Origin of the sequence: Nocardia sp. NPDC052112 (assembly GCF_040680135.1) — a bacterium.
Classification (GTDB): domain Bacteria; phylum Actinomycetota; class Actinomycetes; order Mycobacteriales; family Mycobacteriaceae; genus Nocardia.
Window position 1 is genome coordinate 228,420 of record NZ_JBFAWD010000003.1, and the last position, 57,671, is coordinate 286,090.

Consider the following 57,671-nt stretch of genomic DNA (forward strand, 5'->3'; position numbering starts at 1 on the left):
CGAGGACGAGCACACCGACGCCGAGCAGTGCAAGCACCGCGCGGGTCGCGGCGGTCAGCCGACAAGATCAATCTCGGGCACCATGGTCGGCATGGAACTACGCATCTTCACCGAACCGCAGCAGGGTGCGAGCTACGACACGCTGCTGACCGTCGCCAAAGCCACCGAGGATCTGGGTTTCGACGCGTTCTTCCGCTCCGACCACTATCTGGCCATGGGCGGCGTCGATGGCCTGCCCGGCCCGACGGATGCCTGGCTCACTCTGGCGGGGCTGGCCAGAGAGACCGAGCGCATCCGGCTCGGCACCTTGGTGACGGCCGCCACCTTCCGGCTGCCCGGACCGCTGGCCATCCAGGTCGCCCAGGTGGACCAGATGTCCGGCGGCCGGGTCGAGTTCGGACTGGGCAGTGGCTGGTTCGCCGAGGAACATGCCGCCTACGGCATCCCGTTCCCGGACGACAAGTTCACCAGGTTCGAGGAGCAGCTGGCGATCATCACCGGCCTGTGGGCGACGAAGGTGGGCGATACGTTCACCTACGAGGGTGCGCACTACCAGATCGCGGACTCCCCAGCACTGCCGAAGCCGGTGCAGGATCCGGTGCCGGTGCTGATCGGCGGACACGGTGCGACGCGTACCCCGCGCCTGGCCGCCACTTACGCGACCGAATTCAATATGCCCTTTGCCTCATTCGAGGACAGCGCCCGTCAGTTCGACCGGGTGCGTGCCGCCGCCGAGGCGCGCGGTCGCCGCCCGGACGATCTGATCTACTCCAATGCCCTGGTGGCCTGTGTCGGTGCCTCCGATGCCGAGGTGGCGCGCCGGGCCGCCGCCATCGGCCGCGAGGTCGAGGAACTGAAGACCAACGGACTCGCGGGCTCGCCTGCCGAGGTCGTCGACAAGATCGCCCGCTACGCCGAGATCGGCGCGTCCCGTATCTATCTCCAGATCCTCGATCTCGATGATCTGGCGCACCTGGAACTCATTGCGGCCCAGGTGATGTCACAGCTGTAGATCGTCCACGGTGGCGGATTCGTTGCGGGACAGGTTGATCCCCAGATTCGCCGCCGCCCGATCGATATCGTCCTCGTCGGCGTCGCCCATTTGGATGGCGGCGCCGTCGGCGGACAGCACCTCGACATTGAGGCACAGCGACTGGAGCTCCTTCAGCAGCACCTTGAACGACTCCGGAATGCCCGGCTCCGGAATGTTCTCGCCCTTGACAATCGCCTCGTACACTTTGACCCGGCCCGCGATATCGTCGGATTTGATGGTGAGCAGTTCCTGCAGGGTGTAGGCGGCGCCGTAGGCCTGCATGGCCCAGCACTCCATCTCACCGAAGCGCTGACCACCGAACTGCGCCTTACCACCGAGCGGCTGCTGGGTGATCATCGAGTACGGGCCGGTCGAGCGGGCGTGGATCTTGTCGTCGACCAGGTGATGCAGCTTCAGGATGTACATGTAGCCGACCGCGACCGGGTACGGGAAGGGCTCACCGGAACGTCCGTCGAACAACGTCGCCTTGCCATCCGCGCCGACCATCACATCGCCGTCGCGGTTGGGCAGAGTGCAGCCGAGCAGCCCGCTGAGCTCTTCCTCACGGGCACCGTCGAACACCGGCGTCGCGAGGTTGCTGTCGGCGGGTGCGGCGCGCATCTCCTCGGGCAGCGCATTCGCCCAGTCGGGTGTGCCCTGAATCTTCCAGCCCGCCTTGCCGATCCACCCGAGGTGGGTCTCCAAGATCTGGCCGATGTTCATACGACGCGGCACACCGTGGGTGTTCAGGATGATGTCCACCGGCGTGCCATCGGGCAGGAACGGCATGTCCTCGGCCGGGAGGATCTTGCCGATAACACCCTTGTTGCCGTGCCGACCGGCCAGCTTGTCGCCGTCCTGGATCTTGCGCTTCTGCGCCACATACACCCGGACCAGCTCGTTGACACCGGGAGGCAGATCGTCGTCGTCCTCGCGCGAGAACACGCGAATACCAATCACTTTGCCCGATTGGCCGTGCGGAACCTTGAGGGAGGTGTCACGCACCTCGCGCGCCTTCTCACCGAAGATCGCGCGCAGCAATCGCTCCTCCGGGGTCAGCTCGGTCTCACCCTTCGGGGTGACCTTACCGACCAGGATGTCGCCATGACGCACCTCGGCGCCGACGCGAATGATGCCGCGCTCGTCGAGATCGGCGAGGACCTCATCGGACACGTTCGGGATATCCCGCGTGATCTCCTCGGCACCGAGTTTTGTATCGCGGGCGTCGACTTCGTGCTCCTCGATGTGGATCGAGGTGAGCACGTCCTCCTCCACGAGGCGCTGCGACACGATGATCGCGTCCTCGTAGTTGTGGCCTTCCCACGGCATGATCGCCACGAGCAGGTTCTTACCGAGCGCCATCTCACCGTCCTCGGTGCACGGACCATCGGCGAGCACCTGACCGGACTCGACCCGCTGCCCCTCGTCCACGATCGGACGCTGGTTGACGCAATTGCCCTGGTTCGAGCGCGCGAACTTGCGCAACCGGTAGCTCTTGCGGGTGCCGTCATCGGCCATCACGGTAATGAAGTCACCCGAAACCTCTTCGACCACACCGGCTTTGGCATTGACGACCAGATCGCCCGAATCGACCGCGGCGCGCAGCTCCATACCGGTACCCACGATCGGGGATTCGGAACGGATCAGCGGTACGGCCTGGCGCTGCATGTTCGCACCCATGAGGGCACGGTTGGCGTCGTCGTGCTCGAGGAACGGAATCATCGCGGTCGCGACCGAAACCATCTGGCGCGGCGAAACATCCATGTAGTCGACCTCGTCGGCCGGGACGGATTCGACCTCCTCGCCGAGGCGGCGGGCCAGCACCTTGTCCTCCACCAGATATCCGTCCGCATCGGTCGATGAATTGGCCTGCGCACGCACATACCGTTCCTCTTCGTCCGCGGTGAGGTACTCGACCTCGTCGGTGACCCGGCCGTCGACCACCTTGCGGTACGGCGTCTCGATGAAGCCGAACGGATTGACCCGCGCGTATACCGACATGTAGCCGATCAGGCCGATATTCGGGCCTTCCGGGGTCTCGATCGGGCACATCCGGCCGTAGTGACTGTGGTGTACATCGCGCAGTTCGAGGCTGGCGCGCTCACGGGACAGACCACCCGGACCCAGCGCCGAGAGGCGACGCTTATTGGTCAGACCCGACAGCGGATTGTTCTGGTCCATGAACACCGACAGCTGCGAGGTCCCGAAGAACTCCTTGATGGCAGCGGTGACCGGGCGGATATTGATCAGCGTCTGTGGCGTGATGGCCTCGATGTCCTGGGTGGTCATCCGCTCGCGGACCACACGCTCCATACGCGAGAGGCCGACCCGGATCTGGTTCTGGATCAGTTCGCCGACGGTGCGCAGGCGACGGTTGCCGAAGTGGTCGATGTCATCGACCTCGACCGGAACTTCGACACCACCGGGCGCGGTCATGGCCTTCTCGCCCGCGTGCAGCCGGACCAGGTACTCGATGATCGCGAGCAGATCCTCCTCGCTCAGCACCTGGTTCGTGGTGGTGCTGATGCCGAGCTTCTTGTTCATCTTGTAGCGACCGACGCGCGCCAGGTCGTAGCGCTTGTCCTTGAAGAACAGATTCTCCAAGAGCGCTTGCGCGGACTCCTTGGTCGGCGGCTCACCCGGACGCAGCTTGCGGTAGATATCGAGCAAGGCGTCATCGGTGCCGACCGTATGGTCCTTCTCCAGGGTCGACATCATGACCTCGGAGAAGCCGAAGCGCTGCGTGATCTGCTCGGAACTCCAGCCGAGCGCCTTGAGAAAGACCGTCACGGGCTGGCGGCGCTTGCGGTCGATGCGCACACCGACGGTGTCGCGCTTGTCGACATCGAACTCCAGCCACGCACCGCGCGACGGAATGACCCGCACGCCGTGCAGATCCTTCTCGGTGCTCTTGTCGGCCGTGTGATCGAAATACACACCCGGCGAACGCACCAGCTGCGATACGACGACGCGCTCGGTGCCGTTGATGATGAACGAGCCCTTATCGGTCATCACCGGGAAATCACCCATGAAGACTGTCTGGCTCTTGATCTCACCGGTGTTGTTGTTGATGAACTCGGCGGTCACGAACAACGGCGCCGCGTAGGTCATGTCCTTGTCTTTGCACTCGTCGACAGAGGCCTTGACCTCCTCGAAACGAGGATCCGAGAAAGACAACGACATCGACCCGGAGAAGTCCTCGATCGGTGAAATCTCCTCGAGCACCTCCTGTAGTCCGCCCGTCGAACCATCCTCGCCGCGCGCGGCGGCGCGGGCCTCCCATTCCGGACCGCCGATCAACCAGGCGAACGAATCGGTTTGCACGTCGAGCAGGCCGGGAACCTCCAGGGGTTCCCGGATCCTGGCGAAGGAAATCCGCTTCGGTGCACCCGGAATACCCGCGACTACCTGGCCGTTGCCGACGACCGCCCGGTTCGATTCTGACAAGGTGCGTCCTTCCCCTCACGCAATGCGCGAACATCGCTTGTCTACTGACGAATTCCGCCCCGGTCGCACACCCGAACGAAACTCGCCCACCACGAAGGAAACATCACCACAGCCGATGACGTTTACAACGATTGGTTCGTGAGATGGACAGGAGGCAACCAGCGCAACGTCCAAAATTACCCTCGCACACGCCGAATGTCGAGTGCGGAATCAGAATAGGAATCAATGTATTTGAGCCAGGTAGAACCCACGCTGTATTGCTTCCCATTAATAGAATAACTCGCGCATCCCGCCCGCGTCAAGCTTTCGCCCGCATTTCGAGTGTCAAGCGATGGGCAGGTTGGTCGGCAGGTTGACGAAGCTCGGCGCATCCGGATCGAGCTGCAGGTATTGCGGTTTGAGCTCGGTGTTGTTGAGCAACGGCCGGAAAGGCAATGCCTTCGGCGCGTTTCCAGCGAATACATCCACCCGCAGCCGGTGGCCGGGCAGCAGGACGGCCTGGGTCGGGATAACCGCGATATCCAGTGTCACGGGCTTCCCCGGCTCGACGGGCAGCAGGCTGTCCAGGGTGATCGGGTTGTACGGCGCGGTGTAATCGCCGCTCGCCGAGCGCGTACTCTTCGCCTCGTCCACCGCGCGCAGCGACGTGGTGAGCTGTCCGGTGGTCAATACGGTCGAGGTACCGTCGGGCGAGACATCGTTGACGGTAACGTCCCAATAGCCATCCGGCGCATCGTGCACCGCGTTGAGGTGCACATTGATCGGCCCGGAGATCACCGTCGGCTCACGCACCTGCGCACTCGTGAAGGTCAGCCCGTTGCCCTCGGCGACGCGAGAGTCCTTGGCGCAGATATCGAATGGCGCGGCGATACCCGCGGAGCCCTGCGCGGCATCGCGTGAGCACGCCATGGTCACCCCGGGCGCCACCTGCAGCGCGATGCGGTCGTTCCGCTTCGTCGCGGACAGTGATCCATCGTGCACCGCATGCTCGGCGGTACCGCTCGACGCCGAGGACAGATAGACGCGGCGATGCGTGACACCGTTTTCCGGGAACTGTCCCAAGGTCTTCCAACCCGAGCCCTGCTCCCACAGCGTGATCGGCCCGAAATCGCCGATGCCGTTATCGATGCCCTTGAGCCACTTGTCGAACCACACCCGCTGCAGGACATCCAGCCGCGGCGGCGCTCCGGGCGTCCCCGTACCGGCGCCCGGATTCGCATGATAGGTATCGCCGATCAGCAACTGCTTCTTGGCCTCCGGCAGTGGGATCACGTTGTAGAGCTTGGACGCGCTATTGGCGAAGATGTCGTGCCAGCCGCCGTACATGAAGGTGGGCACCGTGATTCGGTCCGGATGCCCGAGAATCCCCTGCCGGAAGTCACTGTCGTCGTCGAGCGCGGCGGCCAGCGTCGTCGGCACCCGGTCCAGCGACGGGGTGAGCAGCGCCTGGGCCAGTAGATCGGAATTGGTTGCCGGATCGGACACCCTGGACTGGAGCCATTTCCAGTCGAAGGTGCCGTTGAGCATCGACTGCACGTCGGGAATCAGCTTCGTCTGGTTCACATTGTTCAGCCACAGCGGCAGGAAGGTCGTTCCGACACCGCCGCCCGGCGCGACGACATCACGCATCAGATCGCTGCCCGCCTCCACCGGGAAGATGGCTTTCAATGCGGCAGGGGCGTTTTCGGCCGCGCGTAGTTGATTGATGCCCGCATAGGAGCCGCCGCTCATCGCGACACTGCCGTTGGAAAACGGCTGCTTGGCCGCCCAGTCGATCACCTCGCGGGTGTCCAATTGTTCACGCGCACCGAGGGTGTTCCATTTGCCCTGGGAGAAGCCGGTACCGCGGACGTCCGCGACCACCAGGGTGTACCCGCTGCGGATCAGATTGCGGTCGATGCCGAGCACGGTCTGGATCATGCCGCCGTCGAGTGCGTGCATCAGTTCGCCGAATCCGCTGATCGGCGTGCCGGACAGATTGATGCGCCGGACCATATCCATGGTGAACGGCCGCAGTCCGGGGGTAGCGAATGCGGAATCGACGAGATTGCTCATGAGTTTGGTGTACGGCGTGAGATTCACGATCGTCGGCAATGGTTTGTCGACCACCCGCTGCGCCGCATCGACGGGCCGATACACATTGGCCTTGAGTATGACGCCGTCACTCATGCGAATCGGAACATCCCAGTCGATATGGACATCGGCGTATTCCTGCGGGCCGTCGTGCATAGCGGTCCACCGCTCACCGACGGTGCTACCGGTGCTTTGCTCGGCGGTCGCGGAGCCACCGCCGCCGGAAGCCAGTGCCACCACGGCGGCGACAACGGTCGCCAGTCGAACCGCACGCATAAGCGCAGTTGCCACTCCATGCCCCGACAACACGAAATCCCTTCTCGACTGATACGCAGCATGTAGACACGATCGCCCCGATCAACGCGCGACGACCATAGCAACCACTTGGCGAATATTCCGCTAGGTACGGTCCGTTCGGTTCGTCGGATGTGCTCGCAGACTCGCCGAAACTCCGATGCGACGTTATCGAACCGCAACCGGCCGCATGCCGAATTATGTCGATGCACCGATCCGCGCTCCGACCAACGAGCACACCGGCGAGCGTGATACGCGCTGTCTCCCGGTCGATGCCGCGAACCGAGTCAGCGGCTACTTCGGCAGCCCGAGACGATCCGTGATGCCGTCGAGCAGACTGGTCAGCGTCCACTCGACGGGGTCGACGCCACCGGTGGTGGTGCGTGCGGCGAACCAGCGCGCGAAGGCCGGATAGCGGCCGTCGGCGAGCATCGGGGCCAGCATCGGTTGCGCGGCGGCGGCCAACTCGTCGTCGGTGCGGAGTCCGGAGCGGGCCCGCATGCGGTTCTCCTCGGCGAGTTGCAGCGCGGCGCCGATGAGATGGCCGTCGACGGCGGCGGTGATCAGCGTCATATCGTCGGCCGCGATATCGAGTGGCTCCAAGCGGGCGAAGCGGAAGTCGAAGTAGCGCAGCGCATTCGGCCCGAGCGGTGGTCGCGTATGCACGAGTTCGCCGAACCAGAGGTGGCGCTGGATCACCGACCAGGTGGCCAGTGAAAGCTCTTCGAGTGCGGTGCGCCAATGGCCCGAAGGCGTTGCGGGCAGCGGAATCTCGCCGTAGACGGCGTCGATCATCAAGTCGACCAGACCGTCCTTGCTCCCGACGTAGCGGTACAGCGACATCGGCGTGGACGCACCGACCGCCGTGGCGATCCGCCGCATGGTCAGCGCCCGTGCGCCCTCGGCATCGGCCACCGTCAATGCCGCACGCAGGATGCTCGCCCGGCTCAGCGTCGTGGTCGGTCGGCCCGGCGGTTCCGGTAGCGACCAGATCAACGGTCCGGGCGGCGACGAATCCTCACTCATTGCCACCTCCTTGCCGGGCATTCAACCATTCGTGTACAACGTACACATGATGTACAACGTACACGAACCTCGTGTTCTCATCGTCGGCGGCGGCTTGGTCGGACTCTCCGCCGCGCTGTTCCTGCATCGGCAGGGCGTGGCGTCAGTGCTGGTCGAACGCAGGCCGACCACCTCACCGCAGCCCAAGGCCCGGCGCATCAATATCCGGACCATGGAACTGTTCGGCCAGCTCGGCATCGCCGAGGAGGTGTTGGACGCGGCCCACGAGCTCGCGGAGTACCAGCACTTCGCGGCCGGTCCGACGCTCGCGCGGGCCGAGCGGATCCCCTTCACACTGCCCGGCGGGGTGCCGGACTGGTCGACCATTACCCCGGCCACCGCGTGCCTGTGCGCCCAGGATCTGCTGGAACCGGTGCTGCGACGCATCGCCGTGGCTCGCGGCTGCGATGTGCGGTTCGGTGTCGAGCTCACGGACTTCGCCGACGAGCCCGAGGGCATCGCCGCCACGATTCGCACCGCCGACGGCGCGGTCGAGCGGTTACGCGCGGACTATCTGATCGCCGCCGACGGTGCGTCGAGTCCGATCCGGGAGCGGCTCGGCATTGCGCGCGATGGGCGTGGCACGCTCGGCCGCGCCGTCAACGTCTACTTCCACGCCGATCTCGCCGAGTTGGTGCGCGGCCGCGAATTCAACCTCTGCCAGATCGAGAATGCCGATGCGCCAGGAGCTTTCGCCTCGATCGACGGGGCACAGCGCTGGATATTCACCACCACCGAGGGGGCCGACCGTCGCCGGGATGAATGGCCGAGTGTATTGCGAACGGCCATCGGCGTCCCCGACATACCGATCGATGTGCTCAGCATATTGCCTTGGGAGCCAGGGATGTTCGTCGCCGAGCGATACCGAGTCGGCCGCGTTTTCCTGACCGGTGACGCCGCTCATGTCATGCCGCCGTTCGCCGCCGCGGGCGCGAATACCGGTATCGAGGACGTGCACAACCTCGCCTGGAAGTTGGCTGCGGTACTCCGCCACGCGGCCGATCCGGCATTGCTGGGCACCTATCACGCGGAACGCCGCCCAGTCGGCTGGTACATCGCCGACCAGTCGAGCATTCGAACCGCCGACCTGCGCACCATGAATCGCGAATCCACCGACGCCACACCACTCGCCGACCCGATCGCCCTGATCCTCGGCAATCGCTACCGAGCGGGCGCGCTCATCGACGACGGTAGTGCGCACACCATGGCGCATCTCGATCTCACCGGCCAACCCGGCACCCGACTACCCCATTATCGACTGCCTGACGGCCGCTCCACGCTCGACCTCATCGAAACGTCATTCGCCCTCCTGGCCGGCCCGAGAGGCGCCGCATGGCAGGCGGCGACCGCGCAGTTGCCGATGGAATTCCATGAGCTGGACCAGGATTGGCCCGAAACCGTCGGCCTCTCCCCTGGCGGCGCACTGCTCGTGCGCCCCGACCAGATCATTGCCTGGCGCATGCCGAGCCTGCCGAACGATCCGGCCGCCGAACTGCGTGCGGCTCTGGATCGCATGATGCGTTCGGGAGCCTGAAGCTATTTCGGTGGTGTCCCGACGGTCTGGACTTGCTTTCCATTCCAATGGAATTGCACCGGTGTCAGAGTGCCGTCCGAACAGGCATTGCAGCTGCCGGGCGTTTTATAGGTCACCGCGACGGTGTCATCGGTCGTGCGCCCCGGATCGAGCGAGGTGAACCCGAAACTCTCCCGCGTCGCCGTACCGACGAACTCGCCCTTGTGGAACAGCAGCACTTGATTCGGTGAACTGCCCGTCGCGCCCTCGACCGTGATGATCACGGCCGAAAGGGTGACGCACGGATCGAAGGTGCCCTCGAATCCGGCCGGGTCGGTGGACCACGGCACCTTGGTGATCGGATCGACGGGCAGCGTCGCAATGGCGGAACCGATCGCCGGCGCGGTGAGGTCGACCCCGCATTTCGCCGTCGGTGCGGCAGTCGACGGAGTCGGTCCGTAATCGGTTATCCGGCCGCCGTTATCGCCCGAACCACATGCGGTCAGACCGGTGAGTCCGATACCGAGGGTGAGCAATACGAGCCGATTGGTCTGCATAGCGGGAAGGGCCCTTCGGGTCGGACGAGTATCTCGATCACGCTCCGACACCATCATCGCATCATCGAATCCGGCGATCGCGACGACCGGGCTCCCACGGGTGGGGTCGCCGCGCGGACGGTGAGTCGATAACGTCGATATCCGTCCGCGTCCTGGTGAGGAGATCCTTATGGGTTCAACGATTTTCGCCGTGTTCCTACCACTGGCCCTGGCGCTGGTGATGTTCGGACTCGGGTTGACCTTGACCGTCGACGATTTCGCCAGGGTGCTCCGATATCCCAAGGCGGCGGTGGTCGCACTGGTCTGCCAGATGATCGTGCTGCCGGCGATCTGCCTGGGTCTGGTCTACCTTTTCCGGCTCGAGGGTGCCCTTGCCGTCGGGGTGATGTTGCTCGTCGCCTCGCCGGGCGGACCATCGGCGAATCTGTTCAGCCATATCGCCGGTGGCAATGTGGCGCTGAATATCACACTGACCGCGATCAATTCGATTCTCGCCGTCTTCACCCTGCCGCTGGTGGTCGCACTGTCGTTCACGCTGTTCATGGACGATGCGGCCGCCATCGGGCTGCGCCCGGATAAGTTCGCCCAGGTATTCGCGATCGTTCTGGTGCCGGTCGCGGTGGGGATGTGGGTGCATCGCCGATTCACCGACTGGGCCGAGCGGATGCGCAAGAACGTCAAGATTGTTTCCGCGGTGGTGCTGCTGCTGGTCGTGGTGGCGGCGGTGGGGCGCGAATTCGACACGCTGACCGAGAACATCGGCAAGCTCGCCACGCTCAGTCTGCTGCTGTCGACGCTGAGCTTCGTCATCGGGTACACCGTGCCGCGACTGTTCCGGGTGGAGACCGATCAGGCGATCGCCTCGGCGATGGAGATCGGCATCCACAACGGCGCGTTGGCTATCGCGGTCGCCTCCAGCGTGCTGCACAATTCGCAGATGGCGGTGCCGCCCGCGGTCTACGGGGTGCTGATGAATATTCCGGCCGCCGTCGCCGCATACTTGTTGGCGCGGCAGCTGCGCCGCGCGGCTCCCACACCGGTTCCGGCCACCACCGGCTAGGGCAACGGCCCGACGCCGCGCCCCCGCCCGAGCGCGGACATGGGTAGCCTTTGCGTGTTCGACGTCAGGTGAGAGGACCCCAGTTCGCGATGCGACCGCTCGGCACAGACGATCCCACGCGGATCGGGGACTACCGGCTGCTCGGCCTGCTCGGTGCGGGCGGTATGGGGCGGGTGTACCTCGGGCGCAGCGCGGGCGGGCGCACCGTCGCGGTGAAGGTGATCCGGCCGGATCTGATCGGCAACGAGTTCCGGGAGCGGTTCCGGCGCGAGGTCACCGCGGCGCGGCGAGTCGGCGGGAAGTTCACCGCGCCGGTGCTCGATGCGGATGTGGATTCGACGCCACCGTGGCTGGCGACCGGCTATGTGGCCGGATTCTCGTTGACCGATGCGGTCGAGCAGTTCGGCACATTCGACGAGAACACGCTGCTGGTGCTCGCGCACGGTCTGGCCGAGGCCCTGATCGCCGTGCACGGCGCCGGGATCGTACATCGAGATCTGAAACCGTCCAATGTGCTGCTCGCCGTGGACGGTCCGAAGGTGATCGACTTCGGCATCGCGCGCGCCGCCGAGGACAGCGCGCTGACGACCACCGGAAATGTCGTCGGCTCACCGGGATTCATGTGTCCGGAACAGGTGCTCGGACCGAGCATGGGACCCGAGGGTGATGTCTTCGCACTCGGCGGCGTGCTCGTCTACGCGGCGACCGGACAGGGGCCGTTCGGCTCCGGCGAGACCGTGCAGATGCTGTATCGGGTGGTGTACGAGGAGCCGCGGCTCGCGGCGGTGCCGGACCGGCTGCGGCCGCTGATCACGGCATGTCTGAACAAGGATGTGGCGGCGCGGCCGACGCCGCAGCAGTTACTCGACCAGCTGGCCGAACTCGGGGTTCCGCAACGCGGCGGCTGGCTGCCCGCAGCGGTACTCGAAGAGGTGAGTCGGCGGGCGGTCGCGCTGCTCGACCTGGAATCCGGGCCGGTCGAGACGGTCGGCCCGGATGCGACGCGGTCGGCGCCGACGATTTCACGGCCGGTACCGCAATCGAATTCGGGGCCGCACACGCCGCCCGAGACGCTGTCCCGACCTGCGGCGGATACGGTGGCCTGGCCGTCCGGAAATGCCGCTTGGCACTCCGGACATCCTGGGCCGCAAGCCAATTCGAGCCATGTGTACGCGCCGTATCCGCCTGCGCAGGACCAGTCGGGGCCACGCCCCGCCTACTACACGCAACCCCAGCCTGCGCCCAAGAGCCGTTCCCGTCGGACCGCATTGATCGTCGGAGCCGTGGTGATATGTCTCATCGTCGCGGTCGGCGCATTCATCATCGGCACACAGCTCACCGACAAGTCCGCCGATACCGCGGCGGCGGTGAGCAGTTCGGCGGTAGCCACCTCCGTCGTGCCGACGGCCACCTCGACGCAAACATCCGCGACGAGCACCACGGCAGCGGCAACGGACTCGGCAGTACCCGAAGCGTTCGTCGGCAAGTGGACCGGCACCGCCAGGGATGCGCTGGCCACCTTCGATATCGAGTTGACGATCCACGACGGGAAGATCGGCGAAGAGGTCGCCACTTCGGCCAATACCGGCCAGGCATCGCGCAGCCGTTGTGAACGCGCCGAACGTCTGACCGCTGCCACCGACACCCAGATCACCTTCGTGGCACGGCTCACCGGCGGTGCGAGCGGATGTATGGACGAGGGGTCGACCTCGAAGGTCATCCTGCAGCCGGACGGTTCGGTCACCTACAGCTTCAACGGCGGCTTCAGCGGTGTGCTCGGCGATATCACCGGCACGCTCCACAAGAATTAGCGTGGCGGGATTCGTCGGGCGCGCCTTCCGACGCTCCCGACGCCCATCGTCCATCCTGTGGACGATCACCGGTTCGACAACGAACCATATCCGTGTGAAGGGATCATTCGAATGCGCGTAGTAGCCGAGGTGCTGGTCGGCCTGGTGGCGGTGCTGCACAGCTACATCCTGGTCATGGAGATGTTCCTGTGGACCACACCGCGGGTGCGCGCGTCCTTCGGCAGCACCGCCGAATTCGCCGAACAGACCAAGGTTTTGGCCGCCAACCAGGGCCTCTACAACGGCTTCCTGGCCGCCGGACTGATCTGGGGCATTATCGCCTCGGATCCGGTCGGATTCGCCGCGATGATCTTCTTCACCGCATGCGTGGTCGTCGCCGGAATCTACGGTGCGGCGACCGCGAACCGTCGGATCCTGTTCGTCCAGGCGCTGCCCGGCGCGATCGCCCTGGCCGCCGTCCTGATCGCGGGCAGCGACTAACGCTTGCCCAGCCGTCGACGGGCGCGGGCGCGCTCGATGGCCGTCGCCCACGACAGCTTCGCGATGGCGCTCACCTCCCGCACCGCGGCGCGCGGATCGGCAATGAGCAAGTCGGCGCCCTCGCGACCGACCAGCCCGAGCACCTTGCGCCGCGTCGCCGGACTCGCCTTGCTCATATGACCGCTGTCGAAGGGCGGCCGCGGATCGTATTCGATCATTAGCTGGATTGCCTCGGCCTGATCCTTGCCCGCGATCTCACCGGCCAGCCACAGACCGAGATCGATTCCGGCCGAGACACCCGCGGCGGTCACGATCTTGCCGTCGCGCACGATCCGTTCCTCGGCACGCGGTTCGGCGCCGAGCGCTTTCAGCGCCGACAAACCGACCCAGTGCGATGTCGCGGGCTTGTCCTGCAGAATTCCGGCGGCGGCGAGGATCACCGATCCGGTGCACACCGAGGTCGTCCAGGTCGAGCTCTCGTGCACCCGACGCAACCAGGCGAGCAGCATTTCGTCGGCGGCCGTGGCCGCTGTCGCCGGACCTGAACCGCCGATGAGCACGATATCGGGGGACGGCGTCTCGTCGAGCGAGTGCGTCGCGCCGAGCAGCAGCACACCGCTGTCGGTGGTGATCGGTCCCGGCTCGTGCCACACGAAACGCAGCCGCGCGCCGGGCAGCAGCCGCAGTACCTCGTAAGGCCCGATCACATCGAGCGCGGTCATACCCGGATAGACGACGATGGCGATCTGCATTGATCTTCCCTCCCACGGCGGATACACCGCTCTCGACACTAGCCCCTGATGGCGCGGCGGATGGCGAACCGGCACACAAGCGGGCACGATCGAAAAGACACCGCCGAATGATCGATCGGAGGGGATACGCATGCGGAATTTCATCGCAATCGCGGTGCTCTTGGTCGGCGCGGTGGCCGGATGCGGCAGCGATTCCAGCTCCGAGCCGAGCGTGGTCACGAGCACCGCGCCCAGCACGCCGTCGGGAGTCCCGGATCTGGCCGCCGGACAGGAGATCGCGCAGGACATCAATGTGCCGTGGGGACTGGCCTTCCTGCCCGATGGTGGTGCGCTGGTCGCGGAACGGGACACCGGCCGGATCCTGCGGGTGGTGCCCGGACGCGCAGCCGAGCAGGTGTACGAGATTCCGGGCGTTGTCGCGCGCGGCGAGGGTGGTCTGCTAGGCCTCGCCGTAGCGGCGGGTTATACCGAAACACGGTATGTCTACGCATATTTCACCGCTGCGGCCGACAACCGGATCGTGCGGTTCCGGGTCGACGGGCAGCCGGAGGTCATCTTTGCCGGAATTGCCAAGGCCGGAAACCACGATGGCGGACGGATCGCGTTCGGGCCCGATGGCATGCTGTATGTCGGAACCGGAGATGCGGCGGATGGCAGCAGATCTCAGGATCCGGCGAGCCCCAATGGCAAGATTCTGCGGCTGACACCCGATGGCGCTCCGGCACCGGGCAATCCGACGCCCGGTTCACCGATATATAGCCTGGGGCACCGCAATGTACAAGGTCTGGCCTGGGATCGTTCGGGCCGCCTGTTCGCCGCGGAGTTCGGCCAGAACAACTTCGACGAGCTCAACCTGATCGAGCCGGGCCGCAACTACGGCTGGCCGATCGTCGAAGGCAAAGGCGGCACGGATCGGGGATTCGCTGATCCCCAAGTCATTTGGAAACCCGCGGAGGCATCGCCTTCCGGCATCGCCATCGCGGGTGACACCCTCTACGCCGCGGCCTTGCGCGGCGAGCGATTGTGGACAATTCCGCTGCGCGACGGCACGCTGGGCACACCACAGGCGGCGCTGCCCGACCTCGGCCGCCTGCGCACGGTGGCGATGGCACCGGACGGCGCGCTGTGGCTGACCACCTCCAACACGGACGGCCGCGGTGACGTCCGTGCCGGTGACGATCGGATCATCCGCTTCCCGGCGCGCTGAGTTCGCCTATTTGACGACCTTTCCCACCGAGCGCAGATCGCGGCGCAGCAATGCGATCTCCCTGGCGTAGCCGCGGTGGCCGAACAGTCGATACAACAACCGGACCGACGCCGGAAGCCGTCTGGTGAGCTCCGACCACTCGCGCTCGTCGGCCTCCTCGGCGATATGGCCGAGAAATACCAGGGCCCGCCCCTTCGGCAGCGACGCCATACCCCGCTTGCCGAGCTCGGACCACTCCGATGCGGTCAAGGTCTCGGCCACGATCGGCAGTATCGAATCTTCCTCCAGGCGAAGATGTTCGGTGAGCACCGCGTGTAGTCGGCGCAGTCCCTCGACAAGCAGATCCGCCGTTTCCGCACCGCCCTGATGTTCCCATTCGGACAGTTCGGCATCCACGCGCCGCATGAGGACATCGATCTCTTCGTGCTGGTTCTGCATGAGATCGACGAGTGACGAATCCAGTTCCGCCGAACGCAGTTTCGGCCATACCAGCTCATCCTCATTGCGGTGATGGTGATGCAGCGCGGCGAGCATCTCGCGCGCATGCGCACTCACCCGCGTCACCTGTTCGGCATCCGTGGGCGAAGTGGCCTCGACAATGTCTGCCAGCAAACGGAATTCGCGACAGAAGACACGGTGCACGAGCACCATGTCGTGGGTGTCACAACCCGGCGCCTCGGCCGCCCGGCGGCTCATAACACCTGCTCCAGCGCAGAACGAAGATCCCCGATAGTCATTTAGTTCCTCCCGTGACTAAATGCACTCCCGTGTAATAAGTGCAACTCAGTATAGTTTTGGCCCAGGCCGCACTCAAGATGTCACTCGGAGGACGAGCAGCGAATGACCGAGCACCGCGCCCGGGTCGGCGAGACCACCCAGGTCGAGGAATCCGCCCAGCTCACTTCAGGCCGCGTCGCCCAGCGTCGACGCACCCGCAAAGCCATCGTCGACGCCTCCATGACGCTGCTGAACCGCGGCATCGAACCCTCGGTCAATGATATCGCCGCCGCTGCCGACGTCTCCCGACGCACCGTCTACCTGCATTTCCCCACTCTCGACCAGTTGATGCTCGACGCCACCATCGGCCTGCTCAGCACGAATACCGATGAGGCACTGCGGAATATCCGTTCCGCGGACCCGCGCGTGCGCATCGCCGAATTGGTGCGGGCAATGGGTGCCGAGATCACCGAGCTGCTACCGATGGGGCGGCGGCTGGTGAAGCTCACCGCCGACCCGCCCTCGGCGGACACGCCCCGGCGCGAGCATCGTCGGGTGCGCTGGATCGAATGGGCGCTCGAACCGCTGCGGGACCGCATGTCCCAGCGGCAGTTCGACGAGCTCGTGTCGAGTATTGCGCTGGTAGTCGGCTGGGAGGCGTTCATCGTGCTTATCGATGTGCGCGGACTCGCGCCCGATGCCGCCGTCGACATATGTGCCCGCACCGCAACGACTCTCGTGGACGCCGCGCTCCGCTCCCTCGAAAATCCTTAGGCCGGCGGCCGCCCCTTGGCGGGCAATCGGATCATCCTGTGGCACTGAACCATTCGGCCGTCGATATGCGTCGCCCCAACCGCCAGACGGCCACGGTGAGCGGGACACCCGGACGGTAGGCGAGATGAGTGGCCGAGGGGGCATCCAGCACCTGGAGATCGGCGCGCGCACCCACGTCGATGACCCCGACATCGTTGCGGCGCAACGCTTTCGCGCCAGCAGCGGTGGCCGCGTACACCGCTTCGGCGACCGAGAGCCCCATCTGGAGCACGGCCGTGGCGACACAGTAGGCCATCGATGTGGTGTAGGAGCTGCCCGGATTCGCATTCGTGGCCAGGGCGACGGTCGCGCCCGCATCGAGCAGTGCGCGGGCGGGGGCGAGCGGCTGGCGGGTGGACAGGTCACAGGCGGGCAGGACGGTGGCGACGGTGTCCGAGGCGGCGAGGGCCTCGATATCGGCGTCGGTGAGGTAAGTGCAATGGTCGACGCTGGCGGCACCGTGGCGGACCGCCAATTGCACGCCTGGGCCGGCTCCCAGTTGGTTGCCGTGTACTCGCAGACCGAGTCCGCGCGTGGCCGCGGCGCGCAGGACGCGATCGGACTGGCCCTCGTCGAAAGCGCCTGTCTCGCAGAAGACATCCGCCCAGCGCACATGTGGCGCGACCGCGTCGAGCATATCGCCGCAGACCAGGTCGAGGTAGGTTTCGGCATCGGCACCGGGCGGCACCAGGTGTGCGCCCAGATACGTCACCTCGTCGGCGATGGCGGCGGCGATGCGGGCCGAACGCGCCTCGTCGGGCACGCTGAGGCCGTATCCGGTCTTGGTCTCCAGGCACGTCGTGCCCTGCCGGTAGGCCTCGGTGGCGTGGCGGCGCAGATTGGCCGAAAGCTGTTCGTCCGAGGCACTTCTGGTGGCTGCGACGGTCGTCGCGATACCACCGGCACGGTAGGGCTGACCGGCCATTCTGGCCTCGAATTCGGCAGTGCGATCGCCGGCGAAGACCAGATGGGTGTGGCTGTCGACCCAACCGGGCAAGGCGGCGCGGCCGCCGATATCGACCCGATCATCGGCGGCGGGCGCCGAGTTCGCCGGGCCGATCCAGACGAAGCGTTCCCCCTCGAGCACCACTGCGGCATCGTGCAGTGGGCCGTCCGGTGCGTTGGTGGTCAGCTCACCGATTCCAGTGATGAGGGTGGACACGTTGCCCTTTCTGCCGGTGCGGATGCTGGTCCTTTCGGTGCGATCACGGTAAGTGCAATGCCCGAATCTCTTCTCGCAGAATGATCTCGGGTTGCGCCACCAGTAGGTGACGGCCTTCGGAGACCACCTGTCGCCCGGCTATTACCACGTCGCGGATATCCGCGGCCGAGGCGGCGAACAATGCGGCCGCGGGCTCGGCGCCCGCGGTCCGGATCGAGTCGAGATCGATGGTGACCAGGTCGGCCGCCGCCCCCGGCTCGATGCGTCCCACTTCCGGCCAGCCGATCGATGCGTGATCCGTCGCCGCCCCGAATAGCTCCGTCACCTCGAAGCGCCCACGAGCGCGGGAGGCGAGGCGTTCGTTCAGCTCCAGCGCACGCCACTCCTCGAAACCGTCGACGACCGCATGACTGTCGGTGCCGAGGCACAGCCGGACTCCGGCATCGAGAAGTTCGCGGGCCGGGCCGATGCCGTCGCCGAGATCGCGTTCGGTGGTCGGGCACACGCACGCCCGCGACCGCGCATCGGCCAGCATCCGGATATCTGCGGCGCGCACATGCGTGGCGTGTACGGTCACCGTATCCGGCCCGAGCAATCCGGCGTCGGCAAGTACTGCTGTTGGTGTAAGCCCATGTGCGGCAAGGCAATCCCGATTCTCGGCGGGTTGCTCGGAGAGGTGGACGTGCACCGGCCGACCGTCGGCTTGTTCGGCGACCACCGCGAGTGCCCGTGGCGGCACCGCACGCACCGAATGCGCGGCGACACCGGTGCGCACCAGTTCGGATTCCGGCTTGAACGCGGCGGCGCGCTCGGCCCAGGCTGCCGCATCGCCATCACTGAAGCGGCGCTGGTGTTCATCCGGCTGCCGACCGAATCCGCCACTGAGATAACAGGTATCGAGCAGAGTGAGCCGTATTCCCACGTCATGCGCCGCCGCGGCCAGGGCGGCGCTCATCGCATTCGGATCGGTGTACGCCACGCCGCCGGGCGCGTGATGCAGATAGTGGAATTCGCCGACGCTGGTGTATCCGGCGAGCACCATCTCCGCGTATACCCCGCGTGCGAGTCGGTAGTACGAGTCGGGATCCAGGCGATCGGCGACCGCGTACATCCGTTCCCGCCAGGTCCAGAACGAACCCCGGCCATGGTGGGTGCGTCCGCGCAGGGCGCGATGAAAGGCGTGTGAGTGCGCATTCGCGAAACCGGGAACGGTCAAGCCGCGCAATATTTTTCCACTCGGCTCGGTACCTCGGGAGACCGAGCGGATGGTTGCACCGGCGACATCGATTGTCACCCGTTCGGCCAATCCGTCCGGTAGCCAGGCGTATTCGACCCAATGCACGCTCATTCGATCACGCTCCCACGCATCGGGGTGAGGTCGTGTCCGTCCCGTGTATCGAGCGCCCAGCGGTCCGCGCTCATTTCGCCAAGTCCTCGAGTACTCGCGCCAGGCTCTCGGCACCGAAGTCCACGTCCGCCGGTTCCGAATACTCCTGCGGCGCATGGCTGATGCCGGTCGGATTGCGCACGTAGAGCATGCCGGACGGCACGTGGGCCGCCAGAATGCCCGCATCATGCCCGGCTCCGGTCGGCAGGGCGGGTACGCCGCCGAGTACCGCGTCCATCCGACCTCGCAGCGGTGCGTCGAAAACGACATCGTCGGAATAGGATTCCTCGGTCACGGTGACCTCGCAGCCCTCGGCGGCCGCGGCATCGCGGGCGAATCCGGCGATATCCTCGACCAGCGCCGCGGTGCGTCCGTCACCGGCGACGCGTGCATCGAGCCACAGATCCACGGTCGAGGCAATGACATTCGTGCCGCCCGGTGTGGGGATCAGCTTGCCGACGGTGGCCCTGGCATCGTCGGTGGCAGCGGCCACCCGACGAGCTGCCGCGACCACGGCGGCCGCGGGCAGCATCGGATCGTGGCGGTCGGGCATGCGGGTAGCACCGGCGTGATTGCCCTGCCCGGTGAAGGAGAACCGGTAGCGTCCGTGCGCGATGATGCTGCTGCCGGTGGCGACCGGGCTGTCCAGGTCGATCAGCCCGCGTCCCTGCTCGACATGCAATTCGATGAAGTAGCCGATCCGGGCGAGTGCCTCGGGATCCGCGCCGAATCGCTCGGGCTCCTGTCCCGCTTCGGCCGCGGCCTCGGCAAAGGTGATTCCGGCGGCGTCGCGCAGTCCGCGAGCGCGGTCGGCGTCGATGGCGCCGGTAAGAAGTCTGGACCCCAGGCACGGCACACCGAATCGTCCGCCCTCCTCCTCCGCGAACACCAATAGTGCGAGCGGCCTGGCGGGAGCGAAACCCTTGGCGCGCAGGATATCCACGGCGGCCAGTGCGCTCGTCACCCCGAGCGGGCCGTCGAACGCGCCGCCGCCGGGCACCGAATCCAGATGACTCCCCGTGACTACCGCACCGGAACCCGGACGCCCCCACCAAGCCCAGATGTTCCCGTTGCGATCGGTCGTCACATCCAGCCCCCGTCGGGCCGCCTGCTCGGTGAACCAGTCCCGCAATTCCAGTTCGGCACGATCGAAGACGTGCCGGGAGTATCCGCCGCGCCGCGCATCCCGGCCCACGTCGGCAATGTCGGCGAGCAGGCCGTTCGCTGTCACTTGTGCTCCTGCATGGGGATTCGCACGCCACGCTCCGCGGCCACCGCACCGGCCCGCTCGTACCCGGCATCCACGTGCCGAATGACGCCCATACCGGGGTCATTGGTGAGTACCCGCTCGATCTTCTGTCCGGCCAACGCGGTTCCGTCGGCGACACAGACCTGCCCGGCATGGATGGAACGGCCCATGCCGACGCCGCCGCCGTGGTGTATGGACACCCAGCTCGCGCCCGAAGCCGTATTGACCAGCGCATTGAGCAGCGGCCAGTCGGCAATGGCATCGGAGCCATCGGCCATCGCCTCGGTTTCCCGATACGGCGAGGCGACACTGCCGGAATCGAGGTGGTCACGGCCGATCACCACCGGAGCGGTCAACTCGCCATTGGCGACCATCTCGTTGAACCGAAGTCCGGCCAGGTGCCGCTCACCATAACCGAGCCAGCAAATGCGGGCCGGAAGTCCTTGGAAGGCAACACGTTCCCCGGCCATGGTGATCCAGCGGCGCAAAGATTCGTTCTCCGGGAACAGTTCCAGCATGGCGCGGTCGGTCGCGGCGATATCCGCCGGATCACCGGACAGCGCGGCCCAGCGGAACGGCCCTTTGCCCTCGCAGAACAGCGGCCGGATGTAGGCGGGCACGAAGCCCGGAAAGTCGAAGGCCCGTTCGCAGCCACCGAGTTTCGCCTCGCCACGCAGTGAATTGCCGTAATCGAAGACCTCGGCACCGCGGTCGAGGAACCCGAGCATCGCATCGACGTGTTCAGCCATGGATTCGCGCGATCGATCGGTGAATTCGTCGGGCTTCTTCGCGGCGTAGTCGGCCCAGTCCTCGAGTGCGACACCGCGCGGCAGATACGCGAGCGGATCGTGCGCCGAGGTCTGGTCGGTGACGATATCGATATCGACACCGGCCGCCAGCAATCTCGGCAGCACCTCGGACGCATTGCCGATCAGACCGACCGACAAGGCCTTTCGCTCCTTGCGTGCCTTCGAGACCCGGCGCACCGCATCGTCAAAATCGGTAGCGATCTCGTCGAGATAGCGGTCGTGCACCCGCCGCTCGGCCCGCGCCGGATCGCATTCGACGACCAGCGCCACCCCGCCGTTCATGGTGACGGCCAGCGGCTGCGCACCACCCATGCCGCCCAATCCCGCAGTGAGCGTGATGGTTCCCGCGAGTGTGCCGCCGAAACGCTTATCCGCCACGGCGGCGAAGGTCTCGTAGGTGCCCTGCAGAATGCCCTGGGTGCCGATGTAGATCCACGAGCCCGCGGTCATCTGTCCGTACATGGTGAGGCCGAGTGATTCCAGCCTGCGGAACTCGGGCCAGGTCGCCCAGTCTCCCACCAGATTCGAATTGGCGATCAGCACCCGCGGCGCCCATTCGTGCGTCCGGAATACGCCGACCGGCTTACCCGACTGGACCAGCAAGGTCTCATCGGCCTCGAGTGTGGTGAGGGTGCGGGTGATGGCGTCGAAGCTGGCCCAGTTCCGCGCCGCCTTACCGGTACCGCCGTAGACCACCAAGTCCTGCGGGCGCTCCGCCACCTCGGGATCGAGATTGTTCTGCAGCATCCGCAGAGCGCCCTCGGTCTGCCAGCTCTTGGCCGTCAGTTGTGTGCCGCGCGCCGCGCGCACTGTCCGTGTCATCAGCTTGCCTCCATATCAACGAATAGCCCGTCGACCCCACCGGCCGGTGCCGTATACGTACTGGTGACCTCGCATGAGGTAGCCCCCGTGCGCCAGCCTGATTCGCTGTGCGGGCATTGGATCGCATCGGGTGTCGGCAAGAACCTCACCTTCCCGAGCTGCCGAGGTGCGGGGTGACCGCGGCCAGCAGTTCGCCGGAGCGGACCAGTTCCGCCGCGGCGGCAATCTCCGGGGCAAGGTGTCGGTCCGGGCCCGGACCGTCGACCTTCGTGCGCAGCAATGCGAGTGCCGCGGCGGTGGCCGGGCCCGGACGCAGCGGCGCCCGTAGATCCAACGCCCTTGCCGCCGTGAGGTATTCGATCGCGAGCACGGTGGCCAGACCGTCGACGGCGCTGCGCAATTTGCGCGCCGCCGACCAGCCCATCGACACATGGTCTTCCTGCATCGCACTGCTCGGAATCGAATCCACCGATGCGGGCATCGCGAGGCGCTTGAGTTCGCTGACGATGCCCGCCTGGGTGTACTGGGCGATCATGTGGCCGGAATCGACACCGGGATCGGCCGCGAGGAAGGCCGGAAGACCGTGTGAGCGTGCGACATCCAACATCCGATCGGTGCGCCGCTCGGCCATGCTCGCGACATCGGCGACCGGAATGGCCAGGAAGTCGAGGACATACGCCACCGGGGCACCGTGGAAGTTGCCGTTGGATTCCAACCTGCCGTCGGCGAGTACGACGGGATTGTCGATCGCCGAGGCCATTTCGCGCTCGGCCACCAATTCGGCGTGCGCGAGGGTGTCGCGGGCAGCGCCGTGCACCTGCGGTGCGCAGCGCAACGAGTACGCGTCCTGCACCCGGTTGCAGTCGGGACCCCGGTGACTGGCAACGATGTCCGATCCGGCGAGCGCCGCCGCCATGCGCCGTGCCGAGCGGGCTTGTCCCGGATGCGGGCGCAGCGCCTGCAGATCATCGGCGAAGACCCGGTCGGTGCCGAGTAGCGCCTCCACGCTCATTGCGGCGGTGATATCGGCGACATCCAGCAGTTGACGCAGGTCGTTGATCGCGAGCGCGAGCATGCCGAGCATGCCGTCGGTGCCGTTGGTGAGCGCGAGCCCCTCCTTCTCGGCGAGGGTCACCGGCTCGATGCCCTCGGCGTGTAAGGCTGCTGCCGCCGTAACTACGTTGCCAGCGGAATCAGTGACCTCTCCCTCCCCCATCAGCGCCAATGCGACCGCGGCCAATGGCGCGAGATCGCCGGAGCAGCCGAGCGAGCCGAACTCGTGCACCACCGGAGTAATGCCCGCATTGATCAGCGCGGCCAATGTGAGCGCTGTCTCCGGCCGCACCCCGGTATGTCCGGTGGCCAGTGTCCGTAGCCGCAGCAGCATCATGGCGCGCACCACCTCGGTCTCGACCGCGGCACCCGCGCCCGCGGCATGCGAGCGGATCAGCGACCGCTGCAGCGCGGCCCGACTCTCCGGCGGAATGTGCCGGGTGGCCAGTGCACCGAAGCCGGTGGAGACGCCGTAGGTCGGGACGGTGCCCGCGGCCAGCGCGTCGACGTGCTGACGCGCGGAAGTGAGCCGTTTCTCGGCGGCCTCGCTGAATCGAACCTGGGCGCCGGCGCGGGCAACGGCGACGATGCGTTCGACGGTCAGCGGCCCGTCCAGCTCCACGGGCGGTAACTGCGTGGTATCCGGCATAGGCCCATTCCACCGCCACGGGGGCGGGTGGAGAATGAAGCTGGACCAGGTTCTGTCTGGTATGCGAGACATTGAGTCAAAACGGTACGGGAGGAAGGCGCATGGGAACGAGCAGCGATATCCCCGCGCTCCGGCGCGGCCTTGCCGTGCTGCACCTGATGGCGACGCGGGCCGGACCGGTCTCCGCGTCCACGATCGCGCGCGAGCTTGACATCCCCCGCTCCACCACCTATCACCTGCTCGCGGAGCTGGAGCAGGCCCGCTTCGTCACCCGGCTGCCCACCGAACGGCGCTACGGCCTCGGCATCGCCGCCTTCGAACTGGGTTCGGCCTATCTGCGCCACGATCCGCTGGAGCGGGTCGCCGGACCGTTGCTGCGCGAGTTGGCCGGACGGGTCGGGCACAATGCGCACCTCGGGGTGCTGCACGGCAATGAACTGCTGTATCTGATCAAAGAACGACCGGCGCGCCCCGAAACGCTGGTGACCGATGTCGGCGTCCGCCTGCCCGCGCAGCTCACCGCATCGGGCCGGGCGATCCTGGCGCATCTGCCCGCCGCCCATGTGCGCGCGCTGTTCCCGTCGGCGGCAGCATTTGTGCGTCGCACCGACCGCGGGCCGACCAGCCTCGCGGCGCTGCGCACCATCCTGGCCGCCGAGCGGCGGCGCGGTTGGGCGAGCGAGGACGGACATGTCACCGCCGGATTCGCCTCGGTCGCCTACCCGGCATTCGATCACGACCATCGGCCGATCGCGGCGATCAGCGTCACGCTGCGGCATCACTGCGAACAGATCCCCTGTATTGCCGATTGGTCCGATCTCGCTGTGCAGGTGCGGTCCACCGCTGACAATCTCACTCGGCGCATCGGTGGGCGGGTGAGCTGAGGAGCAGCCTGTTCGCGAACAGGGAGCAATCGCAATGATGCGACGCCTTATCCGTAATTTCCAGGAAATTCTGACGGCATGCACGACACACCGGCACGCAGCGCGAGATTCAGCTATCCGATGGTTACGCTCGAAGATCATCAACCGGAGCGACGCTTCGCCGGTGCTGCACGACCGAACAGTGTCGGATGGCGACAGGAGCTCGATGCGAACACCGACGCGCCGCCGCGCCCTCGTCGCGCTCGCTACGATCGCGACCGCACTGCTGCTCGCCGGTATCTCGATGCCGAGCGCGCAGGCCAGCGTCGCGCCGTTCGGCCGTGAATTCCTCTGGGGCGTAGCGTCATCCGGCTTCCAATCCGAAGGCGACGCGCCGGACAGCAACTGGACCCGCTATATCGCCACCGGCCAGGCCGGCGACAACTACGACAATTCGGTCGACTTCGCTCAGCGCTACATCTCCGATATCAACCTGGCTGCCCGCCTCGGGGTGCGGGTGTACCGGATCGGCATCGAATGGGCACGCGTGCAACCGCAACCGGATACCTGGGACGAGGCGGCATTCGGCTTCTACGACAACGTGATCGCGCGCATTCTCGCGGCCGGTATGCGGCCGATGCTCACCCTCGATCACTGGGTGTATCCCGGCTGGGCCGCCGACCGCGGCGGCTGGCGCAATCCGGGCATGGTCGAGGATTGGCTGGTCAACATGCGAAAGGTGGTGAACCGCTATGTCTCTCGCAATCCGCTGTGGATCACCTTCAATGAACCTGCCGCCTACATCGGCACCGAACTGCGCATCGGCGCCATCACCCCGGACGAGGCGCCGGCAATGCTGGACCGAATCGCCCAGGCACACAACGCGATCTACGACACGATCCATCAAAACCTGCCCGAGGCACAGGTCACCAGCAATCTCGGCTATGTCGCGGGCGCCGAGACCGAGGTGAATCAGCCGATCGTGGACCGGATCGCCGACAAGCTCGATTTCATCGGCGTAGACTACTATTTCGCGCCGGTGCCGGAAACGAATAAAGCGGTACAGGGTGGTTCGAACGAGGGTCCGGCGATCTGGGAACTCCCGATTCACACCGAGGGCATCTACTACGCATTGCGCCATTACGCACAGCTGTTTCCCGATCGCCCACTGTATGTCGTGGAGAACGGCATGCCCACCGAGGACGGTAAACCGCGCGCCGACGGCTACACCCGCTCCGACCACCTTCGCGACACCGTCTACTGGCTCCAGCGCGCCAAGGCCGACGGCATCAATATCGTCGGCTACAACTACTGGAGTCTGACCGACAACTACGAATGGGGCAGCTACACACCACGTTTCGGCCTCTACAGCGTCGACGTGCGCACCGACCCCACGCTGGCCCGCCAACCCACCGATGCGGTCGAGGCCTACCGCGGCATCATCCAGTCCGGCGGGGTTCCCACCGGCTACCGCCCGACCCGCGCACCGGTCGAATGCGGATTGGTCGATCCGCCCGACAGCTGCGACGAAACCGTCAGCGTTCCCTAGCCGGATATTCCCGGCAAAAGGGCAAGAGTGCGTGTCTATTCGCTGGGGGAAGACCTTGCCGCACTCGATGGATACCAGCGCATCCGTCGCCCCTGATCCGGCGACATCGAGACCAGCACCGTCGGCCCGGCCGGTGACCATCGCGGCAATTCATGCGCCATCGGCACAACCGCACGGCATCGGCCGGGCATCGGCACTCTACGGTCGGCTATTTCTTATCGGCGGTCAATTGCCCGGCGGCGCCCCAGCTGTCGGCGGGCGTCTCGTGAATCCACACCTGCACGGTTTCGGCCGGAATCTGATATGCGTCGACGAAGGCGTCGGTAATCCGGCGGACCAGATCCCGCTTGAGTTCGACGGCACGCGGACCCTGCTGCACGGTGACGATGGGCATGACTGATCTCCTCACTGAAAAGGGTTGGGGCAGACCGCCTCCGGGGGATGCCGGCTGGTTCGGCGGCCTGTGATCAGTTCACCCGAATGAAAGTCTTCGACCAAGGGCCAGTTCGACTGCGCAGCGATAACGAATACTTATTGTCGACTTTCCTCCGCGAGGAGGTCGCGCAATAGCTCCGAACTCGGCGCATCGGTCCCGGCCCGCAGGGCGACTGCGATCGGCAGACTCAGGCCGCCGTCGGCGAACGGCCGGAAAGCCACCCGGGGGTTGTGTACCTGGTCGGCATTGGCGGCGTAGATCACCGTCCACATTGCGGCGGCAGTGCCGATCGCGGCCAGATTGTCCTGCAGCGTGGTGGCGGTCGGCGCGGGAACGGGCTCGAAACCCGCACGCTGACAAGACATCAGCACCAGATCGACCAGTGCCGGATGATTGCGTCGCTCGGTCATCCGCAATGGCACCATGGCCAGATCGGCCAATCGCACCGTCTCGTGCGCGGTCAGTGGATGCCGGGCGGGGAGCGCCGCGACGAGTGGATCATCCCATGCACGCAGATACTCCAGGTCGGGAGTGTCCTCGACGGCGGGCGCACGCACGAACGCCGCATCCAGTCGTCCATCCGCGACTTGTGCCAACCGCTCGCGCACCGGCAGCGTGACCAACTCGATGCGCACCTGCGGAAGACGCTCGGCAAAGGCATCCAGGATGGTGTCCAGCCGGGCACCGAGTCCGGTAACAGTGCCGAGCCGGAACACCTCCGCCCGCGCACCGGCCAGATCGGCCACCGATGCCCGTGCCTGATCCGCCGCGATCAGCACCCCGCGCGCAGCGGGCAGAAACCGCTGCCCGGCCTCCGTCAGCCGCACCCGTCGCGGCGACCGATCCAGCAGCCGCACCTGCAATTCCCGTTCCAGCCGCTGCACCTGCTGACTCACTGCTGGTTGCGCGATATGCAGCCGCTCGGCCGCGCGCCCGAAGTGCAGTTCCTCGGCCACGGTGACGAAATAGCGTAATTGGCGCAGCTCCATGGCGCGGCTCCTCGAAACAGGCGGTGCTGTCGATCCATGAAACCAGCCGCCGCAATCAGTACATGCAACGGCCCGACGCCGCGCCCCCGCCAGCTCCGCCGCCGGATTGGTATCAGGCACCGGGCACCCCGTGTGTGCACCGGGCACCCTCTACAGAGGGTGCCCGGTGCCGCGCCGAGGTGCCCGCCGCCTGATCAGGGCGCCCGAGCGTCCAGCCGGGTGACAGGACAGATCGGCGGGCGCCCGGTTCGAGCGCCCGCCGATTCGGGGTGGGGTGGGGTTACTTCGGTGCCGAGAAGGGCTGGTTGATGGTGGTGAAGTACTGGAGTGCGGCGGCGATGGCGACCGGGGCCGTGACAAGGATCTGTCCGGCGAGGGTGCCGAGCGCGCCGACGGCGATGATGCCGCCGATGCAGCCGATGGCCGCGGACGGGATGAATGCGCCGAACAGACCGACGATGGTGGCGGCCGCGACGGTCGCGCCCGCGATACCGCCGAGCACACAGCCGAGGGCGCCGCCGCCGAGACCGCCGACCAGTGTGCCGATGGTGGCACCCATGCTGATGGTGCTGGTCAGGCGGCTCCAGGCAGCCTGCTCACGGTCATAGTCGTTCTTCCACGGGGCCTTGTCCTCATACGGCAGCGCGACCGGTTTGTACGCGGCGTGGGCGAGATCGAACTGCGGGGTCAGCGTCGCGGTGTGATCCTGGATATCCGCCGCGATCGGGAAGACGAAATCGTCCACCCGGAAGGACAAATCGGTGCCCGCGAGGGTGGTGCCGTCGACGGCCTTGATCTTGAAGACGCCGTTCTCGTTGACCAGCGAACCGGCATCGGTCTTGATGATGGCCGCGGACGGAGTCGTAGTGGCCGTGTAGTTCACGGCGCCGTTGTCGGTTTCGGGAGCGGCATTCACGGTCCCGGCCGTGACGCCGACAGCCGCGATCAGCAGCGCCGAGGTCGCGGCGAATTTCCTCATCAACATGCTTTGGTATTCCTAACGGGTGTACTGCGGAAGCACGCTCATTAAAGCCGCAGCACAACATCCATGTGTGACCAAATCGTTATTATTTGCCCATCAATTGCCGCAGAGTAATGTGCGAATTGTTCAAGCTGTGATCTACATCACATTCGCAGGCCGATCGACGTTACCGCCAGCCGATGACACGTCATACAGGAAATCGGAACGGCGCAATCGGATTCCAGCATCCGCATACGAGAAATCCTTCCGCGCAAACCGGCACAGCACATCCGGCTCCAGCCGTTTCATGCGACCCAATAATGCGCAACATGCATCATCGGACCGTTGTTGTGATGTAGCCCACACCGATCGCGCGCTGCTTATCCGAAGTCAGCGAGTTTCGAGGACTGCCATGGCGGCATTGTGCCCCGGGATGCCGCTGACGCCGCCGCCGCGAATCGCACCCGCCCCGCAGATGAAGACGTTCGGCACGTCCGTTGCCACGCCCCAGCGGACCGCCGGAGTATCGGTGTCGTCGCAGCGATAAGGGAAGGCCAGGTCTCGGTGGAAGATATGACCGCCGGGGAGGGCCACCTCACGCTCCAGGTCGACCGGCGACTTGGCTTCGATACAGGGCGCACCGTGCCCGTCGAGGGCGAGGCAATCGACAAGCGGTTCGGCGAGTACCGCATCCAGCTGGGCGAGCGCGCCTTTCACGGCCGTCGCCTTCGCCGCCTCCGGATCGGACTCGAAAAGCCTTGCCGGAGTGTGTAATCCAAATAATGTGAGGGTGTGCAGATCGGAGTCGGGTGCGAGGATCGAGGGATCGGTCAGGGTGTGACAGTAGATCTCCGATGGTGGCGCCGACGGAATCCGCCCGCGGGATGCCTCGCGATATGCCTGCTCGAGTTGTGAATACGACTCGGCGATATGAAATGTTCCGGCGAATGCCGCACGCGGATCGGTCGAAGCGTCGCGCAGCCTCGGCAGCCGCCGCAGCACCATGTTCACTTTCAGTTGGGAGCCTTCGGGTTTCGGCTCCCTCGGTATGCCGAGCAGCTGTGCGAGTTCATACGGTGCCGCGTTGACGAGCACATGCCGCGCACCGACCACACCGTCCCGATAGCGCACTTCCGCTGTGAAATCGTCGGATTCGACCTCGGTTACCGCACAGCCGGTGATCAGCTCCGCACCGGCGGCGCGGGCCACGTCGGCGAGTGCGTCGGTGAGCGCGCCCATACCGCCGATCGGCACATCCCAGTCGCCGGTGCCGCCACCGATCACGTGGTACAGGAAGCACCGGTTCTGCCGCAACTCAGGATCGTGCGCATGGGTAAAGGTCCCGATGAGTGCATCGGTGAGCACGACTCCGCGCACGGTGTCGTCGGCAAAGGTCGACTCGACCGTCTCCCCCAGCGGCCGCTCGAACAGTGCCGCCCACGCGGCGGGATCATCGACAACCCGCTCGAGCGCCGAACGCGTCGGCAGCGGTTGCGTGAGCGTCGGAAACACGCGCCGCGCGAGCCGTGCGGTCACACCGTAGAACTCCTGCCACGCCCGGAAGTCCCGATCCGAACCGGTGAGCCGGATGAAGCTCTCCCTGGTCCGGGCCTCGGAACCGGTATCGACCAGCAATCCACCCGCCCCGACCGGCGTATACGACGAGATCCGCCGCCGCCGCGTCGCGAACCGCAACCCCAGCTCCTCGACGATCTGGCGCGGCAGCAGACTCACCAGATACGAATACCGCGACAATCGCGCATCGACGCCCGGAAAAACCCGCGCCGAAACCGCGGCCCCACCGATGTGCTGCTGGCGCTCCAGCACCAGTACCGAACGCCCGGCTCGCGCCAGGTATGCGGCGGCCACCAGCCCGTTGTGACCGCCACCGACCACCACCACGTCATAGGAGGAGCGCATCGGTCGCATCCGTCCTGCCTACCACGGATTCCGCGATTCGCGCCCGGATTGTGCGATTGCCGAGAGATTACGGCCCGGTTTCCATATTTCCCTGCGATTGACCAGCACTCACTTCACACTTAGCTTCTGGCAAACGCCATATGAGGGCGGCGTTTTCACCCGGGAGCGATCATGACCGAAGCCACCACACCATCCGACGACGAACGGCGCCTCGCCGAACTCGGCTACAAACAGGAATTGGCCAGATCCTGGTCCGGATTCTCCAACTTCGCCATCAGCTTCACCATCGTCTCCATCCTGACCGGCGGATTGGCCAGTTATGGCATCGGTCTGGCCAACGGCGGTCCGATCACCATGGCGTGGGGCTGGCCGCTGGTCTCGCTGATGGTGTTGTTCGTCGGTCTGGCAATGGCCGAATTGGCCTCGGCCTACCCGACTTCCGGCGGTCTGTACTGGTGGGCGTCCGAATTGGGCGGTCCGGTCTGGGGCTGGTTCACCGGGTGGTTCAACCTGATCGGCCAGATCGCGGTGACCGCCGCCATCGACTACGGTGCGGCCATCTTCACCACCGCGGTGCTCAATGTGATCGGCATCGATATCGGAACCGACCGCACCGCGATCTTTTTGGTCTTCACCGCGATCCTGATCCTGCATGCCGTACTCAATGCGATCGGCCCGCATCTATCCGCGGTCATCAACAACATCTCGGCCTGGTGGCATGTCGGCGGCGTGGCGATCTTCGTCGTCGTCCTCGGTTTCGGCGCGAGCCACCACCAGAGCGTCGGCTTCGTCTTCACCGAAACCGTCGACAACAGCGCGGTCGGGTTCGGCGGGGTGGCATTCAGCTTCCTCCTCGGTCTGCTGCACGCGCAGTACACATTCACCGGCTACGACGCGTCGGCGCATATGTCGGAGGAGACCCACGATGCCGCACGCACGGCGGCCAAGGGCATCATCAACACCATTGTCGTCTCGGCCGTTGCCGGATATCTGCTCATCATGGCGGTCACCTTCGCGATCCCGAATCTCGATGACGCCCTGGATCCGGCGAAGAACAACGGCTATCCGGTGATCTACATCCTGGAGAATTCGCTGAATTCGTTCTGGTCCGGTCTGCTGCTGATCATCGCCGCGATCGCCCAGCTGTTCTGCGGCTATGCCTCGGTCACTTCGGCCTCGCGCATGCTGTTCGCCTTCTCCCGTGACGGCGCGGTACCGGGATCGGCCTACTGGTCGCGACTTTCGGACCGCAAAGTGCCGGTGCACGCGGTGCTGTTCATCTCGTTCTTCTCGTTCGTCCTGCTCATCCCGTCGATGCTGGTACCCGCGGAAAACGCGCCGACCGCCTATGCGGCGGCCACCTCCGTCGCCACCATCGGCCTCTACATCGCCTATGGCATCCCGATCCTGCTGCGCCAGTTGCACGGCGGCAGATTCCAGACCGGCCCTTGGCAACTCGGCCCCTGGTATCGACCGGTGGGCATTATCGCCCTGATCTGGATCGTGCTGATCAGCCTGCTGTTCATCCTGCCGACCGATGACCGCGGCTACCCGTGGAACAGCGAATTCACCTGGAACACGGTCAATTACGCACCGATCACCCTGGTCGGCGTAGTGGGCGCGATCGGTGTCTGGTGGCTGGTCTCGGCCAAGCGCTGGTTCACCGGGCCCAAGCGCACCGTCGAGGACGCCCCGCCCGCCGACGAACCCGAGGCCGCCGCCAACGCCTAACCCAAGAGCGCCATCAGTTCCCGGCGGATTGCCGCGGACGCCTCGGCCTGCGATCGGCCTCGGCGGTCGACCAGATGATGCCGGGTGGGCCAGCCGACGGCGGCATCGACGAGATCCAATAGTTCCTCGTCGATGCCGCCGTCGTGGGTCAGCTCCGGCGCGAACGCGCGTGCCAGCGCGGCACGAATTCGCGTGTCGGTCAACCGCATTCGCGCGTCGACGCCAGGGACCGTATGCGATTCGAGTAGACCGAGCAGCCGGGGATTTCGCTGTAGCGCGAAGATCGCCGCGCTCTGCCGCACCACCGCATCGATGCGATCGGCGAGCGGTAGTTCCGGATCCGGATTCTCGATAAGCGCCTCGACCCGCTCCGATTGCACCTCCACGACCGCGACCCGCAGGTCGTCCCGTCCGGGAAAGTGCACGAATACGCTGCGCTCGGAAACTCCGGCCCGCGCCGCGATGCGCTTACCGGTGGGATCGAGTTCACCGTCATGTATCGCATCGAGCAGCGCGGCGACGATCGCGGCGCGGGTCTGTTCCGGGTTGCGCCTGCGGCGGGCGCGCGCAGTGCTCTCACTCATGCCTGCATCCGATCACAGGCACGCCATGCGAACATCGGCGACCACACCGGCAATTATTGCAGTCTGACTGCAATAACGGTTACGGTGTCGCTGCCGAGCACTGACAGGAGAAACGATGGTCGAGCACCAGAACACCAACCGGATGCCACGGATGTCCCGGCGCGGCGCATTCGGCGTCGGAGCGGCGGCACTCGCGGTCGCGGGCGTCGGGCTCACCGCATGTGCCGACGCGGATGATGTGCATCCGTCCGCCGAGCCCACCGAACCGAGCAATCACATCGCCGAGGGCAATACGCGGCTCGCCTCGACACTCCCCTTCTCCGACACCACCGATTTCGCGGACGCCGACCGCGGCTGGATCGCCGCCCTCGACCCCGGCGTAGTCCAGGATCCCAGCGGAAAGGTGGTGTGGGACAACGACTCCTACGCTTTCCTCCGCGATCCCTGCCCCCTGTCGGTGAATCCGAGCCTGTGGCGACAGTCCCAGCTGACGGCCAAACAGGGACTGTACGAAATCGCCCCTGGCTTCTATCAGATCCGTGGTCTCGACCTGTCGAATATGACGCTGATCGAGGGCGATACCGGCGTCATCGTCATCGATCCACTCATCTCGACCGAGACCGCTGCCGCCGGACTCGCGCTCTATCGCGCCCATCGGGGCAATCGGTCGGTCACCGGACTCATCTATTCACACGCGCACGTGGACCATTTCGGCGGTGCACTCGGGGTCACCACCCGCGCGGAGGTGGCGGCGGGCCACTGTCCGGTGCTCGCGCCGTCCGGTTTTCTCGAACACGCGGTCGCCGAGAACATCTACGCGGGCACCGCGATGGCCCGACGCGCCGCCTACATGTATGGCGCGGCCCTCCCGCGCGGACCGAAGGGACAGGTCGGCGCGGGCCTCGGCCAGACCACATCGATCGGCACCACCACTCTCATCGACCCCACCGTCGACATCACCCGCTCCGGCCAAGAGGAGATCGTCGACGGTGTGCGCATGGTGTTCCAATTGACTCCGGGCACCGAGGCACCGTCGGAAATGAACTTCTACTTCCCGGACCGGCGCATCCTGTGCATGGCCGAGAACGCCACCCACACCTTGCACAACATCCTCACACTGCGCGGTGCGTTGGTGCGCGATCCGCATGTGTGGTCGCGCTATCTCACCGAATCGATCAACCGGTACGGCCGCAAGTCCGACCTGGTCTTCTCCTCACACCACTGGCCGATCCGGGGTACCGATCGGATCGTGGAATTCCTTGCGGTGCAACGAGATCTGTACGCCTACCTCAACGACCAGACACTACGCCTGCTCAACCAGGGCTACGTCGGAAGTGAGATCGCGGAGGTGCTGCAGCTGCCACCCGGGATCACGAAAGAGTGGTCAACTCGTGGCTACTACGGGTCGGTCAGCCACAATGTCAAGGCGATCTACCAGCGCTATATGGGCTGGTTCGACGGCAATCCGGCACATCTGTGGGAGTATCCGCCGGTCGAATCGGCCAAACGGCACGTCGATGCCATGGGCGGTGCGAGCGAGGTGCTGCAGAAGGCCCAAAAAGCTTATGACACAGGCGATTACCGATGGGTCACCCAGCTGGTGAACTACGTGATCTTCGCCGAACCGAACAATACGACGGCAAAGCACTTGCAGGCCAGCGCCTTCGAACAACTCGGCTACGGCGCGGAGAATGCCACCTGGCGCAACTTCTACCTCAGCGGCGCCTACGAACTGCGCAACGGCCCGTTCGGCACACCGACCAAGGCGAACGCGCAGGGCATGCTCGCCGCCCTCACCATCGACCAGGCCTTCGACGCCATATCCCTGTTCGTCAACGGCCCCAAGGCCTGGGATATCCAGGTCACCACCGATTGGCGCTTCACCGATGCGGACGACCACACCCAGCGCGCCGAATTGCGCAATGGCGTCCTCATCCACTACCCGCGCACCCCTGACGACGGTCTGCCCGCCCCCGACGCCACCCTCACGCTGACCCGCACCACCTTCGCCCGCACGATGCTCGCCGGCGGCAATGTCGCGGACGCGATCATCAAGGGCGATATCAACGTCGACGGCAATATCGCCACCCTGCAGCGACTGAACGGCCTGTTCGACCGCCCCGACCCGAACTTCGCGATCGTCACCCCGTGAACACCGGTGGGCCGCCCATAGGTGGGGAGTCGAGGCTCACAAGGGCCGAACCGGTTGTGCGACAATCCCGCGAATGGGCTCCGAGTACGACCCGATCGCCGATGGTCTCTGGGGCGGAGCGCAATACGGGCTGCTGCCGCCGAAGGCGCAGGAGCCGAAAATATCGCCGGTGGTGGCCGAGGCACGCGAGCAGATCGATAAACTCGCCGCCCCGCCGGTCGCTTCGGGCGCCGTGCAACGCGCGGTCGAATTGGCTCGCACCGCATTTCGATTCATGCTCGACCAACTCGGCACCGGAAACCCCACCGATCTGCCCGATCTGACGGCCATGCTCGATGAGGCGAACCTCTACGATGTGGCAAACAAGTCCGTGGTGACCGCTCATTACAACACGAAATCGGCCAAAATGTCTGAGCTCACCGCTGATTTGAAAGAGCGGGATACGAAGCTCTCCGGCAACGTTGGGGATGTCGCGGGCAACGGCGTAAAGATGGCCAAGGGGATCCGGGACGAGGCGCAAATGCTGGGCTTGGTACTGCAAGCGGCTTCGTTGGCTACCTCCGCAGGATCGGGCAAGCTATCGGCCAGTGAGGAAAAGTCCCTGTTGACGGACATTTTCACGAGGGTCGTACATCTGGAGCAGGACTACCTCGACATCATCGGGAAAAACTCTGGGCACGCCGGGCAGATGAGCCCCGTGACCTTGGCACAACTCGAGAAGATCTTCCCCGGCACCCCCAAGAGCAAGCTGGAGAAATACCTCCCCTACCTCGACCAGGCCATGCGCGACTACGGGATCGACACGCCCAAGCGTGCGGCCACATTCCTCGCGCAGATCGGGGTGGAGACCGACGATCTGAAAACCCTCGAAGAATATGGCGACAAGGGCTACTTCGAGCGCAACTACGGGTCGCGCAAAGACCTCGGAAACGACCGGGCCAGTGACGGCGCCGCATTCCACGGTAGAGGCGCCCTGCAACTGACCGGCCGCAGCAACTATCGGAAGGCCAGCGATGCTCTCGAGGTCGATTTCGTTGCGGATCCAGAAAAAGCCGAAGACCCGAAGTACGCGTTCGCCACTGCGGGATGGTACTGGGATTCCAAGGATTTGAACGACGACGCGGATAGATCAGATATCGACGCGATCACTCATACGATCAACGGTGGTAACAACGGTGGTGCGGAGCGCCGTGAGAATTACGACCGTGCGCACAAGGTCCTCGACGCGGAATAATCGCCCGGGTGACACATGGTCACGAAACCATGTGTCACCCGTGGGCTCAATCCTCTTGCGGCAGAAACTGTTTCGCGTACTCGTACCCTTCGCTACCTTCGGCCGCCGCCTTGGCGTAAACCAGATGCACCACACCGGTTTTGAAAGTATTGGACGAAAGCAGTTCCAGCGGAAGCGCGGCGTCGGCCTCCTCGAACAGTCGCAGGCCCTTGCGCACCGCGATCGGGTGCACCAGCAGATGCAGCTCATCGAGGAGCCCGACCTCGAGCAGCTGACGGACCACGGATACCGATCCACTGATGCCGATGGGTGCCTCGCCGGGCTCGTTCTTCAGCGCCGCGACCGCTGCCACCAGATCACCGGCGAGCACCTCGGAATTGCGCCAGGTGAAGGTCAGATCCTGATGCGAGACCACGATCTTGCGAGCGTCGCCGAGCTTCCTGGCCATCTCGGCATCGACATCGCCCGCGAGCTCGCGCTCCGGCCAGGCACCGGCGAAACCCTCGTAGGTCTTGCGGCCGAGCAGCAGCGTATCGGCCGCGCCGAGCTGACTGTCGACGGCCGTGGCCATCTCCTCGTTGAAGTACGGGAAGTGCCAATCCTGCGGGTTCTCGACAACGCCGTCGAGTGCGATGAACAGTCCCGCGGTGATTTTCCGCATCGGTAACTCCTTGGTCGGTGGTTGATGCCGCGTCACCAGATCAGACGGACGGGAACCGGAATAATCATCGCTCGCGCACTCGCCTATTCGGGCGATCGGCGATGCAGGGCAAGCTGGAGTTCGAGCAGCAGGCGATCGGCGGGATCGCTGAGGTCCATGCCGACAATGTCCTCGACGCGGCGGATCCGGTAGCGCAGGGTATTCGGATGTACCTGGAGCGCCGTCGCGGCATTGCGCACGTCGCCGTGCTCGCGCAGATACGTCTCGACACTCTCGCACAGATTCGCGGAGTGCTTGCGGTCGTAGTCCAGCAGCTTGTGCAGGCGGGGATCGTGCAGTTCCGGCCGCGTACCGACGAGATCGAGAATTTCACCGAGCAATACCGCGGTACGTGATTCGGCCAGCGTGGTCACCCGTCCGCGCGGATAGATCGCGGCCGTACTGTCGAGGACCCGGTCCACCTCCGAACGCGCGCCCGCGACATGAGCCAGATCCGGAATGGGACAGGCGATGGCGGCGCGCAATCCGAGGTCGGCTTCCAGTTGTTCGACCAGCTGACGGGTCCACGCCGTCACCGCGTGCGCGGTTCGGTACTGCGGCAGCAGCACATACACCCGGTCGGCGAGGACGGTGGTCACCGAATCACCGCGAAATGAGCTGGCGCGCAAGCGAAGCATATTGCCGAGGGCGGCGGGGGACTTCACGCCGGGAGCGACTGCGAAGCCGACCACCGCGGCCGGACCGGTCAGCGGCAGATTCAACGCACTCGCTACCGCGGGCACGTCGGCGGTCCCCCCACCGGTCCCGAACAGCCGTTGAATGAGCAGCGCCTCGGCGGAGGGCGCGTCCAGGCTGCGCGATATCAGCCGGGCGGCGATGGCCGACGCACCGCGCAGGATCTCCGCGGCTTCCGGTTTGAACGGCCGGTCACCCTGCTGTAGCCAGATCGCACCGAGTACCCGGGGCGCATTCCCCTCGGCATGGTCCCGGATGCTCACCACCAGGCGGCGCTTGATGTCCAGTTCCTCGTGCGCCGGTATGTCGATGACTTCGTCGGAACCGCGCAGCCGATCGAAGACGCCCCACTCGCGCAGCACCCGCAGATAGTCACGCGGCCCCTCCCGGCCGAGGATCGACAACACCCGCAGCTGGTCGGCCGCCTGATCGGAGGCCGAATACGCGAGCACATGCGATTGCGGGTCCTCGATGGACACCATTCCGCCCGCGTTCTGGGCGACCATCTGCGCCAATCCGAACAGGTCCAGGTCCGCGGCCACCAACTCACCCTCGCCAGCCACGACCACTGCTCACTTTCATACGACTCGCCAATCCGGTCATCCCATCTTTGTCCGCCTGTCCGATTCTGCGGGCGGTTTTGCGGTGTTGACTTCGGCTCACCGTCATATACCAGTAAGGAGGACTCATGGACGCCATCGTGTCCACGCCACGCCCGGCCAACGAGCCGGTCGGCACCTTCGCACCGGGCAGCGCCGAACGCGCACGATTGCGGGCGAAATTGACCGAACTCGCCGCTACGCCGACCGAGGTCCACCATGTCATCGGCGGCGAGCATCGGCGCACCTCGGGCAAGAGCATCGAGGTCGTGCAGCCGCACAATCATGCCGCCGTACTCGGCACCCTCACCACCGCCGAGGCCCGCGATGTCGAGGACGCGATCGCCGCTGCCTCGGCCGCCGCACCCGGCTGGCGCGCGCTGTCCTTCGAGGATCGCGCGGCGATCTTCCTGCGGGCCGCGGATCTGCTGTCCGGCCCGTGGCGCGAAACCATTGCCGCCGCAACCATGTTGGGGCAGTCCAAGACCGCGTACCAGGCCGAGATCGACGCACCGTGCGAACTCGTCGACTTCTGGCGCTTCAATGTGCATTTCGCTCGACAGATCCTGGCCGACCAACCGATCTCGACCCCGGGTGTATGGAACAAGGTCGAGTACCGCCCGCTGGAGGGCTTTGTCTACGCGATCACCCCGTTCAACTTCACCGCCATCGCGGGCAATCTGCCGACCGCACCCGCCCTGATGGGCAATACGGTCCTGTGGAAGCCGTCGCCCACCCAGGCGGTGGCCGCGTATTGGACGATGAAACTGCTGGAAGCCGCGGGGCTGCCGCCCGGTGTCATCAATATGGTGCACGGTGCTGGACCGAAGATCTCCGACGTCGCGCTGACCGATCGGCGGCTGGCGGGCATCCACTTCACCGGTTCGACCGCGACCTTCCAGCATCTGTGGCGTTCGGTGGCGATGAATATCGCGGACTACAACACCTATCCGCGCCTGGTCGGTGAGACCGGCGGCAAGGATTTCGTGCTGGCGCACAGTTCCGCGGATCCGGATGTGCTGACCACCGCGCTGATCCGCGGCGCCTTCGACTATCAGGGCCAGAAGTGCTCGGCCGCCTCGCGGGCTTTCATTCCCAAGTCGGTGTGGGCCAGGATGGGCCGCGATCTCATCGATAAGGTCGGCTCGCTGAGCTACGGCGATGTCACCGACTTCGCGCATTTCGGTGGCGCGGTCATCGATCAGCGCGCCTTCGACCGCAATGCCGATGCCATCGCCCGCGCCAAGGCCACCCCGGGCCTGACCATCGCGGTGGGCGGACACGCCGACGACAGCGTCGGATATTTCGTCGACCCGACCATCCTGCTCGGCGACGACCCCGCCGACGAGGCGTTCAGCACCGAATACTTCGGCCCGATTCTCGCGGTCCACGTCTATGACGATTCGGTTGCCGGATCCTTCGCGGCGGCACTCGAGCTGGTCGACGGCGGTTCGGCCTACGGCCTGACCGGCGCGATCATCGCCGACGACCGCAATGCCGTGGCCGAGGCGACCGAAGGCCTGCGCTTCACCGCGGGCAACTTCTACATCAACGACAAGCCCACCGGTGCGGTCGTCGGTCAGCAACCCTTCGGCGGATCCCGGGCGTCGGGCACCAATGACAAGGCCGGCTCACCACAGAATCTGTTGCGCTGGACCTCCGCGCGCACCATCAAGGAGACCTTCGTCCCGCCGACCGAGCACACCTATCCGCACCAGGCACCCGAGGAGATCTGATGGCCATTTCCGGTCTGCTGCGCCCGGCCATGCTCGCGGCCTCGCGCTCGCCGCGCATGGAGCGCACCGTCACCCGCATGTCGACCACCAAGAAGCTGGTGGACCGCTTCGTGGCCGGTGACTCCGAGCCGAATGCGGTTGCGGCCGTGGCGAATCTGCTGAGTTCGGGTCGGTATGTCACCGTCGACTACCTCGGTGAGGACACCACCGATATCGCGCAGGCGCGCAATACGGTGGCGCACTATCTATCACTGCTGTCGTTGCTCACCTTGTTGCGTGAGTCCGAACCCGTTGGGCCGCTGGAGATTTCGCTCAAGCTCTCGGCGCTCGGCCAAGCCCTGCCCGCCGACGGTCATGCGATCGCCCGCGAGCACGCACACCAAATCTGTTCCGCCGCAGCGGATGCGGGTGTGCTGGTCACCATCGACGCGGAGGATCACACCACCACCGATTCGACCTTGTCGATCGTGCGGGAGTTGCGCGCCGACTTCCCGTCGCTCGGTACCGTCCTGCAGGCCTACCTGCGGCGCACCGCGGCCGACTGTCGCGACTTTTCCGGTCCTGGCTCGCGAATTCGCCTGTGCAAGGGCGCATATCGCGAACCCGCGTCGGTGGCGTATCAGAACCGGGCCGAGGTCGACCAGTCGTATCTGGACTGCCTGCGGGTGCTGATGGAAGGTGAGGGGTATCCGATGGTCGCCACCCACGATCCGGCACTCATCGAGGCCGCCGGTGTATTCGCCGGCGCAACCCAGCGCACCCGCGACGATTTCGAATTCCAGATGCTCTACGGCATCCGCGACGCCGAACAGCGCCGACTCGTGCGCGACGAGCAGCACGTCCGGGTCTATGTGCCCTATGGCGATCAGTGGTACGGATACTTCATGCGCCGACTCGCCGAACGTCCGGCCAATGTCGCGTTCTTCCTGCGCTCGCTGCGACCGGGCAGCCAGCACTGATGCCCGGCTCGGCGGTCTTGTCTGTGCAGTCGGACAAGGCCGCCGAAGTTTATTTATCCAACTCGCCGATCACAGCGCGTTTATGGTCCGATTAGCTGAGTGCTGCTCAGGATGTGATCTGCGTTACTGCACTGTCGGGTAGCGCGGAGGACGAAAGGAAGACCCATGCCCCTCGCGGAGTTGCGCAGCCAGATGTTGCGCCGCAAACCTCTCGAGCAGATCGAGGAGGAGACCGGGCCCGCGGACGAGCAACTGAAGCGGTCGCTCGGACTGTGGCAGCTCACGGCGATCGGCGTCGGCGGCATCATCGGTGCGGGCATTTTCGCCCTGGCCGGTTCGGTCGCGCATTCGGTCACGGGCCCGTCGGTGCTCATCTCGTTCCTGATCGCCGGTGTCGCCAGCGCCTGCGCGGCGCTGTGCTACGCGGAATTCGCCGGGATGGTTCCGAAGGCCGGATCCGCGTACACCTACGGCTATGTCTCGCTGGGCGAAATCGCGGGCTGGTTCATCGGCTGGGATCTGCTGCTGGAGTACATCGCGGTGGCGGCGGTGGTCGCGATCGGTGTCTCCGGATATTTCAAATTCCTGCTGGGACAAGTCGATATCACGCTGCCCGATTGGATGATGGGCGCGCACGGCACCGGAGATGGTCGCGTGGTCGACGTCTTCGCGGTGCTGTTCTGTCTCGGCACCGCATGGCTGCTCTCGCGCGGCATCAAGAGCGTCGGCCGCTTCGAGACGGTCGCCGTCGGCATCAAGGTCGCATTGGTGGTGCTGATCATCGTGCTCGGCGTCTTCCACATCGACAGCTCCAACTACACCCCGTACTTCCCGTTCGGTGCCGGCGCGGTGTGGACCGGCGCGGCAACGGTCTTCTTCGCCGTCTTCGGCTATGACGCGATGAGCACCGCCGCCGAGGAATCCGTCGACGGCAAGAAGCATCTGCCCAAGGCCATCATCTACTCGCTGGCCATCGCGATGGTGCTGTATGTGCTGGCCACACTCGTGCTGACCGGCATGCAGAAGTACACCGAGATCAGCCCGACCAGTGGTTTCTCCACCGCCTTCGAATCGGTCGGCATGCCGGGCGTCGCGAATATCATCGCGATCGGTGCCATCGTCGGCATTGTCACCGTGGTGCTCACCTTCATGCTCGGCGTCACCCGAGTGTGGTTCGCGATGAGCCGCGACGGACTGCTGCCGGAATGGTTCGCCAAGACCCATCCGGTCCGCAAGGTACCGACCCGGGTGACCTGGATCGTCGGCATCGGATCGGCGACCATGGCCGGTCTGCTGGATATCACCGTGGTCGCGGAGCTCACCAATATCGGCATTCTGATGGCCTTCATCGTGGTCTCGGTCGCGGTCATGGTGCTGCGCCGCACCCGCCCCGATCAGCCGCGCGCATTCAAACTGCCGCTCATGCCGGTGGTGCCGCTGATCGGCATCGGCTTCTCGATCTATCTGATCTGGTCGCTGCCCTGGGAGACCTGGCTGCGCTTCGCGGTCTGGCTGGTGATCGGCCTCGCCGTGTACTTCGGATACTCGCGGATGCATTCCAAACTGGAGCGTGGCGAGGACGTGACCCTGGCGAAGTAGGCGATCGACCGATGCTCTCGTGGCATCGGTCGATACAGAAACGGTCTTGGACAGGCATCAGTCCCGGGCCATACCCTTCTGGCACGTTCGAGCGGAAGTGACCTACCCCACACTTCCGCTCGCACACAGGAGGACACAATGTGCGAAAACAGCTGTTCTAGTGGCATTTTCGGCGGAATGTGCGAGACCGATGCCGCATGAATGACCACCGAATTCTCATTACCGGCGCGGGGGGCGGTATCGGCACGCTGATGCGGCCGCGCCTCCGACGCCCCGATCGCGTGCTGCGGCTGCTGGATCTGACCGAACTCCCCGCGCCGACCGCGGACGAACGGGTCGAGATCGTCACCGGATCGCTCACCGATCCGGCCACGATGGCCGCGGCCTGCCGGGACGTGGATGCGATCATCCATCTCGGCGGGATCAGCCGGGAAGACAGCTGGGACAATGTGCTCGCCGTCAATATCGATGGCACGCAAACGGTTTTGGAGGCGGCGCGGCACGCCGGCGTGTCGCGGGTCGTGCTCGCCTCGAGCAATCATGCCGTGGGTTTCCGCGCCGTGGGCGATGAACCGATTTCCGATGACGCCTCGCCCCGACCCGATACCTATTACGGTGTCAGCAAAGTGGCCGTCGAGGCACTCGGCAGTCTCTATCACTCCCGATTCGGCATGGATGTGCTCTGCATTCGGATCGGCTCCTGCTTCGAACGTCCACACGATGCGCGCGGTTTGTCGATGTGGTTGTCCCCCGATGATTGCGCGCGACTGTTCGAGGCGTGCCTGGCTGCCGAACGTCCGGGCTACCGGGTGATCTGGGGCGTCTCCGCCAATACCCGCGCGGTCGTATCCCTGCGCGAGGCCGAAGAACTCGGCTACCACAGCCGCGACGATGCCGAACGGTTCGCCGCCGATATTGCGACTGTCGGCGAGCCCGGTCCATGGCTTATCGGTGGCCCGTTCGTGGAAACTCCACTCGGCAAACCGAATCCGCTCTGACCGCCACCGAAAACGCATCAGCCGATACCCAGACGGAATCGCCTTTTCCCGAACTTCGCACCATCGGCATGTGACGCTGATGACACTTTGCTCCACCGCGAAAGAAATGCAGCACAATGCAATTCAGAACAATGACGACCGCGCCGAAATCGGCGCTCGCCTCCAATGTCAAATTTCTCTATTTCTTCGGCGCCCTCGGCGGCATTCTCTTCGGTTACGACCTCGGGGTCATCTCCGGTGTGCTGCTGTTCATCAAGAAGTCCTGGCATCTGTCCTCGGTGACGCAAGGCGTGATCGGCGGATGCCTGGCCGCCGGTGCGGTGATCGGCGCGGCCATTGCCGGGCGGATCACCGATCGGCTCGGGCGGCGGCGAACCATCATGGCGGCGGCCGCGGTCTTCGCGGTCGGCGCGCTGGGCTGCGCGCTCGCGCCGAATGTGGCGGTGCTGGTGGTCGCCCGTTTCATTACCGGTATCGCGGTGGGATGTTCGTCGGCCACCGTACCCACCTACCTGTCCGAACTCGCCCCGACCAGGGCACGCGGTGCACTGTCGACACTGAACCAGCTGATGATCGTGTCGGGCATCCTGATCGCCTACATCGTCGACTGGGCGCTGTCCGGCAGCGGTAACTGGCGCATGATGTTCGCGGTCGCGGTGATTCCCGCGGTGGCGCTGTTGGCGGGCATGTCGGTGCTGCCGGAGACGCCGCGCTGGCTGGTCCATGCCGGGCGCGAGCAGGAGGCACGGGCCGTGCTGGCGGGCACCCACCGTGCCGATGAGATCGAATCCGAGATCAACAGTATTCGCTCGGTTATTCGACTGGACGAGCAGCAGAAGGGGCGGCTGCGTGATCTGCTGGCACCGTGGGCGCGGCCCGCTCTGGTGGTGGCGCTCATTCTGGCTGTCGGACAACAGTTCTCGGGTGTCAATGCCGTGAATGTGTACGCGCCGACCATGTTCAAGGATCTAGGTTTCGGAAATTCGACGTCGCTGTTGGCGTCCATTGTGCTCGGTGCGATCAAGGTGGCATTCACGGCCTGGGTGATCTTCGTCGTGGACCGTTGGGGCCGAAAGCCTTTGCTGCTGCTCGGCAATGTGTGTATGGCCTCGTCCCTGTTCCTGCTCGGCGCCATCGTGCTCGGCATCCACAATCACACCGTTACCGGCCTCACGACCCTGATTCTGCTCAACGTCTATCTCGCGGGTTACGAATTGGGTTGGGGCGCGGTGGTGTGGGTGATGATGGCGGAGATCTTCCCGCTGCGCGTGCGCGGGGTCGGTATGGGCGTCGGCAGTGTCGTGCTGTGGAGTTCGACCTTCGCCATCACCTTCCTGTTCCCGGTGATGAACGATCATCTCGGACTCGGCTATTCGGCGTGGATCTTCGCCGGAGTCAGCGTGGTGATGTTCATACTGGTGCGGCGGTTCGTACCAGAGACCAATGGTCGCAGTCTGGAGGAGATCGAGTTGGAGTTGCGGGCCAGGGTCAGCGGTAAGTCCGAATGAGCGTGGCCTGCGCGGTTTATGTTTCGAATGCCGACAGTCGCGAAATCTCCGTGCTGCGACTCGACGACGGTGCCCTGACGCCGATCGAGTCCCAGCCGGTGGGCGGCGCGGTGATGCCCTTGGCGATGCGTCCGGACCACCGGTACCTCTACGCATCACTGCGCTCGGCCCCCTTCGCGGTGGCGGTGTTCGCAATGGATCCGGCAACGGGGCGGTTGACACCACTGTCGACCGCCCCGCTGCCGGACAATATGGCCTATCTCGCGACGGATCGAAGCGGGCGCTATCTGCTGAGCGCGTCGTATTCGGGCGACAAAATCGCCGTCAATCCGATCGCCGCCGACGGCGGTATCGGAGCGCCGATCACGGTGGTATCGACACCGCCGCATGCGCACTCGATATGCACCGATCCGTCGAACCGCTATCTGTTCGCGGCGGCGCTCGGCGGTGATGTGATTCTGCAGTACCGCTTCGACGCCGAAACCGGGCTGCTCACACCGAATGAGCCGCCGCGGGTCGAGACCACACCCGGCGCCGGTCCGCGTCACCTGGTATTCCATCCGTCCGGCTCATTCGCCTTCGTCACGAATGAGCTCGACGGCACGGTACACAGTTATCGATTCGAATCCGCCACGGGCACACTCGGTCTCATCGCTTCGGCATCGGTGCTGCCGCCGCGATCCGATGGGCCACCGTGGACGTCGGAGCTGCGCGGCACACCCGATGGCCGCTATCTGTATGTGGCTGAACGGACTTCGAGCACGATCACCGGATTTCGCATCGATCCGACAACCGGACTGCTCCATCGGCTCGGATCCACACCGACCGAGACCCAGCCGCGCGGATTCGCCATCGACCCGAGCGGGCAGTTCCTGGTGGCCGCGGGGCAGCAGTCCCATAGCGTCACCAGCTACACCATCGATCCCGCGACCGGCTCGCTCACCCCGCGACAGCGGCTCGGCGTCGGCCGCGACCCGAACTGGGTCGAGATCGTCGCCCTCCGATGAATACCTCCAAGGTATCGGTTGATGCCGAATTGGCGTTGGACGAGTATCAGTAGCGAGTCATAGCCTGCGGAGAGCGCAATCTGCGGGCAAGGCGGAGTGCACGCCACAACGCAGGAGGAGAACGATGTCGATGCTGTCGCTGGAGCAGGTCCGCGGCTTCGTCACGGTGGCCGAGGAGGGCAATTTCCGGCGGGCGGCCGAACGCCTGCGGATGACACAGCCGCCGCTGAGCCGCCAGATCCAGAAGCTCGAGCGCGATATCGGCGTGGAACTGTTCGACCGCACCCAGCGCCAGGTCCAACTGACCCCGGCCGGGGAGGTCTTCTTGACCGAGGCGCGCCGCCTGCTGGCCCTGGCCGGCGCGGCGCCCGGCACCGCCCGCCTGGTCGCCGCGGGTGGGGCGGGCACGGTCCGGATCGGGTTCACCGCGGCCTCCGGCTTCGGCTTCCTCGGCCCCTTTCTCAATCACATCGAGGCGAGCCTCGACCGCATCGGGAGCGGACCCGATCGCGTCGAGATCGTGCTGCGCGAGATGGTGAGTTCCGACCAGTTCGAGAACCTGCGCAGTGGCAGCCTCGATCTGGCGCTGGCCCGTCCGCCGTTCGACCGCACCGAATTCGATTCCCGGCTGGTGCACTCCGAAGGCTTGATTCTGGCCGTCCCGGAACAGCACAAGCTGGCCGGTGCCGATCCGATCGCGATCGAGGAACTGGGCGGCGAAACCCTGCTGGTATACGCGCCTGGCCCGGCCCGGTATTTCGCCGATCTGGTCTCCGGCATCCTCGCCGCCGTGCCCTACACCGCCACCCACGAACTCACCCAGGTGCACACCATGCTCGCGCTGGTGGCCGCCGGACGCGGCCTGGCCCTGGTACCGGAAACCGCCACCCATCTGCACCCCGACGGCGTGCGGTTCCGGCCGCTCATCGGCGTCGAGGACCCCGTTGTCCTGCACGCGATCTGGCGACGCGACTGCGCCAATCCAGCGCTGCACCGAGTCGTCGAACTGCTCGATTCGCTGCCGCCCGCTCTATGAAAGGAACCATATGTCCCCATTGTCCGGCGACGAGGTCGGCATGGACACCGCCCTCGACGAAGTAGAACGCATCATCGCCGCGGCGTCCGACGCCGCGCGCCGTCTCGCCGAAACCACACCCACCGAACGCGCGCAGTGGCTCACCCATATCGCCGATGCCCTCGATGCGGCGGCCGACGAACTCGTACCGCTCGCCGCGGCCGAGACCCATCTGCCCGAAACACCGCGCCTGCGTGGCGAATTGACCCGCACCACCTTCCAGCTGCGGCTGTTCGCCGAGGTGCTCGCCGACGGCGAATTCCTCGCCGCCACCGTGGATCACGCCGATCCGAGTTGGCCGATGGGACCGCGACCCGATATCCGGCGCAGCCTCGTGCCGATCGGACCCACGCTCGTATTCGCCGCGAGCAACTTTCCGTTCGCCTTCAGTGTCGCGGGCGGCGATACCGCCTCGGCACTGGCCGCGGGCTGTCCCGTTGTCCTCAAAGCACATCCCGGCCACCCACGGCTTTCCGAGCGGACCGGCGCGATTGTGCGAGCAGCATTGACGGCTGCCGGTGCGCCGGCCGGCACCTTCGCGGTTATTCACGGCGTCGATGTGGGCATTACCGCCCTGCGGCATCCGGATATCGCGGCCGCATCGTTCACCGGCTCCCTGGCGGGCGGCCGGGCGCTGTTCGATATCGCATCGTCACGGCCGCGCCCGATCCCGTTCTACGGCGAACTCGGCAGCGTCAATCCGGTAGTGGTCTTCCCCGGCGCGATCCGCGCACGCGGACAGCGGATCGTCGAGGGCTTCGTCGGATCGTTCACCCTCGGTGCCGGGCAGTTCTGCACCAAACCCGGTGTGCTGCTGCTGCCTTCGGGTCATGGACTCACCGACGCGCTGACCGCCGCGGTCGCGGCCGTACCACAACAGCCGCTGCTCAACGAGCACATCGGCAACGGCTTCCGATCCCGCGTCACCACGTTGCGCGAAAATTCCACCGTAACAGCACTTTCGGCGCCATCCCTCGATGCACCTGTGCTGGCACCGACCTTGCTCAGCGTGCGCGCCACCGATTTCCTGTCGGCCGGCGCGGCCCTGCAGGCGGAATGCTTCGGCCCGGCCGCACTGGTTGTCGAATACGCGAATCCCGTTGAGCTGGCACAGGTTCTGCATCAACTCGAACCCGGCCTCACGGCGACGATCGTGGCGGAGCACTCCGAGATCGACGATGTGCGTCCCCTGCTGCCCGCCCTCACCGCACTCGCGGGCCGACTGCTGTGGAACGACTGGCCAACCGGCGTCACCGTCAGCTGGGCCCAACAGCACGGCGGCCCCTATCCGGCCACCACCGCACCGACCACCACCTCGGTGGGCACGGCCGCCATCACCCGCTTCCTGCGGCCGATCGCCTGGCAGGGCTTCCCGGATGAACTGCTCCCACCCGCCCTGCGCGAGGCCAACCCGTGGCGGCTGCCGCGCCGTGTCGACGGAAAGCGAGACTGAGATGTCCCCCGTGATCACCGATGTTCGACTGACCCCGATTCTCATCGCCGACGCTCCCCTGCTCAATGTCGGTGGCGTGCACCAGCCGTATACGCCGCGCCTCATTGTCGAGATCGAAACCGACAGTGGCGCTTGCGGTCTCGGCGAGACCTACGGCGACCAGATCTACCTCGATCGGGCGGCCGACCTCGCCCCGCGACTGATCGGTATGCCGGTCGCCGCGGTCAACGCCATTCGGCTGCTCGGCACGAACACCACCGGGGAGGTGCTGATCGACAACCCGATCGCGGGCGGACTGCGCGGCACCCTCACCACCGACAAGGTCCGCCTCAGCGTGATATCGGCCTTCGAGTCCGCCGCACTCGACGCCCACGGTCGCGAACTCGGCCTGCCGGTGCACGCCTTGCTGGGTGGCAAGGTCCGCGACCGGGTCGACTATTCCGGCTACCTGTTCTACAAATGGGCCGAACATCCGCTTCCCGATGCACCGACCGACGACTGGGGCGAGGTCATCGATCCGGACGGCGTCGTCCGTTTGGCCGAGAAGTTCGCCGCTCATGGCGGATTCCGCTCGTTCAAACTCAAGGGCGGTGTATTTCCGCCGGAGGAGGAAGTCGCCGCGATCGAGGCGCTGGCCAAGGCATTCCCGGATCATCCGCTGCGGCTGGATCCCAACGGCGGTTGGTCGCTGAGCAGCGCGACGACTGTCGCCGAACAACTTTCGGGCGTCGTCGAATATCTGGAGGACCCGACCGCCCGCCGCGAGGATATGGCCGAAGTGCATCGCCGCACCGGAATGCCGTTGGCCACCAATATGATCGTCACCTCGATCGAGGAGGTGCGGCCCGCCTTCGATATCGATGCCGTCCAGATCGTGCTGTCCGACCATCACTTCTGGGGCGGCCTGTTCGCCACGCGTGACCTGGCCGCCGTGTGCCATGCCTACGGCAAAGGCGTCAGTATGCATTCCAACACCCACCTCGGAATCAGCCTGGCGGCAATGACGCATGTGGCCGCCACCGTCCCCGAGTTGACCTATGCCTGCGACACCCACTACCCATGGCAACCGGAGGATGTGATCGCCGAACCCATCGTTTTCGAGGCGGGCGCCGTCACCGTCCCCGACGCACCCGGCCTCGGCATCGAACTCGACACCGACGCACTCGGTCACCTGCACGACCGCTGGAAAGCCTTGCCGCAGTGGCACAATCGCGATGACATCGCGGGCATGCGCCTGGTCGATCCGACCTACCGGCCGCCGAGCTCACCCAAATACTGAGTGATCGGTCCAGGCAACCGCGCGTAGCGGAAACGAGCCCATCCCACGCACCGGTGCCGGCAGCGCGACCAGCCTGGCACCGGTGTCGGGGACCGCGTCCAAGTTCGTCATCTGCTCGATGATCGGGATTCCCGCACCGAGCAGCGCATGGTGGCACGGCCGCGTCGGCAGCGACGTGTCATCGATATCGAGCGAGTCGATGCCGACCAGCGCCACATTCGCGGCGACCAGCGCATCGGCGACCTCACCGACCAGGAACGGATGTCCCGGACCCCGATACGCGGACGAACCCCACCGCGTCGACCATCCGGTGTGCACGAGCACGGCCTTGCCCCACAGCCGGGCCGGGTCACCGAGCACATCCGGTCCCACGGCGCGAACTCCCGCCGCGCGGATCATGAGGATCGGCACGTTGAACAGCCGTTCCAGCGGCAGCTCGGCGATATCGGCACCGTCGGCGTGGTAGTGGAAGGGAGCGTCGATATATGTCCCGGTATTGCCGACGGTATCCACGCGGGCGATCTCGTAGGTCATATCGACCAGCGCCGACCGGTCCCGCGCGATATGTGGGGTGACTCGCGGTCCGGGCAGGCCCGGATAGGTGAGCATGCCGTCCGAGATCGGATGCGACAGCTCAACTACCGCCTTGCTCATGGTAGAGACCGTACTCGCCGATCCCACGGCACGCGGCGCGCTACTACACACCCGTACCAGGTACATCACTCGCGCAGACCACGCTCCAAGAGTGCCCACGCCTGCCGGGAGGTGGCCTGCCTGGATTTCGGGTCGGTCTTCGCCAGCAGGGCCGCCAGCATCGCCACTGCCATGACGATGTCCGTCGCTGTGATATCGGCGCGGATATCGCCGCGGCGGCTCGGATCGTCGAGCAGTTGGGCGATGAGGCCGAGCAGCCGCCATGCCGCGCCGAGCAGCCGCTCGTCCTCGGTATTCGTCGGGTAGATCATGGCAATGAAAGCCGCGGATGCCGTCAACTGATCGACGATCAGGGCCAGCACATCCCCTACCGTGGTCGCCGGGTCGGCGGCGAGTACTTCGATCTCGACGATATTCTCCTCGAATACCGCGAGCGCCATGCTCTCCCTGGTCGGAAAATGCCGGTACAGCACGCCCTGTCCGACACCCGCCGCGCGCGCTATCAAAGTCAGCGGTGCGTCGAAACCGTTCTCCGCGAACACAGTTCGCGCCGCTCGTATCAGAGCCGCCCGATTTTCCGCAGCGGCTTTCGGCCCCGGGTTCGCTCGACGCGACGCTGTCATCCACGCAACGCTACCGCTTGACTCCTCCGACGGTCTCCAGCAGACTGTCGAGCCAACCGGACAAGACAGTCCGGATAGTGAGTGAGGACGCGCATGTCGGTGATCACCCGCCGAACCCTGTTGACCGCAACCGCAGCGGCCGGTGTCGCCATACTCGGCTCCCGAACCACCACCCAAGAGCACGGTATCGCCGCACGCGTCAACAGCGTCCCGCTCACCCGGGAGGAACGCCGGGTCGTGGTCGTCGGATCCGGATTCGGTGGCGGGGTGACCGCGCTGCGCCTGGCCCAGGCGGGCGTCCCGGTGCTGCTGCTCGAACGCGGGATGCGCTGGCCCACCGGGCCGAATGCGGAAACCTTTCCGCGCGCCTCAGCCCTGGACAAGCGGGTGCTCTGGTACCGGTCCAGCCCGAACCTATTCGGTGCGCCACTGGTTTTCGAACCCTATACCGGCCTGGTCGAGGCGGTGTCCGGAGCGAATATGACCGCCCTGTGCGCGGCGGGCCTCGGTGGCGGCTCGCTGATCTACCAGGGCATGTCCCTACAGCCCACGCAGCCGGTATTCGATGCGAATCTGCCCGAAGAACTCGACTGGGCCACCATGGATCGGGTGCATTACCCGAGGGTGGCCCGCATGCTCGGCCTCGCGGAGGCGCCCGATGAGTTGATCGCGAACCGGAACTACACGGCCGCGCGCATATTCGGTGACCATGTGCGCCAAGCCGGACTGCCGCTGTCGAAGATTCCGATGCCCATCGACTGGAACTACGCACTCGCCGAGCTGCGGGGCGAGATGAAACCGTCCTACACCAACGGCGACGGCGCGATGGGCGTGAACAACGGCGGTAAACATTCGGTCGATGTCACCTATATCGCCGCCGCCGAGTCGACCGGACGGGTAGAGGTGCAGACGCTGCACCAGGTCACCGATGTCGAACGCGCCGCCGACGGGCGCTGGGTAGTGTACGTCGAACGGCTCGACACCTCCGGCAATGTCCTGGAAAACAAGATCATCACGGCCAATGCCCTTGTCCTGTCCGCGGGCAGTCTGAACACCACCAAGCTGCTGGTGCGGGCCGGTGCGCAGGGGAAGATTCCGGACCTGCCCGATGGGCTGGGTCAGCAGTGGGGCACCAATGCCGACCGGATCTACGTCTGGACCGACCCCATCGCCGATTTCGGTGCGGCACAGGGTGGTCCCGTGGTCTACGGAAGTAAGAACTGGGACGATCCGCAGGCCGCGTTCACCGTAATCCAGGCGTCGATACCGCCGATGTCGATGGACCCCAAGAGCACCATGCTGGTCGGATACGGCGTCAGCGCGGACCGGGGCCGATTCGTCTACGACTCGGCGACCGACGACGCGATCCTGCAGTGGCCGAAGGATGGCGACGCGAGTATCCAGAACAATCACATCGATCCGACCGTGCGCCGAATCGCGGGCCGGACAAGCATTTTGGTGGATACCAACGCACTGTTCCCGTCTACCTGGCATGCCCTCGGCGGCGCGAGCATGGGGTCGGTCTGCGATCTCGATGGCCGGGTTCTCGGTCAGCGCGGTCTCTATGTGGTCGACGGCGCGCTGCTGCCGGGCAATGCCGCGGCCTGCAATCCGTCGATGACGATCGCCGCCGTGGCCGAGCGTGCCCTCGACCACCTGGTCACCACGGATATCGGCACCGCGATCTGATCACGTTCAGCCCTCACCTTTCGTTATGACGTCCTCCGAAACCGGTATCGCCTGATCATTGCCCTCGTGCGGTGGGTTCGGGCATGGTCGATCTGCGTATCTGAACCACCGGCGGACAGGAATATTCATGGGCGGCGAGCGGCGACCCCATATCGTGGTGATGGGCGTGACGGGTTGTGGGAAATCGACGATCGCACGCCAGGTTGCCGAGATAACAGGCGCCGAGTTCCTGGATGCCGACGATCTGCATCCCCCTGCGAACGTCGCGAAGATGGCCACGGGCATTCCACTCACGGATGCGGACCGGGGACCGTGGCTCACGGCCGTACGCGATTGGCTGCGCACGCGAAGTGCCGGTGTAGTTGCCTGTTCCGCGCTGCGGCGACGGTATCGGGATGTGCTCCGAAATGGCTCGGAGTCGGTCGCGTTCGTGCACCTCGACGGCGTGCCCGCCACAATTCGGTCGCGCATGTCGGCACGACGCGGGCATTTCATGCGGCCCGTCCTCCTCGATTCGCAACTCGCATTGTTGGAGCCCCTCGAGCCCGATGAGTTCGGGGTCGTACTGGACGTCGCGGCGGCACCGGAAGAGATCGCTCGCTCGGTGGTCGATTTCGCGCGGGACCCGGCGGTGGCGCGGTGAGTGCGCACCGGAGTTTCGATATCGCGGGCAAGATCGCCCTCGTCACCGGCTCGAGCCGCGGTATCGGATATGCGCTGGCAACCGGGCTCGCCGAGGCCGGAGCCACGGTCGTCCTCAACGGCCGTGACACCACGGCACTCGCCCGCAGCCGCGACGAGATCGCGGACAAGACCGGCGCGACAGTCCATATCTGTGCATTCGATGCGACGGACTCCGCGCAGGTGACCGCCGCCGCACAGCAGGTCGAGGCCGAGATCGGCCCGGTCGATATCGTCGTGAACAACACCGGAGTCCAGCACCGCAGTCCGCTGCTCGACTTCTCCGACGCCGATTTCCGTCGCGTCCTCGATACCAACCTCTTCAGCGCCTTCTGCGTGGGACGCGAATTCGCCCGTGCGATGGTCGAACGCGGACGCGGCAAGATCGTCAATATCTGTTCGGTGCAAAGCGAATTGGGCCGAGCGGGGATTGCGCCGTATGCGGCCAGCAAGGGTGGCCTGAAGATGCTCACCCGCGGCATGTGCGCGGACTGGGCTCCGCTCGGACTGCAGGTCAATGCGATCGCGCCCGGCTACTTCGCCACCGAATTGACCTCCGCGCTGGTGCACGACGCCGATTTCAGCGCCTGGCTCACCAGGCGCACACCGGCCGGGCGTTGGGGACGCACCGAGGAATTGGTCGGTGCGCTGCTGTTTCTCGCCTCCCCGGCGTCGGATTTCGTCAATGGCCAGATCCTGTATGTCGACGGCGGTTTGACCGCCGTCGTGTGATCCATTTCCAGCTCGAAAGGCAACCGTGCCGAATATCAGCCGTCCCCGAATCCATCTCGGCCCCGATTCCGATTCCGCCCTCGCCAGGGGAATCGAGCGAGGCGGCGGCATTCTCGTTCCACTTGCCGATGCGGACGCCGTGGTGTGGACGCAGGGACCGGCCACCTTCCCGGACCGGCTTCCCGACACGGTGCGCTGGGTGCAGCTGCCCTCCGCTGGCGTCGAACCCTGGATCTGCGCCGGGATCATCGATGACGGTCGCGTCTGGACCTCGGCGGCCGGCGCGTATGCGCGCAATGTCGCCGAACACGGCGTATTGCTGCTGCTCGCCGGTGTGCGGATCCTTGCCGAGCAGATCCGCGCGACATCCTGGCACAAGACGGATTTCGATCCTCGCGTCGGTACGCTGTACGGCTCGACTGTGGCCATTGTCGGCTGTGGTGGCATCGGCCGCGCCATGATCCCCTTGCTCACCGCATTCGGTGCGCGGGTACTCGCGGTCACCCGGTCGGGCACTCCGGTGCCCGGCGCCGCCGAGACGGTCGCCGCGGACCAGACAACCGAGATCTGGTCTCGGGCAGATCATTTCGTAATCGCCGCACCCGCGACACCGGACACCGCGCACCTCGTGGACGCGGATGCACTCGCCAGCATGAAGTCGACGGCTTGGATCGTGAACGTGGCCCGTGGCGCGCTCATCGATACCGATGCGCTGGTACACGCACTCGAGCAGGCAACGATCGGCGGCGCCGCGCTGGACGTGACGGAACCCGAACCGCTTCCGGCGGGCCATCCGCTCTGGACGCTGCCCAACGCCATCGTCACACCGCACATCGCCAATCCCGCGACCGGCCTCACCGCGGTACTGGCCGATCACGTCGCGGCGAATGTCGAACGGTTCGCCGCCGGACAACCGCTGCTCGCGACCATCGATATCCGACGGGGTTATTGAGCCGTGCGCCCCGCACTGCTCCTGACGTAGTTGGCGACGACGGAGCGCAATAGCTCGCGTACGGCCTCCGCCGGTTTGGACAGCGGCTGATTGGTCGGGGTACCGAGCGATACCTGGACCGTGATCGCCGGTTCGATGCGACGCAGTTCCAGATTGTCGACGGTCATGATCCGACGAGCCACCGAAAGCGGTAGAACAGTGGCGCCCAAACCATTTCGCACGGCCTGCGCCATCAGCGCGACCGACTCCACCTCCCCGACGACATGCGCGTGTTCCAGCGCGTGATCGTAGGCCTGCTCGACCACCTTCCGGATCGTGTGCATCGGGCCGGGTAGCAGCAGCGGCAGGCCCTTCAGTTCCGCGATCGAGACCGCGGAACCGGTAGTACCGGGCAGACCGGTCCCCGTCGGTGCGACGACCATCAGTTCCTCGGTGAGCAGTCGCTCGAAGGTCACACCCTTGATCGGTCCGGCGTCGTACAGCAGCGCCATATCCATCCGTCCGGTCATCATCGCCTCGCTGAGTACGCCACCGAAGTTCTCGTTGATGTGCAGCAGAATGCTCGGATACCGTTCGCGGACCGCGGTCAGCAATGGCAGAGCGATCGCATTGACGGTGCTGTAGGGGGCCAGCCCGACCGAAACCCCACCGGCCAATTCGCGGCCGACCACACTCACCTCGGCCTGCGCACTCTGCACCTGGCGCAGGATGATCTGCGCGTGCCGATACAGGGCCCGGCCCGCATCGGTGGGTTCGATGCCTTGCTTGTGCCGGATCAGCAGTTGCTGACCGAACTGGGCCTCCAGGGCGGTCATCTGCTGGCTCAGCGCGGGCTGCGCGATGTGCAGGATATCGGCGGCGCGGGTGATGCTCCCGGCATCCACGATGCGCACGAACGAGAACAAGCGTCGGGTATCCACGTCGTCGATCCACCTTTCTCGCCGCACGCGATATCGCTGCGGCATGAGCCGGGGACGTGATTTGCATTTTGCCGCCTACGGCCCGACCCATTCATGCCGAGGTTTCCGTATTGTTGCCCTACGGAAACGCGGCGGTACCGCATTTCCGGCCGACATTATGAGCCCGCAGCATAGCCGCTGCTCAGACACCATAGTGGTTCGTTATCACCTCACCCGAAACCGGTATTACCCGCACTCGGGAGAACCTGCGTAGCGTCGGCTTACACCGCACGTTCACTCATACGGTGCTCGCAGTTTCCCACCCCGCGGAGGCATCCATGACATGGAAAATCGATCTCGTCGCCGATATCGGCGAGAGTTTCGGCGCGTGGACGACGGGCGATGACGACGCACTGCTCGACGTCCTCACCTCCGCCAATATCGCCTGCGGCTTCCACGCGGGCGATCCGCGAACCATGGACCGGACGCTGCGCCAGTGCGTTGCCCGCGGCATCGGCGTCGGCGCGCACCCCAGCTTCCCGGATCTGGTCGGCTTCGGTCGGCGGGCCATGGACCTCTCGGCCGACGAGGTGCGCACCGATGTGCTGTACCAACTCGGCGCACTGCATGCCTTCGCCGTCGCGCACGGCACCACGGTGTCGCATGTGGCACCGCACGGCCGACTTGGCAACCTGGTGGCGACCCGCGCCGACTACGCCGGCGCGGTGGTCGATGCCGTCCGGTCGTTCGATCCGAACCTCATCGTGCTCGCCCAGGACGGCGAACTCGCCGACCACGCGCACGCACAGGGGATTCGCGTCGGCATCGTCGGCATCGTCGACCGCGCCTATCGCGCCGACGGCACCCTCGTCCCGCGCTCGGAGCCGGGCGCGATTATTCACGACCCCGAGGTGCTCGCCCGGCGCGCGGTCCGCATGGTGACCGAGGAGATCATCGAATCCGTGGACGGCACAAGGCTTTCCGTCCAGCCGCACACACTGCTCTTGCACGGCGACAACGCCGAGGCGGTGCGCAGCGCGCGGGCGATCCGGACCGCGCTCGATGCGGCAGGTGTGCACATCGCCCCGCTGGCCGAGGTGCTCGCGGATCGCGCCGGTAAGGAAAACGAACCATGTCCGGCATAGCCTTCCAGGTCGCGGACTGCGGTGATTCCGCCGTACGCGTCACCGCGCTCGGAGCCGACCGGGAAGAGTGCTGGCGAACGGTGCACACGATCGCGGCCGCCCTCGACACTGCCGCGGACCGCCTCGCGATCACCGGCGTCATTGCGGCCTACGATGCCGTACTCATCGAATTCGACTGCGCGGCAAGCACTCACGACGACATTCGGGAGCTGCTCACCAGTCTCCTGCGGAACCCGGTGGCACCGCAACCACGGCCGGTGCGGCATTTCGATATCCCCGTGGTCTACGGCGGCGAGTACGGTCCGGATCTCGACG

The 57,671-nt window shown here is 65.6% G+C and carries 47 protein-coding genes and 1 pseudogene (1 of these 48 only partly in view); 27 read left to right on the plus strand and 21 right to left on the minus strand.

All coding sequences use genetic code 11. The features are described 5' to 3' along the window. Positions 1-91: 91 nt before the first annotated feature. Complete coding sequence (locus AB0L58_RS07095; RefSeq protein ID WP_364383192.1) at positions 92-1,012, plus strand: LLM class F420-dependent oxidoreductase; 921 nt, start codon at positions 92-94, stop codon at positions 1,010-1,012. On the opposite strand, the gene AB0L58_RS07100 is transcribed toward AB0L58_RS07095, so the two are convergent. The 3 genes from AB0L58_RS07100 to AB0L58_RS07110 form a co-directional block, all read right to left on the minus strand. Then, a complete protein-coding gene (locus AB0L58_RS07100) occupies positions 1,001-4,480 on the minus strand; it encodes a DNA-directed RNA polymerase subunit beta (RefSeq protein ID WP_364382447.1) in 3,480 nt (1,159 codons plus the stop codon). The genes AB0L58_RS07095 and AB0L58_RS07100 overlap by 12 nt on opposite strands. A gap of 324 nt (positions 4,481-4,804) precedes the next feature. Then, complete coding sequence (locus AB0L58_RS07105) at positions 4,805-6,844, minus strand: CocE/NonD family hydrolase (RefSeq protein WP_364382450.1); 2,040 nt, start codon at positions 6,842-6,844, stop codon at positions 4,805-4,807. A 297-nt stretch (positions 6,845-7,141) separates the two neighbouring features. Beyond that, entirely contained in the window at positions 7,142-7,873 is a 732-nt protein-coding gene (locus AB0L58_RS07110; protein WP_364382453.1) for a TetR/AcrR family transcriptional regulator, read from the minus strand. A 46-nt stretch (positions 7,874-7,919) separates the two neighbouring features. Here AB0L58_RS07110 and AB0L58_RS07115 point away from each other — a divergent pair, with 46 nt between their 5' ends. Further along, entirely contained in the window at positions 7,920-9,446 is a 1,527-nt protein-coding gene (locus tag AB0L58_RS07115) for an FAD-dependent monooxygenase (protein ID WP_364382456.1), read from the plus strand. A 2-nt stretch (positions 9,447-9,448) separates the two neighbouring features. On the opposite strand, the gene AB0L58_RS07120 is transcribed toward AB0L58_RS07115, so the two are convergent. Next, entirely contained in the window at positions 9,449-9,982 is a 534-nt protein-coding gene (locus AB0L58_RS07120; protein ID WP_364382459.1) for an LppP/LprE family lipoprotein, read from the minus strand. 169 nt (positions 9,983-10,151) lie between these two features. Between AB0L58_RS07120 and AB0L58_RS07125 the strand changes: the two genes are divergently transcribed. The 3 genes from AB0L58_RS07125 to AB0L58_RS07135 all read left to right on the plus strand — a co-directional run bounded on the left by AB0L58_RS07125 (position 10,152) and on the right by AB0L58_RS07135 (position 13,333). Next, positions 10,152-11,042, plus strand: a complete 891-nt coding sequence (locus tag AB0L58_RS07125) for a bile acid:sodium symporter family protein (protein WP_364382462.1) — start codon at positions 10,152-10,154, stop codon at positions 11,040-11,042. Between the two features lie 89 nt (positions 11,043-11,131). Beyond that, positions 11,132-12,853, plus strand: coding sequence for a protein kinase (locus AB0L58_RS07130; RefSeq protein WP_364382465.1), 1,722 nt, complete (start codon positions 11,132-11,134; stop codon positions 12,851-12,853). A 111-nt stretch (positions 12,854-12,964) separates the two neighbouring features. Further along, positions 12,965-13,333: a DUF1304 domain-containing protein gene (locus AB0L58_RS07135; RefSeq protein ID WP_364382468.1), complete on the plus strand. Its 369-nt coding sequence runs from the start codon at positions 12,965-12,967 to the stop codon at positions 13,331-13,333. On the opposite strand, the gene AB0L58_RS07140 is transcribed toward AB0L58_RS07135, so the two are convergent. Beyond that, a complete protein-coding gene (locus tag AB0L58_RS07140) occupies positions 13,330-14,085 on the minus strand; it encodes a DJ-1/PfpI family protein (RefSeq protein ID WP_364382470.1) in 756 nt (251 codons plus the stop codon). The genes AB0L58_RS07135 and AB0L58_RS07140 overlap by 4 nt on opposite strands. Positions 14,086-14,209: 124 nt before the next feature. Between AB0L58_RS07140 and AB0L58_RS07145 the strand changes: the two genes are divergently transcribed. Next, positions 14,210-15,292: a PQQ-dependent sugar dehydrogenase gene (locus tag AB0L58_RS07145; RefSeq protein ID WP_364383195.1), complete on the plus strand. Its 1,083-nt coding sequence runs from the start codon at positions 14,210-14,212 to the stop codon at positions 15,290-15,292. 6 nt (positions 15,293-15,298) lie between these two features. Here the strand turns inward: AB0L58_RS07145 and AB0L58_RS07150 are convergent, their stop codons facing one another. Next, positions 15,299-15,988, minus strand: a complete 690-nt coding sequence (locus tag AB0L58_RS07150; RefSeq protein ID WP_364382473.1) for a hemerythrin domain-containing protein — start codon at positions 15,986-15,988, stop codon at positions 15,299-15,301. Positions 15,989-16,132: 144 nt separating this feature from the next. On the opposite strand from AB0L58_RS07150, the gene AB0L58_RS07155 reads away from it, so the two are divergent. Continuing rightward, positions 16,133-16,783, plus strand: a complete 651-nt coding sequence (locus tag AB0L58_RS07155) for a TetR/AcrR family transcriptional regulator (RefSeq protein WP_364382476.1) — start codon at positions 16,133-16,135, stop codon at positions 16,781-16,783. Positions 16,784-16,814: 31 nt separating this feature from the next. Here AB0L58_RS07155 and hutI read toward each other — a convergent pair whose 3' ends face one another. The 5 genes from hutI to hutH form a co-directional block, all read right to left on the minus strand. After that, the gene (gene hutI / locus AB0L58_RS07160) at positions 16,815-17,984 is read right to left on the minus strand and encodes an imidazolonepropionase (RefSeq protein ID WP_364382479.1); all 1,170 of its coding nucleotides are present in this window, start codon (positions 17,982-17,984) and stop codon (positions 16,815-16,817) included. Positions 17,985-18,027: 43 nt separating this feature from the next. Beyond that, on the minus strand, positions 18,028-19,332 hold the full coding sequence (locus AB0L58_RS07165) for a formimidoylglutamate deiminase (RefSeq protein WP_364382482.1): 1,305 nt from the start codon (positions 19,330-19,332) through the stop codon (positions 18,028-18,030). A 70-nt stretch (positions 19,333-19,402) separates the two neighbouring features. Beyond that, on the minus strand, positions 19,403-20,602 hold the full coding sequence (locus tag AB0L58_RS07170) for an allantoate amidohydrolase (protein WP_364382485.1): 1,200 nt from the start codon (positions 20,600-20,602) through the stop codon (positions 19,403-19,405). Continuing rightward, complete coding sequence (gene hutU, locus AB0L58_RS07175; RefSeq protein ID WP_364382488.1) at positions 20,599-22,251, minus strand: urocanate hydratase; 1,653 nt, start codon at positions 22,249-22,251, stop codon at positions 20,599-20,601. The genes AB0L58_RS07170 and hutU overlap by 4 nt, the downstream gene beginning before the upstream one ends. Before the next feature lie 145 nt (positions 22,252-22,396). Next, positions 22,397-23,953 carry a histidine ammonia-lyase gene (gene hutH / locus AB0L58_RS07180; RefSeq protein ID WP_364382491.1) on the minus strand — a complete coding sequence of 519 codons (1,557 nt, stop codon included), beginning with the start codon at positions 23,951-23,953 and terminating at the stop codon, positions 22,397-22,399. Between the two features lie 101 nt (positions 23,954-24,054). Here hutH and AB0L58_RS07185 point away from each other — a divergent pair, with 101 nt between their 5' ends. Together AB0L58_RS07185 and AB0L58_RS07190 are read left to right on the plus strand one after the other, a co-directional pair. Next, on the plus strand, positions 24,055-24,837 hold the full coding sequence (locus AB0L58_RS07185; protein ID WP_364382494.1) for an IclR family transcriptional regulator: 783 nt from the start codon (positions 24,055-24,057) through the stop codon (positions 24,835-24,837). 205 nt (positions 24,838-25,042) lie between these two features. Then, entirely contained in the window at positions 25,043-26,365 is a 1,323-nt protein-coding gene (locus AB0L58_RS07190; RefSeq protein ID WP_364382497.1) for a family 1 glycosylhydrolase, read from the plus strand. A 208-nt stretch (positions 26,366-26,573) separates the two neighbouring features. Here the strand turns inward: AB0L58_RS07190 and dmpI are convergent, their stop codons facing one another. The 4 genes from dmpI to AB0L58_RS07210 form a co-directional block, all read right to left on the minus strand. Next, entirely contained in the window at positions 26,574-26,759 is a 186-nt protein-coding gene (dmpI, locus tag AB0L58_RS07195) for a 4-oxalocrotonate tautomerase DmpI (RefSeq protein WP_364382500.1), read from the minus strand. Positions 26,760-26,896: 137 nt separating this feature from the next. Further along, positions 26,897-27,790 (minus strand): LysR substrate-binding domain-containing protein, encoded by an 894-nt coding sequence (locus tag AB0L58_RS07200; RefSeq protein ID WP_364382503.1) that lies wholly within the window; start codon positions 27,788-27,790, stop codon positions 26,897-26,899. A gap of 280 nt (positions 27,791-28,070) precedes the next feature. Continuing rightward, positions 28,071-28,775, minus strand: coding sequence for a hypothetical protein (locus tag AB0L58_RS07205; RefSeq protein ID WP_364382506.1), 705 nt, complete (start codon positions 28,773-28,775; stop codon positions 28,071-28,073). A 366-nt stretch (positions 28,776-29,141) separates the two neighbouring features. Beyond that, a complete protein-coding gene (locus tag AB0L58_RS07210; RefSeq protein ID WP_364382509.1) occupies positions 29,142-30,671 on the minus strand; it encodes an NAD(P)/FAD-dependent oxidoreductase in 1,530 nt (509 codons plus the stop codon). Between the two features lie 171 nt (positions 30,672-30,842). On the opposite strand from AB0L58_RS07210, the gene AB0L58_RS07215 reads away from it, so the two are divergent. Continuing rightward, entirely contained in the window at positions 30,843-32,402 is a 1,560-nt protein-coding gene (locus AB0L58_RS07215; RefSeq protein ID WP_364382511.1) for an amino acid permease, read from the plus strand. Here AB0L58_RS07215 and AB0L58_RS07220 read toward each other — a convergent pair. Beyond that, the gene (locus AB0L58_RS07220; protein ID WP_364382514.1) at positions 32,399-32,986 is read right to left on the minus strand and encodes a TetR/AcrR family transcriptional regulator; all 588 of its coding nucleotides are present in this window, start codon (positions 32,984-32,986) and stop codon (positions 32,399-32,401) included. The two genes, AB0L58_RS07215 and AB0L58_RS07220, sit on opposite strands and share 4 nt — an antisense overlap. A 115-nt stretch (positions 32,987-33,101) precedes the next feature. Here AB0L58_RS07220 and AB0L58_RS07225 point away from each other — a divergent pair, with 115 nt between their 5' ends. Together AB0L58_RS07225 and AB0L58_RS07230 are read left to right on the plus strand one after the other, a co-directional pair. Then, complete coding sequence (locus tag AB0L58_RS07225) at positions 33,102-35,138, plus strand: alkyl sulfatase dimerization domain-containing protein (RefSeq protein WP_364382517.1); 2,037 nt, start codon at positions 33,102-33,104, stop codon at positions 35,136-35,138. A 73-nt stretch (positions 35,139-35,211) separates the two neighbouring features. Then, complete coding sequence (locus tag AB0L58_RS07230; RefSeq protein WP_364382520.1) at positions 35,212-36,372, plus strand: glycoside hydrolase family 19 protein; 1,161 nt, start codon at positions 35,212-35,214, stop codon at positions 36,370-36,372. A 46-nt stretch (positions 36,373-36,418) separates the two neighbouring features. On the opposite strand, the gene AB0L58_RS07235 is transcribed toward AB0L58_RS07230, so the two are convergent. Together AB0L58_RS07235 and AB0L58_RS07240 are read right to left on the minus strand one after the other, a co-directional pair. Next, on the minus strand, positions 36,419-37,033 hold the full coding sequence (locus tag AB0L58_RS07235; RefSeq protein WP_364382523.1) for a dihydrofolate reductase family protein: 615 nt from the start codon (positions 37,031-37,033) through the stop codon (positions 36,419-36,421). A gap of 83 nt (positions 37,034-37,116) precedes the next feature. Then, positions 37,117-38,316: pseudogene (locus AB0L58_RS07240) on the minus strand (helix-turn-helix domain-containing protein); the annotation flags it as partial. 140 nt (positions 38,317-38,456) lie between these two features. Between AB0L58_RS07240 and pruA the strand changes: the two are divergent. The 9 genes from pruA to AB0L58_RS07285 all read left to right on the plus strand — a co-directional run bounded on the left by pruA (position 38,457) and on the right by AB0L58_RS07285 (position 49,981). Then, positions 38,457-40,103, plus strand: a complete 1,647-nt coding sequence (gene pruA, locus AB0L58_RS07245) for an L-glutamate gamma-semialdehyde dehydrogenase (RefSeq protein ID WP_364382527.1) — start codon at positions 38,457-38,459, stop codon at positions 40,101-40,103. Further along, positions 40,103-41,062: a proline dehydrogenase family protein gene (locus tag AB0L58_RS07250; protein WP_364382530.1), complete on the plus strand. Its 960-nt coding sequence runs from the start codon at positions 40,103-40,105 to the stop codon at positions 41,060-41,062. Before pruA ends, AB0L58_RS07250 begins: the two co-directional genes overlap by 1 nt. A 165-nt stretch (positions 41,063-41,227) precedes the next feature. Beyond that, entirely contained in the window at positions 41,228-42,661 is a 1,434-nt protein-coding gene (locus tag AB0L58_RS07255; protein WP_364382533.1) for an amino acid permease, read from the plus strand. A 197-nt stretch (positions 42,662-42,858) separates the two neighbouring features. After that, the gene (locus tag AB0L58_RS07260) at positions 42,859-43,659 is read left to right on the plus strand and encodes an NAD(P)-dependent oxidoreductase (RefSeq protein WP_364382536.1); all 801 of its coding nucleotides are present in this window, start codon (positions 42,859-42,861) and stop codon (positions 43,657-43,659) included. A 131-nt stretch (positions 43,660-43,790) separates the two neighbouring features. After that, a complete protein-coding gene (locus tag AB0L58_RS07265) occupies positions 43,791-45,167 on the plus strand; it encodes a sugar porter family MFS transporter (protein ID WP_364382539.1) in 1,377 nt (458 codons plus the stop codon). Then, positions 45,164-46,174 (plus strand): lactonase family protein, encoded by a 1,011-nt coding sequence (locus AB0L58_RS07270; protein ID WP_364382542.1) that lies wholly within the window; start codon positions 45,164-45,166, stop codon positions 46,172-46,174. The genes AB0L58_RS07265 and AB0L58_RS07270 overlap by 4 nt, the downstream gene beginning before the upstream one ends. Before the next feature lie 124 nt (positions 46,175-46,298). Next, positions 46,299-47,210, plus strand: a complete 912-nt coding sequence (locus tag AB0L58_RS07275; protein ID WP_364382545.1) for a LysR family transcriptional regulator — start codon at positions 46,299-46,301, stop codon at positions 47,208-47,210. Positions 47,211-47,220: 10 nt separating this feature from the next. Further along, on the plus strand, positions 47,221-48,702 hold the full coding sequence (locus AB0L58_RS07280; protein WP_364382548.1) for an aldehyde dehydrogenase (NADP(+)): 1,482 nt from the start codon (positions 47,221-47,223) through the stop codon (positions 48,700-48,702). Between the two features lies 1 nt (position 48,703). Then, complete coding sequence (locus AB0L58_RS07285) at positions 48,704-49,981, plus strand: glucarate dehydratase family protein (RefSeq protein WP_364382551.1); 1,278 nt, start codon at positions 48,704-48,706, stop codon at positions 49,979-49,981. Here AB0L58_RS07285 and AB0L58_RS07290 read toward each other — a convergent pair. Next, positions 49,967-50,635, minus strand: a complete 669-nt coding sequence (locus tag AB0L58_RS07290) for a cyclase family protein (RefSeq protein ID WP_364382554.1) — start codon at positions 50,633-50,635, stop codon at positions 49,967-49,969. The two genes, AB0L58_RS07285 and AB0L58_RS07290, sit on opposite strands and share 15 nt — an antisense overlap. A 65-nt stretch (positions 50,636-50,700) precedes the next feature. Continuing rightward, a complete protein-coding gene (locus AB0L58_RS07295; protein ID WP_364382557.1) occupies positions 50,701-51,258 on the minus strand; it encodes a helix-turn-helix domain-containing protein in 558 nt (185 codons plus the stop codon). A 93-nt stretch (positions 51,259-51,351) separates the two neighbouring features. Between AB0L58_RS07295 and AB0L58_RS07300 the strand changes: the two genes are divergently transcribed. The 4 genes from AB0L58_RS07300 to AB0L58_RS07315 all read left to right on the plus strand — a co-directional run bounded on the left by AB0L58_RS07300 (position 51,352) and on the right by AB0L58_RS07315 (position 55,312). Further along, positions 51,352-52,947, plus strand: a complete 1,596-nt coding sequence (locus AB0L58_RS07300) for a GMC oxidoreductase (protein WP_364382560.1) — start codon at positions 51,352-51,354, stop codon at positions 52,945-52,947. Between the two features lie 127 nt (positions 52,948-53,074). Next, positions 53,075-53,590: a gluconokinase gene (locus AB0L58_RS07305; RefSeq protein WP_364382563.1), complete on the plus strand. Its 516-nt coding sequence runs from the start codon at positions 53,075-53,077 to the stop codon at positions 53,588-53,590. Continuing rightward, positions 53,587-54,360, plus strand: coding sequence for an SDR family oxidoreductase (locus AB0L58_RS07310; RefSeq protein ID WP_364382566.1), 774 nt, complete (start codon positions 53,587-53,589; stop codon positions 54,358-54,360). The genes AB0L58_RS07305 and AB0L58_RS07310 overlap by 4 nt, the downstream gene beginning before the upstream one ends. Positions 54,361-54,385: 25 nt before the next feature. Beyond that, a complete protein-coding gene (locus AB0L58_RS07315; RefSeq protein WP_364382569.1) occupies positions 54,386-55,312 on the plus strand; it encodes a D-isomer specific 2-hydroxyacid dehydrogenase family protein in 927 nt (308 codons plus the stop codon). On the opposite strand, the gene nac is transcribed toward AB0L58_RS07315, so the two are convergent. Further along, complete coding sequence (gene nac / locus AB0L58_RS07320) at positions 55,306-56,217, minus strand: nitrogen assimilation transcriptional regulator NAC (RefSeq protein WP_364383198.1); 912 nt, start codon at positions 56,215-56,217, stop codon at positions 55,306-55,308. The genes AB0L58_RS07315 and nac overlap by 7 nt on opposite strands. 332 nt (positions 56,218-56,549) lie before the next feature. Here nac and AB0L58_RS07325 point away from each other — a divergent pair, with 332 nt between their 5' ends. Further along, positions 56,550-57,356 (plus strand): 5-oxoprolinase subunit PxpA, encoded by an 807-nt coding sequence (locus AB0L58_RS07325; protein ID WP_364382571.1) that lies wholly within the window; start codon positions 56,550-56,552, stop codon positions 57,354-57,356. Continuing rightward, positions 57,344-57,671 carry the 5' portion of a carboxyltransferase domain-containing protein gene (locus AB0L58_RS07330; RefSeq protein ID WP_364382574.1) on the plus strand. 374 nt of this gene lie beyond the right edge of the window, so only the first 328 of its 702 coding nucleotides appear in the window; its start codon is at positions 57,344-57,346; its stop codon lies off the right edge, out of view. The genes AB0L58_RS07325 and AB0L58_RS07330 overlap by 13 nt, the downstream gene beginning before the upstream one ends.

Excerpts from the sequence above, each read along its gene's own strand:
- AB0L58_RS07225 (WP_364382517.1), top strand. The coding sequence starts at position 33,102 with ATGGTCGAGCACCAGAACACCAACCGGATGCCACGGATGTCCCGGCGC.
- AB0L58_RS07270 (WP_364382542.1), top strand. The coding sequence starts at position 45,164 with ATGAGCGTGGCCTGCGCGGTTTATGTTTCGAATGCCGACAGTCGCGAA.
- AB0L58_RS07265 (WP_364382539.1), top strand. The coding sequence starts at position 43,791 with ATGACGACCGCGCCGAAATCGGCGCTCGCCTCCAATGTCAAATTTCTC.
- AB0L58_RS07110 (WP_364382453.1), bottom strand. The coding sequence starts at position 7,873 with ATGAGTGAGGATTCGTCGCCGCCCGGACCGTTGATCTGGTCGCTACCG.
- AB0L58_RS07120 (WP_364382459.1), bottom strand. The coding sequence starts at position 9,982 with ATGCAGACCAATCGGCTCGTATTGCTCACCCTCGGTATCGGACTCACC.
- AB0L58_RS07200 (WP_364382503.1), bottom strand. The coding sequence starts at position 27,790 with ATGGAGCTGCGCCAATTACGCTATTTCGTCACCGTGGCCGAGGAACTG.
- AB0L58_RS07135 (WP_364382468.1), top strand. The coding sequence starts at position 12,965 with ATGCGCGTAGTAGCCGAGGTGCTGGTCGGCCTGGTGGCGGTGCTGCAC.
- AB0L58_RS07275 (WP_364382545.1), top strand. The coding sequence starts at position 46,299 with ATGTCGATGCTGTCGCTGGAGCAGGTCCGCGGCTTCGTCACGGTGGCC.
- AB0L58_RS07095 (WP_364383192.1), top strand. The coding sequence starts at position 92 with ATGGAACTACGCATCTTCACCGAACCGCAGCAGGGTGCGAGCTACGAC.
- AB0L58_RS07165 (WP_364382482.1), bottom strand. The coding sequence starts at position 19,332 with ATGAGCGTGCATTGGGTCGAATACGCCTGGCTACCGGACGGATTGGCC.
- AB0L58_RS07235 (WP_364382523.1), bottom strand. The coding sequence starts at position 37,033 with ATGCGGAAAATCACCGCGGGACTGTTCATCGCACTCGACGGCGTTGTC.
- AB0L58_RS07130 (WP_364382465.1), top strand. The coding sequence starts at position 11,132 with ATGCGACCGCTCGGCACAGACGATCCCACGCGGATCGGGGACTACCGG.
- AB0L58_RS07230 (WP_364382520.1), top strand. The coding sequence starts at position 35,212 with ATGGGCTCCGAGTACGACCCGATCGCCGATGGTCTCTGGGGCGGAGCG.
- AB0L58_RS07210 (WP_364382509.1), bottom strand. The coding sequence starts at position 30,671 with ATGCGCTCCTCCTATGACGTGGTGGTGGTCGGTGGCGGTCACAACGGG.
- AB0L58_RS07215 (WP_364382511.1), top strand. The coding sequence starts at position 30,843 with ATGACCGAAGCCACCACACCATCCGACGACGAACGGCGCCTCGCCGAA.
- AB0L58_RS07280 (WP_364382548.1), top strand. The coding sequence starts at position 47,221 with ATGTCCCCATTGTCCGGCGACGAGGTCGGCATGGACACCGCCCTCGAC.
- AB0L58_RS07250 (WP_364382530.1), top strand. The coding sequence starts at position 40,103 with ATGGCCATTTCCGGTCTGCTGCGCCCGGCCATGCTCGCGGCCTCGCGC.
- AB0L58_RS07150 (WP_364382473.1), bottom strand. The coding sequence starts at position 15,988 with ATGAGCCGCCGGGCGGCCGAGGCGCCGGGTTGTGACACCCACGACATG.
- hutU (WP_364382488.1), bottom strand. The coding sequence starts at position 22,251 with ATGACACGGACAGTGCGCGCGGCGCGCGGCACACAACTGACGGCCAAG.
- AB0L58_RS07305 (WP_364382563.1), top strand. The coding sequence starts at position 53,075 with ATGGGCGGCGAGCGGCGACCCCATATCGTGGTGATGGGCGTGACGGGT.
- pruA (WP_364382527.1), top strand. The coding sequence starts at position 38,457 with ATGGACGCCATCGTGTCCACGCCACGCCCGGCCAACGAGCCGGTCGGC.
- AB0L58_RS07300 (WP_364382560.1), top strand. The coding sequence starts at position 51,352 with ATGTCGGTGATCACCCGCCGAACCCTGTTGACCGCAACCGCAGCGGCC.
- AB0L58_RS07125 (WP_364382462.1), top strand. The coding sequence starts at position 10,152 with ATGGGTTCAACGATTTTCGCCGTGTTCCTACCACTGGCCCTGGCGCTG.
- hutH (WP_364382491.1), bottom strand. The coding sequence starts at position 23,953 with ATGCCGGATACCACGCAGTTACCGCCCGTGGAGCTGGACGGGCCGCTG.
- AB0L58_RS07255 (WP_364382533.1), top strand. The coding sequence starts at position 41,228 with ATGCCCCTCGCGGAGTTGCGCAGCCAGATGTTGCGCCGCAAACCTCTC.
- AB0L58_RS07190 (WP_364382497.1), top strand. The coding sequence starts at position 25,043 with ATGCGAACACCGACGCGCCGCCGCGCCCTCGTCGCGCTCGCTACGATC.
- AB0L58_RS07155 (WP_364382476.1), top strand. The coding sequence starts at position 16,133 with ATGACCGAGCACCGCGCCCGGGTCGGCGAGACCACCCAGGTCGAGGAA.
- AB0L58_RS07220 (WP_364382514.1), bottom strand. The coding sequence starts at position 32,986 with ATGAGTGAGAGCACTGCGCGCGCCCGCCGCAGGCGCAACCCGGAACAG.
- AB0L58_RS07185 (WP_364382494.1), top strand. The coding sequence starts at position 24,055 with ATGGGAACGAGCAGCGATATCCCCGCGCTCCGGCGCGGCCTTGCCGTG.
- AB0L58_RS07295 (WP_364382557.1), bottom strand. The coding sequence starts at position 51,258 with ATGACAGCGTCGCGTCGAGCGAACCCGGGGCCGAAAGCCGCTGCGGAA.
- dmpI (WP_364382500.1), bottom strand. The coding sequence starts at position 26,759 with ATGCCCATCGTCACCGTGCAGCAGGGTCCGCGTGCCGTCGAACTCAAG.
- AB0L58_RS07325 (WP_364382571.1), top strand. The coding sequence starts at position 56,550 with ATGACATGGAAAATCGATCTCGTCGCCGATATCGGCGAGAGTTTCGGC.
- AB0L58_RS07285 (WP_364382551.1), top strand. The coding sequence starts at position 48,704 with ATGTCCCCCGTGATCACCGATGTTCGACTGACCCCGATTCTCATCGCC.
- AB0L58_RS07115 (WP_364382456.1), top strand. The coding sequence starts at position 7,920 with ATGATGTACAACGTACACGAACCTCGTGTTCTCATCGTCGGCGGCGGC.
- AB0L58_RS07260 (WP_364382536.1), top strand. The coding sequence starts at position 42,859 with ATGAATGACCACCGAATTCTCATTACCGGCGCGGGGGGCGGTATCGGC.
- AB0L58_RS07290 (WP_364382554.1), bottom strand. The coding sequence starts at position 50,635 with ATGAGCAAGGCGGTAGTTGAGCTGTCGCATCCGATCTCGGACGGCATG.
- AB0L58_RS07205 (WP_364382506.1), bottom strand. The coding sequence starts at position 28,775 with ATGTTGATGAGGAAATTCGCCGCGACCTCGGCGCTGCTGATCGCGGCT.
- AB0L58_RS07140 (WP_364382470.1), bottom strand. The coding sequence starts at position 14,085 with ATGCAGATCGCCATCGTCGTCTATCCGGGTATGACCGCGCTCGATGTG.